The organism is Vibrio scophthalmi LMG 19158 (assembly GCF_000222585.1).
GTDB lineage: Bacteria > Pseudomonadota > Gammaproteobacteria > Enterobacterales > Vibrionaceae > Vibrio > Vibrio scophthalmi.
The window spans coordinates 1-57,671 of the sequence record NZ_AFWE01000051.1; the positions used below are offsets into that span (position 1 = coordinate 1).

55 protein-coding genes (1 of these 55 running past the window's edge) are annotated in these 57,671 nt (G+C 44.6%); 23 read left to right on the forward strand and 32 right to left on the reverse strand.

Going from position 1 to position 57,671, the window contains the following annotated elements; translation table 11 throughout:
• A partial coding sequence (locus RH88_RS03040) for a hypothetical protein (protein WP_005593379.1) occupies window positions 1-440 on the forward strand: 440 nt, incomplete at its 5' end.
• Between the two features lie 49 nt (window positions 441-489).
• On the opposite strand, the gene RH88_RS03045 is transcribed toward RH88_RS03040, so the two are convergent.
• Window positions 490-1,512, reverse strand: a complete 1,023-nt coding sequence (locus tag RH88_RS03045) for an acyltransferase (protein ID WP_005593380.1) — start codon at window positions 1,510-1,512, stop codon at window positions 490-492.
• A 213-nt stretch (window positions 1,513-1,725) separates the two neighbouring features.
• On the opposite strand from RH88_RS03045, the gene RH88_RS03050 reads away from it, so the two are divergent.
• The 4 genes from RH88_RS03050 to RH88_RS03065 all read left to right on the forward strand — a co-directional run bounded on the left by RH88_RS03050 (window position 1,726) and on the right by RH88_RS03065 (window position 5,478).
• Window positions 1,726-2,316 carry a TetR/AcrR family transcriptional regulator gene (locus RH88_RS03050; protein ID WP_005593382.1) on the forward strand — a complete coding sequence of 197 codons (591 nt, stop codon included), beginning with the start codon at window positions 1,726-1,728 and terminating at the stop codon, window positions 2,314-2,316.
• Window positions 2,317-2,469: 153 nt separating this feature from the next.
• On the forward strand, window positions 2,470-3,315 hold the full coding sequence (locus RH88_RS03055) for an alpha/beta fold hydrolase (RefSeq protein WP_005593384.1): 846 nt from the start codon (window positions 2,470-2,472) through the stop codon (window positions 3,313-3,315).
• Between the two features lie 127 nt (window positions 3,316-3,442).
• A complete protein-coding gene (locus tag RH88_RS03060) occupies window positions 3,443-4,831 on the forward strand; it encodes an SLC13 family permease (RefSeq protein WP_005593385.1) in 1,389 nt (462 codons plus the stop codon).
• A gap of 251 nt (window positions 4,832-5,082) precedes the next feature.
• Window positions 5,083-5,478, forward strand: coding sequence for a hypothetical protein (locus RH88_RS03065; protein WP_005593387.1), 396 nt, complete (start codon window positions 5,083-5,085; stop codon window positions 5,476-5,478).
• Between the two features lie 67 nt (window positions 5,479-5,545).
• On the opposite strand, the gene speB is transcribed toward RH88_RS03065, so the two are convergent.
• The 3 genes from speB to RH88_RS03080 all read right to left on the reverse strand — a co-directional run bounded on the left by speB (window position 5,546) and on the right by RH88_RS03080 (window position 8,982).
• On the reverse strand, window positions 5,546-6,475 hold the full coding sequence (speB, locus tag RH88_RS03070; protein WP_005593388.1) for an agmatinase: 930 nt from the start codon (window positions 6,473-6,475) through the stop codon (window positions 5,546-5,548).
• Window positions 6,476-8,386: an arginine decarboxylase gene (gene speA / locus RH88_RS03075; protein WP_040757818.1), complete on the reverse strand. Its 1,911-nt coding sequence runs from the start codon at window positions 8,384-8,386 to the stop codon at window positions 6,476-6,478.
• A 239-nt stretch (window positions 8,387-8,625) separates the two neighbouring features.
• Window positions 8,626-8,982, reverse strand: coding sequence for a MaoP family protein (locus RH88_RS03080; RefSeq protein ID WP_005593390.1), 357 nt, complete (start codon window positions 8,980-8,982; stop codon window positions 8,626-8,628).
• 248 nt (window positions 8,983-9,230) lie between these two features.
• On the opposite strand from RH88_RS03080, the gene RH88_RS03085 reads away from it, so the two are divergent.
• On the forward strand, window positions 9,231-10,112 hold the full coding sequence (locus tag RH88_RS03085; RefSeq protein ID WP_005593391.1) for a LysR family transcriptional regulator: 882 nt from the start codon (window positions 9,231-9,233) through the stop codon (window positions 10,110-10,112).
• Window positions 10,113-10,180: 68 nt separating this feature from the next.
• On the opposite strand, the gene RH88_RS03090 is transcribed toward RH88_RS03085, so the two are convergent.
• Together RH88_RS03090 and RH88_RS03095 are read right to left on the reverse strand one after the other, a co-directional pair.
• Window positions 10,181-10,642 (reverse strand): DUF2846 domain-containing protein, encoded by a 462-nt coding sequence (locus RH88_RS03090; protein ID WP_040757820.1) that lies wholly within the window; start codon window positions 10,640-10,642, stop codon window positions 10,181-10,183.
• Window positions 10,643-10,898: 256 nt separating this feature from the next.
• Window positions 10,899-11,102, reverse strand: coding sequence for a hypothetical protein (locus RH88_RS03095; protein WP_005593393.1), 204 nt, complete (start codon window positions 11,100-11,102; stop codon window positions 10,899-10,901).
• Window positions 11,103-11,326: 224 nt separating this feature from the next.
• Between RH88_RS03095 and RH88_RS03100 the strand changes: the two genes are divergently transcribed.
• Together RH88_RS03100 and RH88_RS03105 are read left to right on the forward strand one after the other, a co-directional pair.
• A complete protein-coding gene (locus RH88_RS03100; RefSeq protein WP_005593397.1) occupies window positions 11,327-12,712 on the forward strand; it encodes a DNA-3-methyladenine glycosylase 2 family protein in 1,386 nt (461 codons plus the stop codon).
• Entirely contained in the window at window positions 12,709-13,182 is a 474-nt protein-coding gene (locus RH88_RS03105) for a methylated-DNA--[protein]-cysteine S-methyltransferase (RefSeq protein WP_005593399.1), read from the forward strand. Before RH88_RS03100 ends, RH88_RS03105 begins: the two co-directional genes overlap by 4 nt.
• A gap of 14 nt (window positions 13,183-13,196) precedes the next feature.
• On the opposite strand, the gene RH88_RS22860 is transcribed toward RH88_RS03105, so the two are convergent.
• The 4 genes from RH88_RS22860 to nhaD form a co-directional block, all read right to left on the reverse strand.
• Window positions 13,197-13,376, reverse strand: coding sequence for a hypothetical protein (locus RH88_RS22860; protein WP_081467356.1), 180 nt, complete (start codon window positions 13,374-13,376; stop codon window positions 13,197-13,199).
• 103 nt (window positions 13,377-13,479) lie between these two features.
• Window positions 13,480-14,679, reverse strand: coding sequence for a DEAD/DEAH box helicase (locus RH88_RS03110; protein ID WP_005593400.1), 1,200 nt, complete (start codon window positions 14,677-14,679; stop codon window positions 13,480-13,482).
• A gap of 187 nt (window positions 14,680-14,866) precedes the next feature.
• Window positions 14,867-15,196, reverse strand: a complete 330-nt coding sequence (locus RH88_RS03115) for a hypothetical protein (RefSeq protein ID WP_005593401.1) — start codon at window positions 15,194-15,196, stop codon at window positions 14,867-14,869.
• A 141-nt stretch (window positions 15,197-15,337) separates the two neighbouring features.
• A complete protein-coding gene (nhaD, locus tag RH88_RS03120; protein WP_005593402.1) occupies window positions 15,338-16,771 on the reverse strand; it encodes a sodium:proton antiporter NhaD in 1,434 nt (477 codons plus the stop codon).
• Between the two features lie 540 nt (window positions 16,772-17,311).
• Between nhaD and RH88_RS03125 the strand changes: the two genes are divergently transcribed.
• From RH88_RS03125 to RH88_RS03145, 5 genes are all read left to right on the forward strand, one after another.
• The gene (locus tag RH88_RS03125; RefSeq protein ID WP_005593403.1) at window positions 17,312-18,037 is read left to right on the forward strand and encodes a nucleoside recognition domain-containing protein; all 726 of its coding nucleotides are present in this window, start codon (window positions 17,312-17,314) and stop codon (window positions 18,035-18,037) included.
• Window positions 18,037-18,504, forward strand: a complete 468-nt coding sequence (locus RH88_RS03130; RefSeq protein ID WP_005593404.1) for a YjiG family protein — start codon at window positions 18,037-18,039, stop codon at window positions 18,502-18,504. Before RH88_RS03125 ends, RH88_RS03130 begins: the two co-directional genes overlap by 1 nt.
• Before the next feature lie 9 nt (window positions 18,505-18,513).
• The gene (locus RH88_RS03135) at window positions 18,514-19,638 is read left to right on the forward strand and encodes a M20 family metallopeptidase (RefSeq protein WP_005593405.1); all 1,125 of its coding nucleotides are present in this window, start codon (window positions 18,514-18,516) and stop codon (window positions 19,636-19,638) included.
• Between the two features lie 211 nt (window positions 19,639-19,849).
• Window positions 19,850-21,919 carry a GGDEF domain-containing protein gene (locus tag RH88_RS22660; RefSeq protein ID WP_005593406.1) on the forward strand — a complete coding sequence of 690 codons (2,070 nt, stop codon included), beginning with the start codon at window positions 19,850-19,852 and terminating at the stop codon, window positions 21,917-21,919.
• A 227-nt stretch (window positions 21,920-22,146) separates the two neighbouring features.
• The gene (locus tag RH88_RS03145) at window positions 22,147-22,524 is read left to right on the forward strand and encodes a YkvA family protein (protein ID WP_040757823.1); all 378 of its coding nucleotides are present in this window, start codon (window positions 22,147-22,149) and stop codon (window positions 22,522-22,524) included.
• Window positions 22,525-22,651: 127 nt separating this feature from the next.
• On the opposite strand, the gene RH88_RS03150 is transcribed toward RH88_RS03145, so the two are convergent.
• Window positions 22,652-23,956 (reverse strand): dicarboxylate/amino acid:cation symporter, encoded by a 1,305-nt coding sequence (locus RH88_RS03150; protein WP_005593408.1) that lies wholly within the window; start codon window positions 23,954-23,956, stop codon window positions 22,652-22,654.
• A gap of 426 nt (window positions 23,957-24,382) precedes the next feature.
• On the opposite strand from RH88_RS03150, the gene RH88_RS03155 reads away from it, so the two are divergent.
• Both RH88_RS03155 and RH88_RS03160 read left to right on the forward strand, forming a co-directional pair.
• On the forward strand, window positions 24,383-24,841 hold the full coding sequence (locus tag RH88_RS03155) for a YaiI/YqxD family protein (protein WP_005593409.1): 459 nt from the start codon (window positions 24,383-24,385) through the stop codon (window positions 24,839-24,841).
• A 335-nt stretch (window positions 24,842-25,176) separates the two neighbouring features.
• A complete protein-coding gene (locus RH88_RS03160; RefSeq protein WP_005593410.1) occupies window positions 25,177-25,803 on the forward strand; it encodes a class I SAM-dependent methyltransferase in 627 nt (208 codons plus the stop codon).
• 34 nt (window positions 25,804-25,837) lie between these two features.
• Here the strand turns inward: RH88_RS03160 and RH88_RS03165 are convergent, their stop codons facing one another.
• Together RH88_RS03165 and RH88_RS03170 are read right to left on the reverse strand one after the other, a co-directional pair.
• The gene (locus RH88_RS03165) at window positions 25,838-26,293 is read right to left on the reverse strand and encodes a hypothetical protein (protein WP_005593413.1); all 456 of its coding nucleotides are present in this window, start codon (window positions 26,291-26,293) and stop codon (window positions 25,838-25,840) included.
• A gap of 80 nt (window positions 26,294-26,373) precedes the next feature.
• Window positions 26,374-26,805, reverse strand: a complete 432-nt coding sequence (locus RH88_RS03170) for a c-type cytochrome (protein WP_005593414.1) — start codon at window positions 26,803-26,805, stop codon at window positions 26,374-26,376.
• 165 nt (window positions 26,806-26,970) lie between these two features.
• Here RH88_RS03170 and RH88_RS03175 point away from each other — a divergent pair, with 165 nt between their 5' ends.
• The 3 genes from RH88_RS03175 to RH88_RS03185 all read left to right on the forward strand — a co-directional run bounded on the left by RH88_RS03175 (window position 26,971) and on the right by RH88_RS03185 (window position 29,009).
• Window positions 26,971-27,600 (forward strand): cytochrome b/b6 domain-containing protein, encoded by a 630-nt coding sequence (locus RH88_RS03175; RefSeq protein ID WP_005593415.1) that lies wholly within the window; start codon window positions 26,971-26,973, stop codon window positions 27,598-27,600.
• Between the two features lie 15 nt (window positions 27,601-27,615).
• On the forward strand, window positions 27,616-28,044 hold the full coding sequence (locus tag RH88_RS03180; protein WP_005593416.1) for a MarR family winged helix-turn-helix transcriptional regulator: 429 nt from the start codon (window positions 27,616-27,618) through the stop codon (window positions 28,042-28,044).
• Window positions 28,045-28,148: 104 nt separating this feature from the next.
• Window positions 28,149-29,009, forward strand: coding sequence for a hypothetical protein (locus RH88_RS03185; RefSeq protein WP_005593417.1), 861 nt, complete (start codon window positions 28,149-28,151; stop codon window positions 29,007-29,009).
• Between the two features lie 66 nt (window positions 29,010-29,075).
• On the opposite strand, the gene RH88_RS03190 is transcribed toward RH88_RS03185, so the two are convergent.
• From RH88_RS03190 to RH88_RS03205, 4 genes are all read right to left on the reverse strand, one after another.
• Entirely contained in the window at window positions 29,076-33,215 is a 4,140-nt protein-coding gene (locus RH88_RS03190; protein ID WP_005593418.1) for a DUF3859 domain-containing protein, read from the reverse strand.
• Window positions 33,216-33,335: 120 nt separating this feature from the next.
• Entirely contained in the window at window positions 33,336-33,749 is a 414-nt protein-coding gene (gene arfB, locus RH88_RS03195) for an alternative ribosome rescue aminoacyl-tRNA hydrolase ArfB (protein WP_005593419.1), read from the reverse strand.
• Window positions 33,750-33,817: 68 nt separating this feature from the next.
• A complete protein-coding gene (locus RH88_RS03200; protein ID WP_005593420.1) occupies window positions 33,818-35,116 on the reverse strand; it encodes an alpha/beta fold hydrolase in 1,299 nt (432 codons plus the stop codon).
• Window positions 35,117-35,311: 195 nt separating this feature from the next.
• Entirely contained in the window at window positions 35,312-37,018 is a 1,707-nt protein-coding gene (locus RH88_RS03205) for an ankyrin repeat domain-containing protein (RefSeq protein ID WP_138944244.1), read from the reverse strand.
• A 316-nt stretch (window positions 37,019-37,334) separates the two neighbouring features.
• Here RH88_RS03205 and RH88_RS03210 point away from each other — a divergent pair, with 316 nt between their 5' ends.
• Window positions 37,335-38,099, forward strand: coding sequence for a ferredoxin--NADP reductase (locus RH88_RS03210; RefSeq protein WP_005593424.1), 765 nt, complete (start codon window positions 37,335-37,337; stop codon window positions 38,097-38,099).
• 138 nt (window positions 38,100-38,237) lie between these two features.
• Here the strand turns inward: RH88_RS03210 and RH88_RS03215 are convergent, their stop codons facing one another.
• Window positions 38,238-38,564, reverse strand: coding sequence for a hypothetical protein (locus tag RH88_RS03215; protein ID WP_005593426.1), 327 nt, complete (start codon window positions 38,562-38,564; stop codon window positions 38,238-38,240).
• A 235-nt stretch (window positions 38,565-38,799) separates the two neighbouring features.
• Between RH88_RS03215 and RH88_RS03220 the strand changes: the two genes are divergently transcribed.
• Complete coding sequence (locus RH88_RS03220) at window positions 38,800-39,156, forward strand: hypothetical protein (RefSeq protein WP_005593427.1); 357 nt, start codon at window positions 38,800-38,802, stop codon at window positions 39,154-39,156.
• Between the two features lie 12 nt (window positions 39,157-39,168).
• The gene (locus RH88_RS03225) at window positions 39,169-39,501 is read left to right on the forward strand and encodes a GlpM family protein (protein WP_005593428.1); all 333 of its coding nucleotides are present in this window, start codon (window positions 39,169-39,171) and stop codon (window positions 39,499-39,501) included.
• Between the two features lie 60 nt (window positions 39,502-39,561).
• Here the strand turns inward: RH88_RS03225 and nagB are convergent, their stop codons facing one another.
• Complete coding sequence (gene nagB, locus RH88_RS03230; RefSeq protein WP_005593429.1) at window positions 39,562-40,362, reverse strand: glucosamine-6-phosphate deaminase; 801 nt, start codon at window positions 40,360-40,362, stop codon at window positions 39,562-39,564.
• Between the two features lie 508 nt (window positions 40,363-40,870).
• Between nagB and RH88_RS03235 the strand changes: the two genes are divergently transcribed.
• Window positions 40,871-42,100, forward strand: a complete 1,230-nt coding sequence (locus RH88_RS03235; RefSeq protein ID WP_005593430.1) for a tetratricopeptide repeat protein — start codon at window positions 40,871-40,873, stop codon at window positions 42,098-42,100.
• Between the two features lie 129 nt (window positions 42,101-42,229).
• Here the strand turns inward: RH88_RS03235 and sstT are convergent, their stop codons facing one another.
• The 11 genes from sstT to RH88_RS03290 form a co-directional block, all read right to left on the reverse strand.
• Entirely contained in the window at window positions 42,230-43,453 is a 1,224-nt protein-coding gene (gene sstT, locus RH88_RS03240) for a serine/threonine transporter SstT (protein WP_005593431.1), read from the reverse strand.
• Between the two features lie 267 nt (window positions 43,454-43,720).
• Window positions 43,721-44,773, reverse strand: a complete 1,053-nt coding sequence (gene rsgA / locus RH88_RS03245) for a ribosome small subunit-dependent GTPase A (protein ID WP_005593432.1) — start codon at window positions 44,771-44,773, stop codon at window positions 43,721-43,723.
• Between the two features lie 120 nt (window positions 44,774-44,893).
• Window positions 44,894-45,340: a copper chaperone PCu(A)C gene (locus RH88_RS03250; RefSeq protein ID WP_005593433.1), complete on the reverse strand. Its 447-nt coding sequence runs from the start codon at window positions 45,338-45,340 to the stop codon at window positions 44,894-44,896.
• A 12-nt stretch (window positions 45,341-45,352) separates the two neighbouring features.
• Complete coding sequence (locus RH88_RS03255) at window positions 45,353-45,943, reverse strand: SCO family protein (RefSeq protein WP_005593434.1); 591 nt, start codon at window positions 45,941-45,943, stop codon at window positions 45,353-45,355.
• Entirely contained in the window at window positions 45,940-46,365 is a 426-nt protein-coding gene (locus RH88_RS03260; protein WP_005593435.1) for a hypothetical protein, read from the reverse strand. Before RH88_RS03260 ends, RH88_RS03255 begins: the two co-directional genes overlap by 4 nt.
• Before the next feature lie 143 nt (window positions 46,366-46,508).
• Window positions 46,509-47,042 carry a GNAT family N-acetyltransferase gene (locus RH88_RS03265; RefSeq protein WP_005593436.1) on the reverse strand — a complete coding sequence of 178 codons (534 nt, stop codon included), beginning with the start codon at window positions 47,040-47,042 and terminating at the stop codon, window positions 46,509-46,511.
• Window positions 47,043-47,118: 76 nt separating this feature from the next.
• Complete coding sequence (locus RH88_RS03270) at window positions 47,119-47,757, reverse strand: DUF2057 family protein (protein ID WP_005593437.1); 639 nt, start codon at window positions 47,755-47,757, stop codon at window positions 47,119-47,121.
• Window positions 47,758-47,991: 234 nt separating this feature from the next.
• On the reverse strand, window positions 47,992-50,109 hold the full coding sequence (locus RH88_RS03275) for a type I secretion system permease/ATPase (protein WP_005593438.1): 2,118 nt from the start codon (window positions 50,107-50,109) through the stop codon (window positions 47,992-47,994).
• Window positions 50,110-50,129: 20 nt separating this feature from the next.
• A complete protein-coding gene (locus RH88_RS03280; protein WP_005593439.1) occupies window positions 50,130-52,040 on the reverse strand; it encodes a bifunctional diguanylate cyclase/phosphodiesterase in 1,911 nt (636 codons plus the stop codon).
• A 5-nt stretch (window positions 52,041-52,045) separates the two neighbouring features.
• Window positions 52,046-52,810, reverse strand: coding sequence for a transglutaminase-like cysteine peptidase (locus RH88_RS03285; protein WP_005593440.1), 765 nt, complete (start codon window positions 52,808-52,810; stop codon window positions 52,046-52,048).
• Window positions 52,794-54,185 carry an HlyD family type I secretion periplasmic adaptor subunit gene (locus RH88_RS03290; RefSeq protein ID WP_005593441.1) on the reverse strand — a complete coding sequence of 464 codons (1,392 nt, stop codon included), beginning with the start codon at window positions 54,183-54,185 and terminating at the stop codon, window positions 52,794-52,796. Before RH88_RS03290 ends, RH88_RS03285 begins: the two co-directional genes overlap by 17 nt.
• A 226-nt stretch (window positions 54,186-54,411) precedes the next feature.
• Here RH88_RS03290 and pdxH point away from each other — a divergent pair, with 226 nt between their 5' ends.
• Window positions 54,412-55,047 (forward strand): pyridoxamine 5'-phosphate oxidase, encoded by a 636-nt coding sequence (pdxH, locus tag RH88_RS03295; protein ID WP_005593442.1) that lies wholly within the window; start codon window positions 54,412-54,414, stop codon window positions 55,045-55,047.
• 56 nt (window positions 55,048-55,103) lie between these two features.
• Here the strand turns inward: pdxH and RH88_RS03300 are convergent, their stop codons facing one another.
• Both RH88_RS03300 and RH88_RS03305 read right to left on the reverse strand, forming a co-directional pair.
• On the reverse strand, window positions 55,104-55,823 hold the full coding sequence (locus RH88_RS03300; protein ID WP_005593443.1) for a helix-turn-helix transcriptional regulator: 720 nt from the start codon (window positions 55,821-55,823) through the stop codon (window positions 55,104-55,106).
• A 295-nt stretch (window positions 55,824-56,118) separates the two neighbouring features.
• Window positions 56,119-57,671 carry the 3' portion of an SUMF1/EgtB/PvdO family nonheme iron enzyme gene (locus RH88_RS03305; protein ID WP_005593444.1) on the reverse strand. Its footprint extends 274 nt past the window's final position, so only the last 1,553 of its 1,827 coding nucleotides appear in the window; its start codon lies off the right edge, out of view; it ends in the stop codon at window positions 56,119-56,121.

The following is a 57,671-nucleotide window of genomic DNA, read 5'->3' on the forward strand; positions in this document are numbered from 1 at the left end:
TGTCGAGTATTGTCCTCGAAGATCTTGGTGGAGAGGTGGCGCACTTATCGCAACAAAAACAAGATCATTTGTATTCAATTCAATTAGCGTGGAATAGTGTTGAAACCTTAGAGCGTAAACGTGAGTCTTTATTGCTTTATATGGCGCTGCCTCAGCCTATAGCGGAGGTGGCGCATGCAATAAGAATGGATCTGAATGATTGGTTAAATACGCCTATTCCACCGTTGGTTAAGCACAATGTGATGCAACTGATGGAATTAATTGATGATGCACAGCGGGAGTATCGCGATCAAATTGATGGCTTCTACTTAAACAATATCACGCTAAGTGAGCAAATGGCTCAACTGCAAGAGCGTATTGCTTGGTATCGTAACATCAGTTTGTTTCTTCAAGTGTTTGGTTTGGCGCTGATCCTTGCCCGTGATTTAGCGCGTAAATAAAAAACCGCAGCCGAGGCTGCGGTTAGAGGACGTTGTAAGGCTCTCGATTCTAGCGAAATAACCACTTACTGAGTGGTGTGCGCTCAATACCTTTCACTAATGCCAATGTAATTACGACTGTGCCTGAGAAGACCAATGCGTCTTTTGCAGGCCCAGTGACTTCCAGTAAGCCACTTACATTCATCATAAAGATGATCACAGGCAAGTGGGCGACGTAAATCGGCAGTACCGATTTAGACAAGTTAAGCACCCATGGAGTGTTACCCAAATTTGGCTTTGCTAATAGGAATAAAAAGATTCCTGTTCCCCACAACATGGTGCCAAAGAGGAAGTCATTGCCATTGAATGGCTGTTGGTAAGCGACGAGCCAATACGCTTCGGCGAAGTGAATCGCCATCCCCACCAATGCAAGCACTATCGCTTTTGGGGCAGACACGTGAATGTCCTTTTGTCGGATCACAAAGCCAATCGCAAACATTAAGGTACTAAAGAATGGGCCATTACGGGTGAAAAATGGTGTCCATAATTCGGTAATGTTCTGATAACTGCCGGCCAGTACGCCATAAATGTACAATACTGCGGCGAACGGAATCAGCCAGTTGAGCTTGTCGGCTTTTGCAAATAGGGCGGTGATAAGCGCAGCAATCATCAGTGCGGGAATAAACCATAGGTGCACCAAGCCGCCTTCCAATAGGGTATTTAGCGGAGATTGTGCAAGAAAGCCCCAGTAACCGCTGCGTTCAGCGATGTAACCTTCGGTCATGAACTTGTATAGGTTAAATGGCATCGCAAGACAAATCACACTCCAAACGATGAAGACACGTAGCAGCGGAGCGCAGTAGCGTTTTACCGTATCGATTGGAGTTGCGGTGAGTTTTGGTTGGATCAGATAGCCTGAAATCAAGAAAAATAGCGGTACGGCAAATCGGGTGGATTGGTTAAAAATGTAACCGAACCACGGTGTGTCTTGATAGAGAAAGTAGCTCAGAAACATCTGACAGTGCATAGCCACAACGACGAAGATCGCAATTAAGCGACCAAGCTCGATACTGGTGATTTTTTTGGATTCCATAGTTCTTTTCTGGTTCATTGAAAACGCGCTAACGCTATCAGGAAAACGCTTGCGCGCAATGGATATCAATCAGTTTCAATCGTGATTTTGGATTAAAAATTCCTATTTCGAGATACAAATCAAGTTTGTGCTGGCCTATAAACTTGGCGATCAAGCTTGCAAATAAGTACGGTCGTGCTAAAAATAGAGATATCAAGGTAATATGGTCAAGTGATGAGTAAAGGTCGATTAACCCGCGAAGCCATCTTGGCGACGGCTTTTGAGCTGGCAAGCAAGAACGGATTGGAAAGCTTAACCATAGGTGAGCTGGCAAAGCAGTGCTCGATGTCTAAGAGCGGTTTGTTTGCCCATTTCAATTCGAAAGAGAATTTACAAATAGCAGTGATAGAGCATGCCAACCACGTGTTTATTCAACGCGTCATTGCGCCAGCCCGTACGCTTGGTGATCAGGATATCACCGACAAGCTCAAAACCTTGCTGGATAATTGGCTAGGCTGGAATCATTCATTTCAGGGTAGTTGCATGTTTTTAGATGCTTGGAAAGAGAATTCAAGCGCCAGTACGCCATTGCAAGTGGTGTTAAAAAAGACCGTTGCTATGTGGATTGGTTACCTTGAAATTCAGGTTGCCAAAGGGGTTGAACAAGGACAATTTCGCTCAGACTTGGATGCTAAACAAGCCACCTTTGAGCTGTATGGGCTTTATTTGAGCGCTCATTTGTTCTATTCCATTCGTGGGGAAGAGGAGAGCCAAACTCATTTTTGGCAAGGTATTGAGCGTCTCATCAGTCATTGGCAAGTATGAAGCTGATCTGAGCAAAATTAGCCGTTCACCAGATTAAGAGATGCAAGCACAGTAAAGCTGTGTTGACAAATAGCACGGTCGTTCGTTTTTGTGTTTATCAATGTAGAGGAGCGATGAGTTGCAACGGAACAAATTATTTAGGGAATCACGACAATGAGTGAAAAAATCTACTTCAATACGTCTAATAAGTTCAGTGTTAAGCGCAGCTTAGTCAACGTATCCACTCGCTTGCATCATCGTTTGGCGCCACATCACGCGCGTAATACTGCGCGAAAACTGTTGCTAACACCGCTGCGTACCAAACCAAAGAACAGCGCGCCGCAAGGATTAGTGAAAGGGCAAGTCACCTCAAAAGAGGGCGTACTAAGCACATATTCATTGGGCAGTGGCCCTGTTTGGGTACTCACGCATGGTTGGTCTGGCACCGCAAGCCAGTATTTCCCTTTGATGGAGCACATCGCTAGCCGCGGCTATACCGCATTGGCGTACGATCACCCGGGACACGGTGAAAGTGAAGGCGTGTATGGCCATATCCCGGCGTTTGTCGCAGGGTTGGAGGCGGTACTTGATAGCGTCGATGATGTGGCGGGCCTTGTCGGCCACAGTATGGGTACTGCTTCTGCGATAGAGTGTCATCATGCTAAGTTGGTTGATAAGCCGCTGTTACTTATTGCTCCAGTGTTGGATTATCTTGATAACCTGTTTGGTAGCGTGGCGCGGTCGGGCTACTCAATGCGCTTGTTTAACGATGTTGTGCAGGAAGTGGAGGCGCAATATCGTTATCCAATCCAATCAATTGATCCTTACCAAAAGTTGGCTCAGCGCCAATCACCCACCATTATTGTGCATGATGAAGGTGATAAGTTTACTAAGTTCTCGGTGTCACAGCGTGCCGCAAATGAGATGAGCAATGTTGTGCTGGTGGCGACACAAGGACAGGGACATGGTCGCGTGATGATGTGCAAACAGGTGATGGCGAGCTTTGATAACTTAATTTAAAATCAAAACCTTAACATTTATAACCATATTCTTGATATGGTTAACAAATTCGCAAAGCAAAATATTTCCTTAGAGGGTTATGTGGGATCATTTCAAATGCCTACTGGCCCTCACAAGGAAAATAATAATGAATAAAAATGATAGTGTCCCTCTACCGAGTAATACCCGAGAATGGTTAATCAACCGCAATAGCCTGATCATCTTAGCGGATATAGTGTTATTTGCAGTACTCTACTTTACCCTACCGTTTGAAGCAGAAGTGGTGCTTGGGCTGAGTATGCTGATCTTTGTTGCTATTCTATGGTTAACCGAAGCTCTGCACGTCACCGTAACCGCAATTCTTGTGCCGATCATGGCGGTGCTATTTGGCGTATTTGATACTCAAACGGCACTGAATAACTTTGCCAACTCGATTATTTTTCTTTTCTTAGGTGGTTTTGCTCTCGCGGCAGCGATGCATCGCCAAGGCTTAGACAAAGTGATTGCCGATAAAGTACTGATTATTGCCAAAGGTAAAATGAGTACGGCTGTGTTCATGTTGTTTGGTGTCACTGCATTACTGTCCATGTGGATCAGTAACACCGCCACGACCGCTATGATGCTGCCTTTGGTGTTGGGCGTGTTGAGTAAGGTGAATGAAGAGAGTGGCCATAAAACCTACGTATTTGTGTTATTGGGTATTGCATACAGTGCCAGTATTGGTGGTATAGCGACCATCGTCGGCAGCCCTCCGAATGCGATTGCTGCCGCTGAAGTTGGTTTAACCTTTACCGAATGGATGGCCTTTGGCTTGCCAACGGCGGCAGTATTACTTCCCGTCGCCATTGTTGTGCTGTATGCAGCATTAAAACCAGAGCTAAATGGTGAGTTTGAGCTTAATCATGAGCCAGTGCACTGGGACAAAGGCAAGGTTGTTACCTTAGCGATTTTTGCTGCGACCGTTTTCTTCTGGATTTTTAGTAAACCGATCAATGCCATGATTGGTGGTTACGCCAAATTTGACACCATTGTGGCTCTGAGTGCGATTGTCGCGGTCAACTTTGCTCGAGTGGTGCATTGGAAAGATATCGAAAAAACGGCCGATTGGGGCGTATTACTGCTGTTTGGTGGTGGTATCTGTTTGAGTAACGTCTTAAAAGCAACAGGGGCGAGTGTATTCTTAGCTAATGGCTTGAGCGAAATGATCTCTCATCTTGGATTGTTTGTTATCGTCGTCGTTATTGCTGCTTTTGTGGTGTTCTTGACTGAATTTGCCAGTAATACTGCCAGTGCGGCCTTGCTGATCCCGGTATTTGCCAGTGTCGCGGAAGCGTTCGGTTTATCGCCGGTTATCCTGTCAGTGTTAATTGCTGTTTCTGCCTCGTGCGCCTTTATGCTGCCCGTCGCCACACCGCCTAATGCGATTGTGTTTGGTTCAGGTCATATACAGCAAAGCGAGATGATGCGGGTGGGGATTGTGCTTAATATCGTCTGTATCGTGGCACTGACAGTGATAGCGATGTTGTTCTGGTCGTAATTACGTACCACTCAAACCATCAAGAGTAAAAACGCTAAGCTTGCTTAGCGTTTTTTATGTGCAAAACAAATGGTCAGAATACGCAAGTTTGATAAATGATAAACGCAACCGAATGAATAACTCGAATTCATCACAAATCCGAATTATTGTTGCGGATGATTGCCCCAAAATCGATGCGTAATACGATTCATTCATGGAATTTATTGCTAAAGTTTTTTGTACTGGGTCATTTTTATCGTTTATGTAGGGATATGAAAAAGTACATTTTACTTTATGCGCTAGCGTTGTTCTTAGTGGGTTGTGGTGGCCCATCAGAAAAGCAAATGCTGCAACAGTATGTCGACTATACCCAGTTTAATCACGATATGCCGGCATTGTATGAAGCGAGTAAGCATAAGAAGCTTGATGGCTATGAGCAATCGGAAACGCTCTATATCGCTGATATGAGCCATGAAATTAGATTTTTGATGGATTTTGACCAATTTAGCCAGTATATCAACGAAAGTGCTGGTTTTTTCGCCCCTGTTTATTTGATGCAGATCCGCACTGAGTTTGGTGATTTTAAACAGGGTGACGTGAAGAAAATGACCAACACGATCACCTTTGTGAAAAAGGAGAGTGGTTGGACGTTGTTTCAACCGAATTGAATCGAATATAAAAAAAGAGCCTGTCGAATGACAGGCTCTTTTTGATCAAGCGTTGAATTTGGCGTGATTACTCAGCCGCTTTCTTGTTTGATGCCCAAGCGTACATTAACTCAAGCGCGACAGTTGCGCCTGCAAGTGCCGTTACATCGCTGTGGTCGTATGGCGGTGATACTTCAACCACATCCATACCGACGATATTCATACCAGCAAAGCCACGTAGAATTTTCAGCACTTTGTCTGAGTTCAAGCCACCGCAAACTGGCGTACCGGTACCCGGAGCAAAAGCAGGATCAAGACAATCGATATCGAAGGTAACGTAAACAGGCTTGTCGCCAACGATGCCACGTACTTTCTCAACGATTTCTGTTGCCGTCATGTCATTCGCTTGCATCGCGTTAATCACATTGAAAGCGTGATCTTGCTGTTCATACTCAGTACGAATACCGATTTGCACAGAGTGCTTAGGCGAGATCAGGCCTTCTTTCGGCGCATGGTAGAACATGGTGCCGTGGTCGTAAGCGCTGCCATTCGCATAGGTGTCAGTGTGGGCATCGAAGTGAATCAATGCCATCTCACCGTGGTGTTTCGCGTACGCACGCAGAATTGGTAGTGTGATGAAGTGATCACCACCCAACGCCAGCATGGTCTTGCCATTTTTCAAAATTTCACTGGTTGCTTTTTCTAAGCGGTAAGTGAAGTCTTCAGCATCGCCACAATCGAATACTAGATCACCAGCATCAATAACTTTAGCGCGATCAAATACATTGAAATCCCAAGGGAATTTTTTACCTTCCCATGCAAGATTTACTGATGCTCTACGAATTGCGTCTGGGCCCATACGTGCACCAGGACGACCCGATGTTGCCATATCCAGAGGTACACCTAGTACCACCAAATCTGCATCACTGCCGATAGGGTTACGTAGGTAAGGACGGCGCATAAAGCTCATCGAATTCGAGTAGAGTGAATAATCGGTTTTGCTAAACAAATCATTCATTTAAAAATCCTCTAAATAGGTGTAACCACATAGGCCTTGTTCTAGCTCTTGCAGTACCTGTTGTTGTTCTTGTTGGTTAACTCGCTGGTTAACGAGCTCGCGATAATGCTCGCGAATGTCCTCTACGTCAATGTGAACGTAACGAAGCATGTCTTCAACGGTGTCACCTTCATCGATTCGTTCAATGATTGCTTCACCATGATCGTTGACGGTAACCACTGCGCTGTGAGTGTCACCAAACAAGTTATGCATGTCACCTAAAATTTCTTGGTAAGCGCCGACGAGGAAGAACCCCATCAAATAAGGCTTGTCTGTGCTCCATGCTGGTACTGGTAACGTTGTCTCAATACCTTGCCCTTCAACATACTGTTCGATGGCGCCATCTGAGTCACAGGTGATATCTAGCATTACGGCACGGCGGTCTTCTAACTCTTCCAAACCTGACAGAGGAAGCACAGGGAAGACTTGGTCGATACCCCATGCATCTGGCAATGATTGGAACAACGAGAAGTTAACAAAGAACTTATCCGCTAAGCGCTCATTTAGCTCATCGAGAATCGGACGATGGAAGCGGTTCTTGGTGCTCAATGCACGTGTCAGTTCAAAGTATATACGTAGTGAAACTTGTTCAGACCAAGCGCGTTGCGGCAGATTGAGTAGACCCATCGCAAATTGTGAGTGCACTTCAGATAAGTCACTTTGTGTGTCGTTGTAAATTTCAATCAATGCACGCGCGTCGCTGCCTTCTTGCAATGCTTGCAAATTACGCCACATATTTTGCAGTAGCGTAGGGGCGTCATCTTGCGGGGCTTCGATATGCTCAGGCTGATACGTTTCAGTGCCGATTACGTTGGTGATCAAAACAGCGTGGTGCGCAGTCAATGAACGGCCAGATTCAGAGATAATTACTGGCATTGGCTGACCGTAATCTTGACATACATCACCAACGGTTGAGACGATATTGCGTGCGTACTCAATCAGCCCATAGTTCATTGAGCTTGAAGATTGGCTGCGTGTACCATCGTAATCCACTGCGAGGCCGCCACCGATATCAAAGAAATCGATTTTTGCGCCCATTTCGCGCAGTTCACAGTAGAAGCGTGCAGATTCATTCACCCCATTGCGAATATCGCGAATGTTGGCCATTTGTGAGCCAAGGTGGAAGTGAACCAGTTGCATCGCATCAAGTTGATCTTCTTTCTTTAGACGCTCGATAACAGTCAATACTTGAGAGGCAGACAAACCGAATTTCGATTTCTCACCACCACTGGCCTGCCATTTACCTGCTCCTTGTGAGGCGAGGCGAATGCGAATACCTAAGCGTGGTTTAACCCCTAAGCTTTTCGCTTCAGTGAGCACTAGATCAAGTTCTGACAATTTCTCAAGTACGATGAAAACTTTGTGACCTAGCTTCTCACCTATCAGGGCAAGACGAATGTATTCACGGTCTTTATAGCCGTTACACACAATCACAGAGCTGGCTTTTTGCGCCAAACCTAACACGGCAAGAAGCTCAGGCTTACTGCCCGCTTCGAGACCCAATTGTTTGGTTTCCAAGCTCGCTTGGCTGGCAAGGATTTCATCAACCACTTCTTTTTGTTGGTTGACCTTAATTGGGTAAACCAAAAGATAGTTGTTCGGGTATTGATACTCTTCAATTGCTTGGTTGAAAGCCTGACAAATACCATGCACTCGTTGGTGCAGAATTTGTGGGAAGCGAACCAACACAGGCAAATTAAGCTGCTTTTGCTCTAATTGAGTAACAATCTTGCTTAATGGAATTTGGTGCGCTTTGTCGGTGGTAGGAGATACGTACACTTCACCTTGGTTATCAATGCCATAGAAACCTTGGCTCCAGTAATGTACGTTGTAATCCGCGCGCACGCGGTCTAATTGGGATGTTTTTTCCACATCTATTCTCACGAAAATAGAGAGAAGAACATGAATCAGATTACGCTGATATCACACCTGACACGGCGTTGTAGGGCTTACGTGTCGCGCGCATTAACGGATAAATGGCAGACGGAGTAAAACAAATAAAAATTATCGATTCGACAACGGAGTGTTGAGTAAAAAATATGCCTAAATTGCTCTAAATTCAACTTGTTTAGCAATAAAAAAACGCCCCAAAAATTGGAGCGTTTTTTTAATTAATCTTCTTCAACTAGGCTGCTATCTTCTGAGTAGTCTTCAGATGCATCTGGTTTGGTGCGACCATTTAAGGTGTGGAAGCGTTTACGGCCTCGGGCAAGCTGAATGTACTTCAACCAAATACGCTCAAGTTTCGTTTTCGCTTTACCTGGGTTCTCAATGACTTTAACAAAGTGTTTCTCTTCCGCATTTTGTGGAGAGAGCTCCCCTGTTTCTAAGCCAAACATGGTGTCGCCGTAGAGCGTTAGGATTTCTTCTTCGGCAAGTGTAAAATCACCGGATTTGGCAAAACCACGTGGAAATTTCGTGTTGTCGTAAAAACGTTTCTTGCCATGACGAAATTCAGTGTCAGACATTTCGATAAACCTCAAATGGTATGGAATGGACTAAAGACCAGTGCCATTGAGCCTTGATATCAGTGCGGCCTAATCAGCATTGGTATATGGCGAAAATTAGGCGTAAAGTAAGCAAAAAGAAAAACAAAATATTTTTATCATATCCATTAATTTATATCGTTAAATACATGTAACACTTTACACTTTCTTGCTTTATTAATTTAGGATTTCCCTGTTAATCTTGCTGCGTCATTTTCTGAGGTATAACAATGGACGTAAAAGTCTTTAGAACATTTTTAGAGTTGGCAAAAGTACGTCATTTTGGGCGTGCTGCTGAAAACTTATACATTACACAAGCTGCCGTAAGTGCACGTATTAAACAGCTCGAAGGTTATTTTGATACTCAGCTTTTTATTCGTGACCGTAATAACATTAAGCTAACATCCGCTGGGGAACGTTTAGTTAGCTATGCAGAGGTGATGGTGACAACGTTGCAACAGGCAAAGTTAGAGCTGTCTCTAGAAAGTGGCAAAAAGTTGCAACTCACCATGGGTGGAACGCCCAATGTTTGGGATGCTTACCTACAAAACTGCTTGAGTGCGACCACTGAAGCGTTTGATGGGTATGGATTTATGGCGGAAGTGATGGGGCGCGAATCGTTGGTTCGTAGCTTACAAGAACGCACGCTCGATATGGCCTTTGCTTTTGATCAAATCAAAGCAGATGAATTGAATTGCAAGAAAGTCGCTGACGTTGTTCTTCTTTTGGTTTCCACCGACTCTCATGCATTCAATACTGTATTTAGTGATAAATACGTTTACGTGGATTGGGGCACTAAATTTGCCTCTGAACACGCTGAGCGTCATGCAAAAGTACCTGCGCCATATTTGCGAACCTCGACTGCTCGTATTGCCTTAGATTTTATTTTGGAAAAAGGTGGTAGTGCATATCTACCTGCTTCATTGGTAGAGCCTTTCTTAGCGAGCGGCCAACTGCATAAAGTGGAAGGGGTAGAAGAGTGGTGTCGCCCAATCTATTTGAGCTATCGTAAAGCCAGCACATCAGTTGATGCGATCAAACAAGTTGAAGAGTTAGTAAAAAACATCGACCCAATTACCGCTTACAGTTTGCAAAACGCAGCTGAGAGCTGAGAGCTGAGAGCATTAACCTTTAAAAAAACCTCGTCATTGAACGTAGGTTTTTTTTGTTTTGGACGAGTTTACTGACTTGTACAAGTTCCCTTTATCACCATTTTAGTTTTCGCGACTTCGGTTCGACCTTCTTCTTCATCAACTACTTCTACATTAGCTCCGCCAACGAAGAGTCCTAGCTTGATGTATTGCTCTACAAAATAGAGGCGTCCTGTTTCTGTATATAGCGTGACGTTATTGGCCGAAAATTCTGATTCAGTGCCAATAGTATGTTCTCTATCTCCTTCGACTTCCTCATAAAAGAAGATTCCGGGAGCCGTTTCACCAACACACTCGCCATTAAGGTAGACGTCTTTTTTTAGTGCTTGCCCCGCAAAAGCATCAGCTCGGTAGATATAGATACCGGCCTTGTCTTTACTAGGTGTTGAAAACTCTAATGCTTGATCACTTTGAGTTGTATCGGCAGTTGGCACAGAGGCACAACCAGATACACCAAGTAGAAGAGTAACTACTAACCCCATTTTTTTCATGATAAGTCCTTTTATCCACATACTGAACTTACCAAACTAATTGATTGTTTTATAAACTAATATACCAGTGGTGAATATTTGCGGTGCAAAACCAAACCCTGACCATTTTATAATAAATGATCAAGTTTGCGAGTGAGTTAACTTTGCTTAACTGAACAAACAGGAAGTTAACTATTACAGAGTTGTGGGCCGTATTAAGACACACAACACTGAATCAAAGAGAGCACTAGGAGGGTGGTGATTGCTCGTTGTTGGTTTAAAGACTCATCAAACTTTCGATTGATTCTTCAATCGAGAGCGCTTGATAGTTGTGAATGGTAAGGCCTTCTAACGCTTGGATTTCTATTGCATTAATATTGGTGATGCCATGAGAATCAATGACGCCAAGCGATTGTTCGACAGTTTTACAGATATGTTTTGAGTGATCGCGAAGCACGATGGTGCATGAGTGTAAGTTCATAGCCAACTTCCTATTGCTTATCCTTGCAACGCTTGTCTCGTTACGGCTCTTGAAACAAGTTCCTTCACTAAAGTTAGTTAAGGAATGTGAGATAGGCAACTGGATGTTTAAATTATCAGTTAAGCCTCTGATTCTGGACTATTGAGTTCCGAATGTGGCTATAAAAATCGGTGGTTAGGGGTAAACTAATGGATAGAAACGGCGTAGCCAGAGGGTAAACAACCATGCCAGATATTGATTCAATGGCCCATTCGCAAGGTAAACTGCATCGCCAATATCAGCGGGCACGACAAGCGCGAGATGCTCGTTTTGATGGTCGGTTTTTTGTTGCCGTGAAAACCACCAAAATATTTTGCCGGCCCATTTGCCCGGCTAATTTACCCAAAGAAGAAAACGTTGAGTATTTTGATGACGCAGCTCAGGCATTACATGCGGGTTATCGACCTTGTTTACGCTGTCGCCCAGATAGTGCGCCTAATTCGTGGGCATGGCAAGGAACAGCAACATCATTTGAACGTGCATTAAAGCTGATTGAGTTAGGGGAGTTACAACACACCACTTTGGATAAACTGGCTGAGAGGCTTGGCATTACCGACCGATATTTAAGGCAATTGTTCCAGCAGCGGTTGGGCATGTCACCGAAACAATACGCTTTGTATCATCAATTGATGTTCGCTAAGCAACTACTCCACAACAGCAATATGAGCATTACAGATATCGGTTTTGCCAGTGGTTTTAATAGTACGCGCCGCTTTAATGATGCTTTTCGTAAGGCGCTCAACTTAACACCAAGTGCACTGCGTCGAGCTTCGCATTTGCCCGTTGAAACGCACACTATTGAGCTCAGTTATCGTGGCGCCTTTGATTGGCAATATGCGCTAAATTTTTACCGCCTACGTGCCATAGAAGGTTTGGAGTGGGTGGGGGAAAGTGACTACCAGCGCCGCTTCCAACTTGGTGAAGCATCGGGAATGTTGACTGCTCATTTTGCTCGCAAAGCCAATACGGTGCAGTTAGAGTTTGAATTATCGGATATCAGCCAGCTAAAAGCTTTGGTCAATCAAGTTCGCCGTATGTTGGATTTGGATGCAGACACCGATGTGATTGAACAACACTTTCACACTTTGGATCCTCGTTTTGTTCGTTATTCGGGGCTACGTATCCCAGGAGTATGGAGTGCGTGGGAAGCCGGTGTTCGAGCCATTCTTGGTCAACAAGTCTCGATCAAAGCGGCGATCAATCAACTTAATTTATTGGTGAGTACATTACAACCGCAGGGGGTCACTCATTTTCCCAGAGCCAAAGAGGTCGCTGAGGCCGATTTGAGCTTTTTGCGTATGCCGCAAAGCCGTAAAGAGACGTTGAAACGTTTTGCCGAGTTAATGGTGGGTGATCCCGACGCTGACTTTTCTCAATGGTTGGCAGTGAAAGGGATTGGACCTTGGACAGTGAACTACGCTGCGCTGAGAGGGTTATCTCAACCAGACTGTTTTCTTGATGGGGATTTAGTGGTGAAAAAATCACTACAACAATTTCCTACCATCAATGCGACTGCCGTTGCTCCATTTGGTAGTTACGCGACTTTTCATTTATGGAGTCATGTAGGATGAAACGCTACACCATAATCGATAGCCCATTAGGGAAAATAACACTTCAATCGAATCAGCTTGGCTTAACCGGAGTGTGGTTTGAAGTGAATACCACCTTGCCGAGCGAGTTGGGTGAGCGTGATGATAGTGATGCACTGTTGTTGGCTGCGAAAACACAATTGGAAGAGTATTTCCTTGGTATTCGAAATCAATTTGATTTGCCGCTGGCTGCGGTTGGCACTCCGTTTCAAATGAAAATTTGGCAGGCGCTAACCACGATCCCATTTGGTGAAACCTGGAGCTATCAGGATTTGGCAAATGCGATTGGCAATCCTAAAGCTGTGCGGGCAGTGGGGCTCGCTAATGGTAAAAACCCGATCTCAGTGATTGTGCCATGCCATCGTGTGATTGGTAAAAACGGTAAGTTGACCGGCTATGCAGGCGGTGTCGAGCGAAAAGCGGCACTGCTCAAGTTAGAACAGGGGCAATAGTCTAAATTGGCTGGTTATGATTTTGGGTGACTGGGTGGTATCGGATAATTGGCAGGATCGAACAGCGGCTTTTTCGGGCTAAAATAGTCGCAAGCCTTACGTGTTGCTAGTGTGGGTTGTTCCCATGCACCACACAGATCTTTTTGGTTGTCGCGAGTTCGGGTGAATTGGCGACACTGTCCGCATTTAAACATGATTGATTCCTTTCAATCGAGATAAATTTAAGTGCAGACAGTGTAAAACCAGTACGCATACTAGCCTTTGATCTCAGTGACTATTTTCGATGAAATCAACCGACTATTTATTCTCTTTGGCTTCGCGTTTGTGTTTAGGCACGTAGTTTAGAATCGAAATTGGTAGAGGTTTATTTGGCACAAAGCCTTCAATTTCACGACGTTCAAGCAGATGGCCTAAACGGCTTTCGATCATGCATAAGTTCTTGAAGTTATCGCGAGAAACAAAAGAGATCGCTTCACCACGCGCATCTGCACGACCGGTACGGCCAATACGGTGCACGTATTCATCTGCAGGGAATGGCAAGTCGTAGTTGATGACTCGCGTTAAGCCTTCGATATCAATACCGCGCGCGCCAACACCCGTTGCGATCATGTACTTGATTTTGCCTGCTTTGAAATCTTGCAGAAGTTGTGAACGCACCGCTTGGCTACGACCACTGTGGAATGCTTCCGCTTCGATACCGCGTTTTTCCAGTTGCTGCGCTAATTTAGCCGCACCGTGTTTAGTCTCGATGAAGATCAGGGTTTGATCCCAATCATTCTCTTTAATTAGGTGGCTAAGTAGCGCTGATTTTTTGTCTTTATCAACTGAAATTAACCATTGCTCAATGCTTTTCTTTGACGCTTGGTTAGCGGCGATTGAAATTTCAAACGGGTTGTAAACGGCGGTCTTGGCGAGTTCACGAACTTTGTTTGACAAGGTTGCCGAGAACAGTAGGTGCTGAATGTCGGTCGGTAAACGGTCAAGGATCTTGTTGATGTCTTCGATAAAGCCCATGTCTAACATACGGTCTGCTTCATCAAGAACCAAAACCTCAACTTCATCAAAATGGACCGCGTGTTGACCATAGAGATCAAGTAGGCGACCTGGTGTCGCAACCAGAACATCGACTCCTTCGATCAACGCTTGTTTTTGTGATTTTTCATCCACGCCACCGTACATTGCCAGTGAGGTAAGTGGAAGGTTTTGACCGTAATCACGGACTTTCTCTTCCACTTGGCAAGCAAGCTCACGAGTTGGTGTTAGAATCAGTGCGCGGATGCGTTTTTTACGCTGAGTTTCGCCTTTGCTCAGTTTTTCCAAGATAGGCAATACGAAGCCGGCTGTTTTACCGGTACCGGTTTGCGCTGCGGCAAGTAGGTCTTGGCCTTTTAAAATCTCAGGAATCGCTTTGATTTGAATCGATGTTGGCTTGTTATAGCCAAGCTTCGTTAGGGCGTCTGTGATTGGTTGGCTTAAACCAAGTTTTGAGAATGGCATGATTGAACTCTGCATCAAAAAGGTGGAAAGGGGCAAAAGGCCCCTTGTAATCGCGCTGAGTTTAACATGAAGCCTTCAGAGATGTTACGGATATATCCCCATCTTACTTGAAGCGGTAATGCAGCAGATGACAGATTGAACTCCACTCTTGTCACTCAGGTTACGCGTCGGACTGAGCTAGATTTGTTTAGAACATATCTTTTGTCACTTCCTTATCTTCTGCCGCTTTCATGAGTACCTTTTTATCTTCTTCGTGATGCTGCATTTTTGATTTCATTTCATGTTTGCGTTCTTTTATGTCTATGTCGCCTTCATGTTTGTCCATCATTTTATCTTGCTTGTCTTTCATTTCACTCTTCATTTTGTCATGGTTTTCGTCCATAACTTTGTCGCCTTTTTCTATCATCTTATCTTTTGCGGTATCCATATCAACGGCATCTGCGTGATGATCGGCCAGCGCCAATGGGCTAATGAACAATGCGCAAAGAAGAGAAAGTAGAGTGGGGATACGAACCATGGTGAACCTCTCATTGTTTGTTAACACATTACTGAGTATTGACTAAGTTTGAGTGTTTTTCTGCTCATTGAATCAGTTTCACCAATAAGAGTCAGTTAGTTAGTACTAACTGACTAATTATATTGCACTTAATTAATATAATTAAAACAGTGCGCTGTTCATCCATAAGTGGGTAAAGATACTCGCCGCATAACCGAGGGCGATAACGGGCATCCATTTGAGATGACCAAAGAAGGTATATTTACCATGTGCCGCCCCCATTAAGGCCACGCCTGCAGCGGAACCGATGGAAAGCAAACTACCACCGACACCAGCGGTCAAAGTGACCAATAACCAGTTCCCCATCGACATTGCCGGCTCCATGGTGAGCACCGCAAACATGACTGGAATGTTATCGACGATCGCCGAGAGAATACCGACCATAACGTTGGCCCAAATAGGATCCCATTGTAAGTACATCACTTCTGAAACAAGGCTGAGATAACCGATTAAACTCAAGCCTCCAACGCACATCACTACGCCATAGAAGAACAGCAAGGTGTCCCATTCGGCATGGGAAACCCGGCGAAATACATCAAAGGGTACGACCGAACCCAAACGTTTTAAGGCGTAATCATCTCGATTGGCAATCGCCATTAAGGCTTTGCGTTTTAATGAACGAGCGAGGGTGCGGCGTAAGAAAAATCCAAAGAACTGCAAATATGCTAACCCCATCATCATGCCGATGACTGGTGGGAAGTGCAGCACAGCATGGAAGGCAACAGCGGTGGCAATGGTTAAAATGAACAAGCCAACAATTCGGCGAGCGCCGCGTTTTAACTCGACGTGAACATGAGCCACATCTGGTTTGGTTTGCGAAATGAAACGCGACATGATCAAGGCGGGAATAAGATAGCTCACTACGGATGGGACAAAGAGTGGCATAAATTCGGAAAAAGAGACGTGGCCGGCTTGCCAGACCATTAAGGTGGTAATGTCACCAAAAGGACTGAATGCACCGCCAGCGTTCGCGGCCACAACAATGTTAATGCAGGCTAAATTGATAAAGCGTGTGTTATCACCGCCGACTTTCATCACCACAGCACACATCAGTAATGCAGTGGTTAGGTTGTCGGCGATGGGGGAAATGAAAAAGGCCAAAATACCGGTCAGCCAAAATAGCGTACGAAAATCAAATCCTTTACCGACCATCCAAGCTTGCAACGCGTCAAACAGTTTGCGCTCTTCCATTGCATTGATGTAGGTCATCGCCACCAGTAAGAACAGCAGCAATTCAGCATACTCAAGCAAGTTATGCTCAAGTGCGGCTTTGGCGACCTCGATTTGGTCGTGCTGTGAATAGACATAACCTAACATCGCCCAAATCAAACCTGCGGCCAGCAAGACGGGCTTGGATTTACGCAGTTGTAGATACTCTTCGAGCATTACCAAAGCGTAGGCAATGGTAAAAATGAGCAGGGTAATATAGCCAACACCTGACTGAGTTAGGGCGAGGGGTTCGGCATCACTGCCGGAGGCAAAAACACGGCTCGATACGAGCAGTAAGGGGATAAAGATAAGCCATAAGCTTTTCATTACTCAACTCCTTGAGAATTCGATAGGTAGACACTTCCTTGCGCTCGAATCAAAGATTATTGATGCAGTCTCACTGCTTGCTGCATAAGCAATATCTATAAATGTACAGAATCAGTGTTATTCGTTGGCAGTGGTGAAACGAAAAAAGTATGGCCAAAGGTAAGCACTTATCGTTCTGTCAGTTACATAGTTATTACGTTATTTGAATCATTGTAGAGGGGCGATTTAGCGGCCTCGGCGCGAAAATAAACACCACGTTATACTAGAAAATTTTACCGACATTGTCTGTGAGATAGGTGGGATAAGGCCATCAGCAGTAAAATATTTAATAGATAGCAGCAATTTTATGAATATAAATGATATGCATTGTTATGAATCATCGTCACGCAAACGCCCTATTTATGCGTGATGTCACAAAATGTGACACTAAATTGCAGTTTGTAAACAGAGTTCGTGAGGCATTGATACGGATCAGATTTCTAGCACAGCAATTACCCCAAAATCGCGAGGTCTGTTCCTAAAAATTTTTAAGGTGTAAAAATGTCCACTCCCAATATAGATCGCAAGGTGACATGGGGATGCTATGTCGCACTCGCATTCGCTGTTGTATTTTTCTCAGGTGCTATGCAGTCAAACGAATGGTACGGTGTTTTCGACTTTACCACGCTAAATGGCGCGTTCGGTAGCGTGGCATACGGCGTGCAAGAAACGGCTGATGGTGTTCAAGCGACCATGACATCATTTCGTGGTAAAGGCGGCAGCGGTGCTCGTGATGGTTTCATCTTCGCACTAACGCTAATCCCAACGGTTATGTTCGCATTGGGCGTCATCAATGTACTTGAGCATTACGGTGCACTAGATGCAGCTCGTAAACTGCTTACTCCTCTACTTCGTCCTCTTATGGGCATTCCTGGTAGTTCGGGCCTAGCGCTAATTGCATCACTACAAAGTACTGATGCGGGTGCGGCAATGACACGTCAACTAAAAGACGAAGGTCGTTTAACTAAGCGTGAAACTGACGTATTTACTATGTTCCAGTTCACCGCAGGTGCAGCGATCGTTAACTTCTTCTCATCAGGCGCTGTGCTATTTACGCTAACACTAGCAGACGGCTCTATGGCGGTAACTTCTTCAATCGGTATGGCGGTTGCGGTGATGTTCATCTTTAAGTTTGTCGGTGCTAACTTGTTCCGCATCTACCTAAACATCACAGAAGGCAAAGAAGATAAGAACGAAGAAGCACGTCTACAAGAGGAGAAAGCATAATGAGCGAAGTTAAAGCTAAAAAACCAATGGTTACCGATATTTTTGTTGAAGGCGCTAAGAAAGGCTGGGTAATCGCAACCACTTCTACTGTACCAAACGTGTTGATGGCTTTCGTTATCATTAAAGCGCTACAAATTACCGGTGCTTTGGATCTAATGGGTACGGTTTTCTCTCCGATCATGGCGATCTTTGGTCTTCCTGGTGAAGCAGCTGCTGTTCTAATCGGTGCGTGGATGTCGATGGGCGGCGCTGTGGGCGTAGTAATCACTCTATTTGACCAAGGTATCCTAAACGGTGCACACATTGCGATTCTAGCTCCGGCTATCTACCTAATGGGTTCACAAGTTCAGTACATGGGCCGCATCATGGGTCCTATCGGTACAGAAGGTCGTTACATCCCAGTTATGATTGCTATCTCTGTGCTAAACGCATTTGGCGCAATGCTAGTAATGAATCTTTTTGTGTAAGGATTGATTATGAATTTTTCTCTGAATGAATACCTAGAAGAGCTTCGCCCGCTGATTGATGTGGACTGTGGTACTTATACTGTTGAAGGCATCGAATTTATTGCTACTCAGTTTGAAGCAAAATTTGCTGAAATGACGGGTTGGAGCGTAAAACGTGTTGATTGTGGTAAAGCTGGCCTTGGCCTAGAAATCCGCAACAAGCCGGAAGCAGACGTTATCGATGTGATGATGATTGGTCACATGGATACGGTTTTCCCTGTAGGTACAGCGGCGGCTCGCCCAATGACGAACGATGCTGAAAAAGCGTACGGCCCTGGCGTTTCAGATATGAAATCTGGCCTGCTAAACATCGTTTATGCAATGCGTAATCTAGACCAAGCGGTATTAGACAAACTGTCTATCTGCATCTGTATGAACCCAGATGAAGAGACCGGCTCACTGGATTCAGTTGAGTGGATTCAATCTGTTGCTAAAGATGCGAAAAACGTACTGGTTGCAGAAGCGGCACGTGCGGATGGTGGTTTGGTAAAAGCGCGTAAAGGCATGGCAGGTTACAAGATCACCTTTAAAGGTGTTGCCGCGCACGCGGGTAACGAACCTGAAAATGGCCGTAGTGCAATCACTGAGATGGCAAACTGGATTCTTGCTATCAACGCGATGACTAACTTTGAGTCAGGCACAACGTTAAACGTTGGTGTTGTATCGGGTGGTGCTGGCGCAAACATCGTTCCTGAGCATGCTCAAGCGGTGATTGATGTTCGTTTCTGGAGCAACGAAGAGTACGACGACGTTGATACTAAGCTACGTGCAATGTTAGATACACCATATGTTGATGGTGTCTCTATCACAATGGAACGTGAGTCTTACAAGCCATCAATGGTGGCAAGCCCACTGACTGAAGCGCTAATGGCATTGGTAGAAGAATCTGCGGACGAGCTTGAAATCGCAATCAACTGGAAAGAAGTTGGCGGCGGTTCAGATGCAAACAACACTGCGATCCTTGGTGTTCCAACGCTAGATGGCTTCGGCCCTGTAGGCGCTGGTTTCCATAGTGATCAAGAATACTTGTTGTTGGAATCTATCGAGCCACGTATCCGTATGTTGATGCGTGTACTTGAGAAGTTAGCAAAATAATTTAGTCATAGCAGTTCCCTCTAATACAATCCCTCAACTTCGGTTGAGGGATTTTTTTTTGGGGTAAATGCGATAAGGGTGTTGGTATTTTTCGTAGTTATACGATTGCATATCGCATTTTCGAGAATGATGAATAGTTTGGGGCATCGGCTTTCTTTATAATATTGTAATGTTTTGAATTATTTCGTTTTTTCTTGATGTGATAGGGTTCATGAAATCAAAAATAAAGCCTTTATTACTAACCTTAAGTGTTGTGGTTATCGGGTTTGTTGTCACTATTTTTTTTAATAAAAATGTCAACAGCTCTCTTTTATTAAGTCACCCCTTACCAGAACAGTTAGAGCGTTATATACCAGAGTTACTTCAACATCGCGCCACAAAGGCGATACCAGAATTACCGGATTACTTACTTCAAGCTGATCTACAGAGTTGGTTAATATCGGATGATAATAAAATTCAGTTTATTAGTAATTGGGTACTCGCAAATGAAGCGATACGGACAGGACAATTCGAAGATGCAGAGCTTTATGCCTACAAAAGCGTGAGTTTATTGGATGACGATACTCCTACCGAGCTCAGAGCAAAGGTATTCTTTGATCTAAGTTTGGCGCAAATTAAATTAAATAAGCTAAATGATTCTGCGAAGAATTTTCAACAGGTCTCAACGCTTTTTGATGGCTATAACGGTCCACACAACGAAGTTTTCCTAAGTTACTTTATGAAAAGAGCATTTGAATTATCACATCAAAAGAGCTCGAGTAATGAACTGGTTGATTTCTGGGAGGATATCAACCGAAAAGCAACGGCAATGAAATATCAAAGAATGGATGATGTTTACTATTATTTAGGAACGGCGTATTGGAATGCTCGTCAGTTTGTTAAAGGAGTCAATCTAAAAATTAAAGCTATTGAAATGAGTTTGGCCCGTAAAGATATTGATCAAGTTCAGTTTATGCTTACGGATGTGGGGATAGATTATTTGTACAACGGTAATTATTATCAAGCTATCGACCAATTCAATCAAGCGATTGAATTTAATCAAAGTGTCGGTGAAGAAAACCCTGAGCGATTACATTACATTCTAATTAAGCTTTATGCAGCATACACAGAAGCCAATAAACTAGTTGAAGCTGAAAAGACGCTTTCTGCTGCACAGCAACAGCTGGCTAAAATAAAGATTCCTGAAGGTAAAGACCACTACCAAACTTATTTTTATGCAATGCAAGCGGATTTGAAACGACGCAAGGGTGATGCTAAAGAGGCTTTACGGCTGATACAAATAGCCAAACATCGCCACGAAGGTGAGTTCCATGCTCGTGTTTATCAGTTTGATGTGACTCTCGATATTATTAGGGGGGATATTTATTACCTCAATAAAGAGTTTGATAAGGCGATTAACTTTCATAAGCAAGCAGAGAAAAAGATTCTAGAGCGAGATTTGTATTATTTAGAAACAGCTATCAACCACAAACTGTATCTAGATTATTTGGCGAAAAATGAACTAGCACTGGCGTTACACCATTTGGAGGCGGAGAATCGCTTGCAGCTGAATTGGCGCTTGGATGAGAACGAACAATACTCGCAATACATATATAGTCAATTTGAAACAAAGAAAAAAGAGGCGCGTATTGCTGAGCTAGAACACAGTAAAAAAGAGTCAAAATGGATGTTTATGCTGCTGGCTGCTGTGTTAATCAGCTTGGTGCTTTTTACCTGGATGCTAAAGTCAAAGAACAAAAAAATTGTGCAGTTAAATAGTTTACTGACGACATTGAGCAATACTGATGGCTTAACCTCGATATCCAACCGGCGAGCTCTTGATGAATACCTCCCGGTATGGAACTCCACCCCATCGTCTCTGCAGAAGCGTGCTATTTTTATGATCGACATTGATTGCTTTAAAAACTATAACGATCAGTACGGACATGCTGCTGGTGACACAGCTCTGAAATTGGTGGCAAAAACACTAAAAGAACAGTGCCGCGAAAATCATTTTTTGGCTAGATATGGTGGAGAGGAGTTTATTGTGGTGTTAAGTGATATTAATACCGAAGCGGCTTTAAACTTAGCTAACCGGATTCATATTGCTGTGGAAGAGCTTAATATTCCACACAGTAAATCAACGGTTAGTGACAAACTGACGTTGAGCGTAGGCATTTTGACATGTGACGATAATATTGAATCCAATGTTGATGTGATGATGAGAGAAGCGGATAAGGCATTGTACCAAGCTAAATGTCATGGGCGAAGCCAGAGCTATCATATCGAATATGATGCTTAGCAATTTGTAATATTACCGCCACTAAAATGTTAATCCCCCACTCGATAAGTGTGGGGTTTTTTATTTAGTGAAAATGGTGTTTTTGTTTAAATGGCATTAATCTGACGTTCATCTAACGACAGGTACACTGTGGTTTATATGACGAATATTCTAATGATTCAATCAATGCAGGAGGTAAGGTGAACTCCACAATAGAGCTAGATAACCAAATCGGTGTGCAAGCCAACATGGCAGCAGAGCCGACACTGGCTAAGCCTAACGAGCAACATACCACCCCTGATGAACGAACGTTTTGGCGCAAAGTTAAAGGATCGGCAAAAAAGTTGGGAGAAGAGATTGCGGTAACTGGGATTAAATCATGGCTAGCAATGACAGATTCTCAAACCTCGGTGCGCCATAAGGCGATACTTGGCGGCGCTCTGGCTTACTTTGTGCTACCTGTCGATATGGTGCCAGATGTACTGGCTGGTGTTGGTTTTACGGATGATATGGCCGCAATGACACTGGCTGCAAACTCAGTGGGTACGGCGATTACCGACCAACATGAACAAGCGGCGCGTGATAAGTGGCATTCGTTGCATGAATCGTCAGTCAAAGCTGAGTAGTGCGGCGTTAAAATGAAAATCCACCTTAGAGTAAGGTGGATTTTTTTGTTGGGGCATCGCCATGTGCGATAACCATGTTTTGTGGCGAGTCGTTTTTTAACGCTCCGCTCTTTAGCGCGTGGTTGTTTTACGCTTCGCGTTTGGCGAGGTGGACTTCTTCTTCTGAAGCACCCGCTAACGGGTCATTAAAACGTTCTTCGTTCAATGCGCCTTCCGATTTTGCGACGATGATGGTGACTGCGCTATCACCGGTAATATTCACCGCGGTGCGGATCATATCCAACAGACGGTCAACACCCATAATCAGTGCAATACCTTCCAGAGGCAAACCTACTTGGTTCAATACCATCGCCAGCATCACCAGACCGACCCCCGGAACACCTGCGGTGCCCACCGATGCCAATGTCGCCGTTAGAATCACCATTAGGTAATCGGTCATGGTCAGATCGATATTAAACGCTTGGGCGATAAATGCGGTTGCGACACCTTGCATGATTGCCGTGCCATCCATATTGACGGTGGCGCCTAGTGGAATGGTAAACGACGATACGCGGTTATCCACGCCCATGCGATGCTTTGCGGTTTCCATGGTGACCGGAATAGTTGCGTTCGATGATGCCGTTGAGAAGGCGAACATGATGGCATCTTCCATTTTACGTAGGAAGGTAAGTGGACTAAGGCCGGTGAAGCCTTTCAACATCACGCTGTAAGTGACCAAACCATGTAGCAGTAAGGTGCCTGCCAGCACTAAGAAGTACTCAGCTAAGTTGATGATCGCGCTGAGGCCGATGTCGGTAAAGAGCTTGGCCATGAGGAAGAACACACCAAAGGGTGCAAGGTTCATCAAGATCGCAACCAGCTTCATGATCACTTCGTTGAGATCATTAAAGAATGCGGCAATACGCTCACCGGGTTTACCTGCAGCGCTAATCGCAATACCAAATAATACGGCAAAGACGATGACTTGTAGGGTTTTGCCTTCTGCCATGGCACTGATTGGGTTGGTTGGGAACATATCAATGATCACCTGACCAAGCGATGGCGCATCGGCAGATTTAAATGTACCAACGGCGGTCAGGTCTGCACCAGCACCCGGTTGGAATAGCGAACCCATCGTCAAGGCAAGCGTAATGGCTATCGCTGTAGTGGCGATGTAGAAAGCGAGGGTTTTGCCACCCATGCGGCCTAGAGTCGAAAGATCTTTAAGAGAACTGGTCCCACAAACTAGCGATACAAACACCAGCGGGACCACGAGCATTTTCAAACTGGCGACAAAAATTTGTCCGCCGACTTCAAATAATCCGTTTACGATGTACTCGTCGATAAATCCATTATCAGCAAATAGGGCGCGAATGGCGAAGCCCGTCAAGATCCCCGCTACCATGCCTAGAATCACGCGGCCGGTTAGCGACATCGGTTTCTTGGTATTCATTTAGAACACTCCTTATCGTTATTGCCCCTCCAATGGGGAGGTGCGGGAGGTTAGCAGTGGAGTTGGTAAATTAAAAAGCAAAAAGGTTGGTTTAGGGTTGCGGATGTGATCTTTATCACCATTAAAATGCGATTGATAACAAAATCTTATCTATTTTAAAAAATAAATTTATCAAAATAAACGTAAGCGCAGCAAATGTTATAGGTGGCTAACCAGAAACGAGCCATTTTGGTGGCTTATAGAGCGGCAAGAAGTAACTAAGTGAATGAAATAATTCCTTCTTTAAGCTCTATCTTCCTTTTTTATTGATCGAGGCTAAACGGTTTACACAAGAGTAGATATGCGTGCTAATGGATAAGTAACAACCGTGAGACAAAAGCGTCCTCAACCGTTACAATTTGGCCAAATAAAAAAAGTGGAATGACTATGAAAATCTGGGTTGATGCCGACGCGTGTCCGGTTGTGATTAAAGAGGTATTGTTTCGTGCTGCGCAACGTACCGGAGTTGAAATCACTTTTGTAGCGAATCAGTATATTCGTACGCCAGCGGCAGCAAACATCACCAGCTTGCAAGTAGAGGCTGGCTTTGATGTTGCGGATAACGAAATTGTGAAACGTACCGAAGCAGGGGACTTAATCATTACCGGTGATATTCCGTTGGCCGACGAGTTGATTACTAAAGGAGGGCATGCCCTCAGTTCTCGTGGTGAGCTGTTTACTAAAGACAACATTAAGTCGCGTCTCAATATTCGTGATTTTATGGAAACCATGCGCAGTAGTGGTATTCAAAGTGGCGGTCCAGCGCCAATGAGCCAAGCGGATCGTCAGCAGTTTGCCAACCAACTCGATAAGTGGTTGGTGCAATGGCAACGAGCACAAAAATAACCCTAGAAGCAATCAATAAAGTGTGGTCATAAATATTAGTCTTATACCCTGCTATGTAGCTGGATATAAGACTTATTAGCTCGTTCATTACTCGCTAGCTATTTCAATCCTAAGTAATTTTTAAACCTATCTCTTACCTACCTTGTTAAGTGCACCTCTAGGCTGCTCATCTGTAAATCGTCATTCCGGTGCTACAAATTTGGGGCTTGGTCTCATTTTTTAACTTACTCGCTGATTCGAACGTTATCTATTCGTATTGTGGTGAAAAAATAAAAATTAGAATATTTTTTAAGCAATGTGGCATTTTGTAATTTGTGATTCCAAGGAGTGAAAGAGTGGAAAACAAATGGGAAGAATTTGCCAGAAATTTTGAGGCGAGCAACAATTACGTGGTTGGCCTAAAAGAGATCCAAACGATCAAAACACGCTTGCGTCAGCATCATGATTTAGGCGCGGTATTAGAGCTCGGCTGTGGTAATGGAACCTATACTGAAAGTCTTATCGACGCCAGTGATAGCATCGTTGCCACTGACTTATCTTTGCCAATGCTTGAAGTGAGTAAAATTCGCTTTGAACACCAAGCTAAAGTGATTGTCGAGCAAGCAGATTGCTTTGCGCTGCGCTATAAAGATCAATCCTTTGATACCGTCTTTATGGCCAACTTACTTCATGTTATCCCCAATCCAGTGCATGCGCTGCAAGAGTGCATGCGGGTACTCAAACCTGGTGGAAGAATCATCCTCATCAGTTTTACTCTGCACGGCATGACCTTTTGCAATAAATGGGCACTGAAATATCGATATTTACGTAAATATGGCATCAAGTCAGCGAATAATACTGTGATGACCCCCGTTCTGGCTCATGAACTTGCAGCGACTGCTGGCTTCCAAAATGTCATCACGGACTTATTAGGCAAACGAGTTAAAGCGGTATACCTGCTTGCGGAAAAACCGGATGAGTAGCGTAGCTGGATGATGAGCTTTTTAATGTTCTGCTTTATTTTCTGATCTTAGGCTTTTTGATCGTTAACCCGTCACGAATATTGAGTGCCATTAAGGTTAAATTTATCGAACCAGCAATCAATTCTATTCCCTGTATAAGGTAAAAATGTTGATCAAATAGCCCTTGGCTCGCCAATACGTTGAGATACATTGCGCACGGTAGCAAGATGAGCAAGCCATTAACGGCAATAATCGGCATGCGCTTCTTTTTGCGACCAATTGGGCCGACACCACTTTTAACCTTTGGTGCCATTTTCGATCCAGTTATCCCTGTCATAGCCATTAGTGGGAGCACCCCCCAGACCGCCCAAGAAATGTAATATTTGACGCTCGCCACGGTAGCGTGATCGGCAAAAAGTTCGCTAATTAAAGAACTGCTGAAAAAACTGGCGATCATAATAAAGGCTAAAACTGCGCAGGTTTTGTGTAGTGTAACCAATGATTGTTTCATCGATAGGTCCTCTCATCTTGTTAGATAGTGTCGCGTTATTGGCGTAGTACTATGAGTGTAATGTGATTCTGCGTTTGCATTTACCAACGAGAGCGATAGGTGCGATGACAGGCTCTACATGTCTGTTGCGCTGCTTCAATGCCTTGCTCAGCAAGATCCACATTGTGCTCTTTTGTTGCTCTGTAGAGCGTTTCAAAGCCTTGATCCATTTGCTGCATCAATTGATTAAATTCGTTTGGTTGTTGCCAAATCTTGTCACTCGCTTTACTGCCTTCTTGGCTCCCTTGGGGAAAGCTTTGCTGCAAGCTCTCACTCATTTCTTGTAGTTGTATTGCGCTAATCTCAACCGTTAGCCAGTCCGTTTCAAGGCCATCTAAATGTTCAGTCGCTTCTTTAAGCTGTTGTTCGATATGAGTAAATGCTTCTTGACGATTCTTTATCAGTTGAGAATCGCTACTTGCTAGAGCAATACAAGGGGTCATTAGTGCGATGAGTATTAGTTGGATTTTCATGATCTCATTCTCGTGATTCAGTGAGTTGTTAACAGGGCGGCAAATAACTTACACAACAATAGTTGCGGGTGCAACTATTGTTGTGTAAATTATTTGCCATTGCAGCTTGGGTGCAAATTGAACGGGCAACTAAGTATCTGAATAGAAGAGTAATTGAGGTTTAATATGAAAGTTTGGGATTTAGCTACACGCCTATATCACTGGTTACAAGCACTGCTGTTTATCGCTTTACTCGTGAGTGGTAACTCTGGTAATGGTCCGCATGTGCAGTTGGGGCTTGCACTGTTAACGCTAATTTTATGGCGATTGATTTGGGGTTTTGTCGGCAGTGAAACCAGCCGTTTCCGCTACTTTGTCTCTTCGCCGATCACCAGTTTAAAATACGCCGCTGGCCGAGTTACCGCGAAAGTGGGGCATAATCCACTCGGTGCATGGATGGTACTTAGCCTACTCTCAGCCTTACTAATTCAATGTATCTCAGGGCTTGCGTTAGCGGGTTTATTGGATGGCCTTCCACTGTCTCATCTATGGCTAACGGATACTATTTTTGAGTTATTGGTACAGGCTCATGTGGTGCTAGCGGATGTTTTACCCGTACTGGTCGGTGTACATCTTGCGGCGATTTTAATCTATAAATTGCGTGGCAAAGGATTAGTAAAGGCGATGATTACCGGAGTACAAAGCCATGTTGAAGCTGTTCAGCCAGTGGCTTTTGTCTCGCAAGGTTATGCATTTTTGATGCTAGTTGTCGCGACATTGGTTACCATGGCAATAATTGCTTTATCAATGATTTAAACAACGGTCTGAACAATGAGTGATAATTTTGATAGACAGTCTAGCTTTGGTTGGATGATCAACGTGGTGGCTGGCAAAGCGGAAAAAATGTTTGATGCGGAGCTAAAAAAACATGGTTTAAGTGTCGCACTATGGCCAACCATGATGTGTCTGTGGGAAGAGGAAGGGGTGACTCAGCGAGACATTGCTGCGAAATCCAAAGTGGAAAACTCCACCACCACTCGTACACTCGATAAGCTTGAGAATCTCGGGTTGGTTGAGCGTCGAGCCGATCCACATAGCCGCCGCTCATATCGTATCTACTTAACAGAACAAGCCCGGTCTTTGAAAGAACAATTATTGCCGATTCCAGTGGCGGTAAATCAGACGATGTTGAGTAGTTTAAATGATAAAGAGCAACAGCAAATGATCGCTCTATTACAAAAAATGGTTGCGGCGGTGTAGTTATCGTGGTCAATCAGAGTGACTTATTAAGTAAACCACAAGGTTTACTTTTTGTGCGGTAATAGTATGATGCGCGCTAATTATTTTGCTGATGTGCCATAACTTTGATTAAACGTAGCTTACTGACCACTTTATTGACCTCGCTGTTTTCCTTTTCTGCGCAGGCTGAATCTTTTTCGCTGCCTATTTGGAAGGATAAGGCGGAAGCGTTGGGCTATGAACTGCCAAAAGCAGTGGGTATTAGTCTGAGTTATATGACGTTAGAGCAAGATATCAACGTTAATTCGATTGCCCTAAGTGGTCTAAATTTGCCGGATCGAATTGGGTTAGACATGAAGGCTAATGGTGGTATGCAAAAAACGGATGTGATGAGCATTCGTGCTGATGCATGGCTATTTCCTTTTCTTAATGTCTATGCCATTGCCGGAATGCTTGAGGGCTACTCGCGCGCGAGTGTTGAATATAATGTCACGCTTGATATACCGTTTTTGGGCCCAATTAAGCATAAAGGTGATATCCCGAATTTCGAACTCGCTTTAGATGGCTATATGTATGGTATCGGTACGGTCATCGCGGGTGGTTATGGGAATGCATTTGCTCTCGTGGATCTGAGTTACACTCAAACTCGTCTTACGGTCATCGAAGGAGAAATTGACGCTATCGTTGTATCTCCTCGTATCGGCTATGATTTTACCAAACACGGTGTTCCTCTTCGATTATGGGCCGGCGCGATGTACCAAGATGTTGAACAGGTGCTAGAAGGTAAAGTTAAAGATATTGATATAGGAATCCCAGACGGCCTCGTGCCTGATGATGCTAGCTTCCGTGTAGAACAAAGCTTAGTCACCAAGTGGAATCCGCTGCTTGGGATGCAATATCAAGTGACAGACAGTTGGTACTTGCTCGGTGAAGTGGGTTTAGGCGATCGTAAAAGTGCCTTCCTCTCGATCGACCATCGTTTCTAATCAATAAACATCGTAGAAATTGAATTTAAAAAGCCGCTTAAATTAATCGTTAAGCGGCTTTTTCGTTTATATCATCGGATTTGGTCCTACCTCAGCGAGGGTTTTCATCGCGAGTTTTTCCATCATATGTAGATAGAATCGGCGTAATAAGCCATGTTTGCAATGTACGATAAGAACGCGGCATAGTTCCCCTTCGGTTGAGTAGCCAAACAGCACCTGCACGCCTTTTTGATTGAGATGTAAACCAATCACATTCTCGGCCTGAAAAGGATCCGGTTGGAACACCGCAGCTGGCGTCGCCTTGGTTAGCAACTTTTTCCATAATTTGGGTTGAGCGAGTGCTTTCTCAACGGCAGCCGTGGTTCCTAATAATAAATGTTTGCCCTTTAAACGTGTTTCAATGGATGGAACGAGTTGGTTCACAGCTGGGTACCAATGTTGAGCCGCATCATGGCTAAGTTCAATCTCACATAAGGCCAATCTTTTATTTTGGCGATAGCAATAGACTTGAGCAATATTGGTCGTAAGTCGATTACTTAAGTTTAAGGCACTATTAACGCGACACGGTGCGACAATCGCCAAGCCTTCTCTATTGAGATTTACACTACCGATTGATTGCTTATCTAATTGGTTGGATTGGTAAAGATCAATGACCGGTTTAACACGTATTGGGCGGCTTTCCATTATGTGAAATGTTTTTGTCACAATAAGGTTTTCGGCATCATCAAAGATATCAAAACGATAAACTCCCGGGATACATAAACTTTTATGTGACATGGTCCAGCCAATAAAGGCACTGCAATCGACTTCAATACTGCTTTGCCATTCCGAGACATAGCCTTGCTGTTGGGCAATATAAGGATGGTGTAGGCGTATTGTTAATGCGACTTGTTGTGGGTACTCCTCTTCACCATCTTCATTCGAAAAATACTCTAAACGAACACCAAAGGTTCGGTTGAGCTCTATTTCAACTAAATGACTTTGCTGGCGATGCTCAAGTTGCGCTATTGTCTTGAATTCGCTCTGCTCAATCTCCTCTTGTTGAGTGCCTTCAACCTCGTCACCTTCATGGCCGTCAACATAGATACCGTAATCCATAATTTCAATGCCAGGATTGGATTTAGGTGCATATCGACCGAGTTGAATCTCTGCGATGAGATCGCGAATATGGCGTGAACGATGATCGTGATAGTAGTTGATGATCGGTTCAAATTTGCCCTGTTGTGCCAACTTGACTAACGTTGCTTCTAAATCTTCCAGCGTGAGCTGATTTAGATGCTCAATAATATCGTCTTGTTGGGCGAAGTGTTTCAGAGCCATTCCCCACTCTTCGGCAACGATTTTCTTCAATAAGTGACTTTTGCTAGCACCCAGTTGCAACATTTTTTCGCATAACCACAGTGCGTTGTTTTCTTGGTTGTCGTCTTCTCTTTGATTATAGAGCTCGCTAAGCTCTAGCATCGGCGTATGAGCGAATAAACTCATAATATTGGCTTGTCGCTCCGGTTGGATAAACCAGAATAGAGTCGCTAATTCAGCCTCACCATACTCACCTTTTAAAGTGGATACGTGTTCAGTTTGCAAAACGGAGGTCAACTGAGAAATTTCGGTTTCATCGGCTAGGCGATCTAAGTGCAGATAGTGGTTGAACAACTCAAAATGTTGCTGTTGTTCTAGAGTGAGTTCGTGAGCTTGTGAATTATGACGTGTGATGTAGCGTTTAAATTGCGCCAAAATCACCGTGATGATTTCTTGGTCAAAATAATGGAGGGTGAGCTGCGGAGCATATTTTTTCAGCTCGAGCATAAAGGTTTGTTTATGACGTGGCAGTATCAGAGCTAAAGCTTGCTCAATGGCGCCATTTTGTTCTTCAGCTTGGGCAATATAGCCATCAAAGAGTGAAGCGAGCAGCGCTTGCTTATCCTCCCAGTATGAAAGGTCGTCGATGCGTCTTTCTATTATGATAGCTTGCTGAGTGACAGGTGATAGAACCTCAAGGCGAGAGGCTAAATGCTCATATTGAACTTGAGTTTCTAATGCTTCGTCGACATAGAATTTGGACAACAGGTACGCGGTTTTTAATGGCGCGATGAGCAACCAAAGATCGAGGAATCTACGACTGAATACATCGGTTGAATTTGGGGTTGTTGCCGCCAAATAACGCGCATAAACATCGGCACAGACCAGTAATTTCTGCCCACTTTTGTGGAAGTGGGAGATAAATAAGTAGTAGGGCTGCACAGGGTTGACTTGATATTTGAAACTGTCGCATCGCTGATAAGCGGCAAGACTGGTGGTGGCAAGTTGTTGATCCTGATGTGTGCCATCAAGGTAGCCAACGATGGCAGTACGTTGCTGCTGGTAGCTCGCTTTCTGCTCATCGGTTAACTCATCGCCGTATCCCTGATGCTCATCGTAATGACTATAATGATCAATGGCTGCAAGAGCGGCGACAGGTAAGTGGGCGGATAAAAACGCGGATACTTGCTGAGTAAGCTGATCACAGAGACCTTGTTCTAGATCGAAATTGAGGATGACAGCACAAGCGGTCAACTGCACTTCAAGATGATAATGATCAACAAAGTCCGCCTGCATGATAAGTTCAAATACTTGGTCACGATGATCAGCAATTAAACGATAAACCGCGATCGCGTCACTATGGTCGACACTGCCGCTGTAGCTGGAAAAACTTTCCACATAACGGTTAAAAAGAATGCGCCAATCACCATTAAAACGAGCGATGAAATCAGCATCGGTAAAGAACTGGTATTCTTCCACCATCTTAGAAACAAAGTCAGGGTGAAAGGGGTGTTTGTCATTCCAACGATGAATGACATCTAACATGCGAAATAGCTTGAATCGACCTTCGGCCTCATTCGGTTCGCCACTTTGATTACGCATCGTCCAATCAGCGATCAGGTTATAGAGAATATGTTCTAATTGGCTGGCTAGGCATTCATAAGGACCAGTGAAATACTGAATGTGGTGATTAATTTTAAAGTTGCCCGTTTTAGCTACCGTTTCTATATCACATGGTGTAATGGTATCGAGCACTTGTGGGTTTTCCCCACTAACGATGTAATGCCATAGCGCTTTACCGTTATCGACGCCTTCACATACGAAGGCTTTCCACTCTTCTTCACCGGTTCCCCAAGTGTAATAGAGGTCACCGAGTGGTTCTTGTTCAATCACTTTTGGTGCGACGATTGGGCGGCCTAAGTATTGCTCGATCTCTAGGGTAAGATCGGCTGCAACATCATCCGTTGGACTATCAATAAAGGTTTGGCTTAGTGTTTCTAAATTATTATCGCTGTCGCGATGCCAAGAGATGGGAGAAACGATAGATAGCATGATCCGTTCGATCGGCTTTTCGCAATATTCGCGTCCATTATTATTGGTCTGTAAAAAGTCTTGTTCGACAAAGCGCTCTTTTAATGCGGCTCTAAAGCGTTCAAATTCTAGTGGGTCTTCGCGGAATATTTGCAGCAACGAGGCAGAATGTTCACCTAGTGCGTGTTTTTGCTCGTCGTATGCAGTGTATTTCAAGTTGAACATTTGGGCTTGAGCGTTGGCATTATCACAGTAGCAAAAGGCTTTGAGAGTATGCTCGTTGTAGCCTAAATGGCTTGCGACAACACCAAGTACTTCTTCTCCGTATGGAGCATGCTCTGTGTCCCAGTTAGGTACGACGTAACCTGCTAATAAATACGTGAGTCGAGGGTAATGCATCGCAATCATCAACAGAGCCTGAAGGCCGAAGACTTCCGTATCTGAAATCCACATATTGGAGGAGTTATTGATACGACGTGAGGTTTGACACATCACTTTAGCTGTCGCCTCAATATCTGCCTCAAGTTGAGGATGTTGGCAAGCGAAGAGGAAAAAAACACTCTCCATCGGTAAGTAGCTTCGAGCTAGTGATAGCTCAGGTTGAATATCTTTATCGTCATGACCAGCATAGCGCATCAATAACGTGACTAGCGGTTTATCGAATAGCTCACCTAATACATCGCTACTGCCTGTTTCTAAGCAAAAACGAATACGACAATAAAAATCGCCAAAGGCCTCTTCCTGTTCGAGCAAATGGCGGTAGACGGTGAGGCCAGCTCGCAGTGAATCAATCGATTGGGGGTTAAAAGTCACCGTGAAAGGGGAGGCGGTGATTGCTGTTGGAGTTTCAAGTTCAGAAGCGTCAGAGACAGACATAGTTAAGCATACTTACGGCTAATGCATATAGATATTTAGCATAAAACGAGAGATTAACTATGTCATTGAAAATAAATGGTTAAAGCTCATTGTGTGAGCTTAGGCCTAGTGACGGTCGCCTTAATCGCGTAAGCGACCTCGGAGTGATTTGGTTTGGCTTTTAATGCCCTTAGCTTTGAGACGACGCTCTTTTGAACCGCGAGTTGGTTTGGTGGCTCGACGATGCTTTTGCACCACCGTCGCTGCGCGGATCAATTCTGCTAATCGGTTAAGCGCGTCTTCTTTATTTTGCTCTTGGGTACGAAATTGCTGAGCCTTAATGGTGATCACGCCATCTTTAGAAATGCGTGAATCCTTAAGTGCCAGCAAGCGTTCTTTATAGAAAGCAGGTAAAGAAGAGTGGTTGATATCAAACTGTAAGTGAATGGCAGAAGATACTTTATTGACGTTTTGACCACCCGCACCTTGGGCGCGGATGGCGGTCATTTGTATTTCCCATGCTTGTAGTGTGACAGTGTTGGATATTGTTAACATAATTCTCCGCCGCGAGATGGCGGCGTGGTGGTATGGATATTAAGTGCGAATCTTTCATTCATTGGCGGTTACTGTAGCATAGCGGCGGTTTGATCACCCATAGCAATCAGTTTATCAAGAATTCGTTCACCATCGGCTCGCAGGCCATTGTGTTCATATTCATTGGTGATCCATGCACTAGCATTACCCATTTGGGCTAAGGTTTCACGGCTATAGTCCATTTCAACAAACATATCATCCGCGTACACCGCGCAGCTCACTGGCACGGTATTGTTTGCCAGTTGTTTAGCATCATACAGCGCAGGCCAATCATTTTTTACGGCTAATAATTCTGCCGCGTGTTGCAGTGGTTTGAGATTGGCGTATTGCTCAAACATCCAAGGGAATACCATTTCACCAGTAAAGTAGAACGGTTGGCCTTTTTGGTAATTAAATGGGCTCAATTCACTACGTACGCGCTGGGCACTCCAATTTGACGCTTCACCTTGGCAGTAGATCGATTCATGCAAAATGGCGTAGATGGGATTGGTTTGAAAGCCTTGTTCGGCGAGCATCGCACTAAGAAATTCGTAGCGCAGTTGTGGTTGGCCATTGATTTCGACAAAGGCATTTTCGAGCTGGTAATAAGTGGCAATGAAACTGTCGCTCATGCCAAAGTTAATGCCAATTTGTTGGAATTGTTCTACGGTAAAACGCTGCCCATTAGGCAGGAACTCGTGGTGATCGATCAAATGATTGGCAATCGCTTGGCACATCGCTTGCGCTTGTGGAAATTGACGAAAAAAGGCTTGGTTCTTATCCATGGTGCGTTTAAATGTCGCGCGGTAAACATCATCTGCCGGGCGTGAAATTGAAGGTACACCGCCCGTAATGTAGCTACGCAATAGGCTGTGTGGAAACCGCGAAAGGTACGTCAATGAGCAAAAACCACCAAAGCTTTGACCGAGAATCGCCCACTGTTCGACACCGAATTGTTGACGAATAGTCTCGGCATCGCGAACGATGTTATCTGCACGAAAATGGCTTAGGTACTCCGCTTGCTGCTCGGGCGTGAACGACGCAAGGGTTTGGTGCGATATTACTGAGCTATTGCCGGTGCCACGTTGGTCAAGCAGTAACACGCGATAAGTTTGTAATGCACGTTTCAACCAACCGCCGTGGCCATTAGGACGCTGTGCTGGAAAGCCCGGCCCTCCTTGAAAATAAACCAGCCAAGGTTTATCACTCAACTCATCACCGGCTAAGCGCACTTCACGAGCGAAAAGGGTCAGCTGACCTTGTGCTACGTCGTTGTAGTCGAGTGGTACAGTAAAGTAATGCGGTAGGTAGTGAACACCCTGTTGGATAAAAGCTTGTGCATGTAACATTGAAACGATTCCTAATGTGGCCTTACAGCGGTTCGAGCGTTTATTTTACCATCGACTTGCTGACTTGTTCATCCCTAAGCGAGTTTGGCTTTATAAAGCAAAAGGCGCAGATGAAAGGGAACTTGATTAAAAAGAGCATTCCCTTGGGAATGCTCAGTGTTGGTCAGATGATGATGGCTTTGTATGCACACAAGATTAGTGGTACATCCGTCTCACGATGAAGGCGTCTGTTGGCAGTGAAAGCATCGATTCCTTATCTTCCATATAACGGCGTTCAAACGATGTCATCCGGTAACCGACGGGAGCAACGTCGATAATTTGTTTGACCAGTTTTTGCACCTCTGGATCTGAGATTGATACCGCTTGTTCTAGTTGCTTGTGCAGTTGAGGTACCAGTTGTTCGTATCGAGCCATTTTTAATCTCAATTTACTCTCGGGGTTTCTTGCCATACTCATGGCTGTCGCCCCGTTTTTACTCTCGATATCCAATTGTGCGCCTGCTCGAGTTAGTAGCTTAATAATAGAGTATTGTCCCCTTTTACTCGCGGTCATCAGTGCCGTTTCACCCGTCTCTTTGTTTTGCTCATTAACATCAACGCCAATGCTAATTAAATATTTGACTACCTTTGGCGATTGAAGACTGGCCATCATTAATGGATTGAGGTCGTAACGACTGGAGATATCCAGACTGGCATTGGCCTGTACTAAACGTTCTACTATGGCGACGTGATCATCAAAGATTGCTTCTATCAGAGCAGAGTCTCCCCATTTGCCTTTTGCGTTGATGTCGTCAACGCCGGCTTCTAATAGCAGGTTGACCACTTCCAACGAACCTCGAGAACTCGCAAATATTAGCGCGGTTCTAGCGTATTCAGGTTCTATTGCATTGACGTCGGCATTGGCCTTGATAAGCAACTGTGCAATAACAGGATTTCGTTGGATCGCCGCCACCATTAACGGAGTATAACCATAACCGTTAATGGCATTGAGGTTAGCCCCTTCGCTGACGAGCTTATTCACGGCTTCGGCGCAGTCGTGATCAATGGCATAAAATAGCGGTTGTTGCTGCTGTTGACTGAAAGTTTGTTGGCATAGCGCCTTATCTTTAGGCAGCACAGAGTAAGCAGGTGGCTGGTACTGCTCAAGTAAGATCACAATCTCGTCATGACCATTTTCTTTGGCATAATCTAATGGGGATTTACCAAAGTTGTCCCTTATATAAGTTCTTGGATTGGCTTTGAGTAGCTGTTTTACGGTTTCAGTATGGCCTTTATCGCTGGCGAAAATGAGGGCCGTTTGAGCGTTATAGCCATTGGATGATTGAATATCGACAGTGGCATTCTCTGCTAGCAGTTTTTCAACCATTGCGGCATTTCCTTCCCAGCTTGCCATCATTAAAGCGGTGAAACCACGCTCGTCAGCGAGATCGAAGTTTGCCTTGGCTTTAATTAATTCATCGACGATGTCTGCATGGTTGTTTTTGGCTGCGTACATCAGTGCGGTCATTGCGTTATCGTCGATGAGATCTGGCTTGGCGTTGGCAGCGATTAATTGTTGCGCTGCATGAATGCTGCCATTTTTAGCCGCGGCGATTAAGGCGGTGACCCCTGAGTGGGTGGCAGCATCAACGTTAGCCTCTGCTTTAATGAGTTGCTCGATGATCAATGATTGATCTTCGATGGCGGCATATATCAGTGGCGTCACGTGCAAATAGTCAGTCACGTTAGGATCTGCACCCATTTTGAGCATTTCACCGACTCTAATAGAACATTGGTATTCAACGGCGTTAAACAGCCGATCTGGCGCTGTAAAATCAAGATTATTGCATGGGTCTTGCTGGGCGTGGGTAGATGTCGATATGCCTGCTGCGATGACCAAGGTCAGCAGTAATTTTTTGCTCATGGTGATGCTTATCTCCTGTGCAATGATAAAAAGAGGGGATGCTTGAAATTTAAAAAGCTCATCATGATCAGAATTCATGACGGTGATCGAATAAGGCTAAATAAAAACAGTGACTTATGCAATTGTCTTTGTTGGGAAATTAGCGCTCAACAGGTGATTTATTGTCTCGGATTGGTTGTGTGATCAATGACATCAGCCCTTTGCCAAACCAAGAGAAGTACTATCGTTCAACAATAAAACACCCGCTTAAAAAATAGCGAATGGTCTATATTTTAAACTGTTAATAACGCTGTTGGTGATGAGACAAGAGGTGAAGATGAATGAAATAACAGGCTATTCTCAGGCGATCGTTGCGAAGCGAACCGACTGGACCAAGGAAATATTCAGTCTTCGCTTAAGCGGCGCCAACCTCTCTTTTAAAGCGGGGCAATTCACCAAATTGGCATTACTCGATGATGAAGGTAATACTATCTCCCGGGCTTACTCGCTGGTTAATGCGCCTCTGACGAGCAGTGATATGTTGGAATTTTTGATTATTGCTGATCCTAATGGACAACTGAGTCCGCGCTTACATCAACTAAAAGAAGGGCAAGCAATTTTTGTTGGTCAGAGAGCCAATGGTGACTTAACGTTTGAGTCGATTCCAAAGCAAAGTGATACGTTATGGTTACTTTCTACTGGAACCGGCATTGGGCCTTTTCTTGCTTTGCTTGATGATCTCAATTTTAGGCCAAGTAACCGGCGAATCGTACTGGTTCATGCTGTTCGACATCAATCCGACCTCGTGTACCGTTACCTGATTAATCAGTTAGTTGAACAGTATCAAGGACGACTGATTTACCAGCCTATCGTGTCGAGAGAGCAAGTGCCAGAGGCGCTACATGGTCGCATTCCAGCTCTTATTGAGAGTGGTGAATTGATGCAAGCAACCGACGCCGAATTTCATGCCGAAGAAAGCTTTGTTATGTTATGTGGCAATCCTGAAATGATCAAAAGTACCATCTCTACCTTAACCGAGAAGGGGCTTACTAAGCATCGTACAGCTCAAGCAGGTAATATTATCTACGAGCGTTATTGGTGACATCCTACTAATGACGAAACGCAGTGTTTAAGTGAGTAAGGGCGAGCGAGTCATGGTCCGCTCGCTCTTTTGTTGTCGGTGATAATACTCGACGAGTACGATCAGTTAGGATGATAAATTGCCGATACCAACAGTCATTTATGGCGCTTGATCAAGTTGCCAAAAATCAAGGATATGGACCGTCTCTTTGCATCGACCTTTTAAAATTTGATAGCTTGGTTCATAGGTTTTGCCAAGATAGGTAGTGCGAATGAGGTCGCCAGTATTCACATCGACCTGAGTGATAACTCTACCTTTAAAGTTTTGAAAAAGAACAAATTGCTCACTGCGGTACACCATTTGTTCTGGATAGAATAAAAAGGTATCGGTGGTTTCTAGTAGTTCACATTTTAAAGGTAAAGAGTTGGGCCCGGTGGCTGAGGCTGGAGTGGTTAGCAGCAGTACTGCGAAAATAATGCTATTCATCATACGCTCCTAGAAGGCTGCCTAAATGCTGATTTAAGTATAGGAGGCGGATAAGTAATAGGTGCAAAACTTTGTATCAAATTTAAGAATTCTATCTGCTCAGGCGTATGATTCAAGTGACATAAAGGCTTTGGGGAAATTTTCATCTGGTGAGAATCGCCGGAATTAACCTGTCGTGTTGTTGTTTCTTTCCACGTTACTCTGAACGTTAAAGGATGAAAATAATGGCAGAAAAATGAATTTGATCGTTAATGTACATAAAGGTGTGCGCAAAGTTGGCTTTGAGATGGCAACGCGTCAAGCGTGGAAATGTGGTGTAAAGGCCAATGTCGTTAGCCGCGTTGTGGGCATCGCAAAAGGGCAAATTGTCTGTGTCATTGAAGGATGCCGAGCAGAATTATCGACACCACTCAATAATCCTCTGCATGATGACAGCAAACAAGGTCGTTACATTTTTATTGGTGGTGTGTGTTGGGAACCGAACTCGTTACTTGCCCCTGGTTTTCCTGAATTTATGTTTATGCATGTGCGTAATCTGAGTGCCAAACACAAGTATATGACCGATGAACAATTGCTGATGAATCTCGCTTAGAAGAGCATTGTAATGTTGGCTTTGTTTCTCAAAAGTATGCTGGGTGCTTTGGCTGTATTGGTTATTGCGCTTTTATCTCGCACACCATACTTTTTCGTTGCTGGATTAGTACCGCTGTTTCCGACTTTTGCTCTGATCGCACACTATATTGTTGGTGAAGAGAAAGGGATGGAGGGGCTACGAGCAACTGCGTTGTTTGGGCTGTTTTCTTTACTGCCTTATGCTGCGTATTTACTTGCGGTTTATTGGCTGAGTTATCGTTATCAATTACCGACGACGTTAGCTTTCGCCACAATCATTTGGTTACTCGCTGCTGCGGTATTACTGTTCTTTTGGACTCGATGAATAAAGATAAACAAAAAGGAGGCGATTGCCTCCTTTTTCATCAATAGAGTGAACTAAAGATTAGAAACCTTTGATGTTCTCAGCTTCTAGCTCATGGAAGTACTTAACTGTCTTCACTTTAAGCTCTTGAGTTGATGGCTCGTCACATACGATCACTGATTTAGGGTGTAGCTGAAGTGCAGATACAGTCCATAGGTGGTTAACGCTACCTTCAACTGCTGCTTCTAGAGCTAGCGCTTTGTTGTGGCCTGTAACCAGAATCATGATTTCTTGTGCGTCTAGTAGAGTGCCAACACCAATCGTTAGTGCGTACTTAGGTACTTGGTTGATGTCGCCATCGAAGAAGCGAGAGTTCGCGATACGAGTTTCTTCAGTCAGAGTCTTAATACGAGTGCGTGAAGACAGAGAAGATGCTGGCTCGTTAAATGCGATATGACCGTCGTTACCTACGCCGCCCATGAATAGGTTGATTTTGCCGTAAGACTTGATTTTGTCTTCGTAACGTTGGCATTCAACTTCGTTATCAGCCGCGTTACCGTCAAGCAGGTTGATGTTCTCATCCTGAATGTCGATGTGGTTGAAGAAGTTGTTGTACATGAAAGAACGGTATGACTCTGGGTGATCCGCAGGGATACCAATGTACTCATCCATGTTGAAAGTAACTACGTGCTTAAAGCTAACTTCGCCAGCTTTGTGCAATTCAATTAGTGCATTGTAAGTTGCTAGAGGAGTACCACCTGTTGGTAGACCTAGAACGAACGGACGCTCAGCTGTTGGTACGAAATCGTTAATACGTTTTACGATATGCGCTGCTGCCCATTTACCTACTTGTGCTGCTTGTTGAAGCGGGATAAGTCTCATTTTTTGCCCCTAATTATTGGAATTCAATATGCTGTACACATTAATTCGCATTATAAAATAAGTGATCTGGTTGTTCTATTGTTTTTGGTCAATTTTTGTCATTTCTTTTTAAAATGATGCGATAAATGATAACGCATACGATTGCTGAGCAATGTTCTCCCCGAGATGTATGCTATTTTATACGGAAGAGAAAAGGATTTTTTATTCAGCGAACTATCAATAGCGATTGGTTGTAATTGACGGATTTATAACATAATTATGTGAATTGATAAGTGAGTCACAAATTGATGAGCCGGTCGTTTACCCATCGATTTAGTTCGCGAATCAGCTCTAAGTGTGATGAAATCTCTCAATGTTTTCGGCAAAAAGCCGATATAGAGGTTAGTAACTTCAGGTGCAGGAACTAGAGTCTTGCAACAGGCTGCAATTGACTTTTCACCGAACAACCTAAGAAAGGTTGGGGTAGAGCAAGTTAGCGACCATTAACTCAACGTGTGGCATAAAAATAATGAATATGATGGGGATCGCCATTAGTGCGACCGGGTTACTCTTACTGCTGTTATTTGCTTGGATGCTGGCGCTGTCATTAAGACAAAAGCGTGTTGAACGCGAGCGTAAACAACGGGAAATCACCTACCGTAAAGCACTTGAACGTGACCGCAAGCAAGAAGAAGAGCAGCGCGTAAGGAAAGCGGAAAATGGTGACCTTACGATGATTTTGTACTTGGCGAAAGAAGCCGAACGAACCAATTTGCGCAAGGCGCTCTATTGGTATCATAAAGCCGCATTGCAAGACAACGTAACCGGCATGTACGGTATTGTTCGCATCAGTGAACGAATGCGTGATGACATGGTGTTAAGAGAGCAGGCAAAATTCTGGAAAAAGGCCATTGCGGCGAGTGATGGTGATATGTCTGCGAAATTCCAAGTCGCAGAAGCGCTTTATTACGGCAGAGGTATTGAGCAGAATTTTGACAAGGGTTATGCATTAATGGAGCAAGCTGCATTACAACAATATGAACCAGCAATGCTGTTCCTTGGTGATTGGATGATTGCGAATGCCAACCCTTCCCCTAGTCCTGTCGCATCGACCGAGTGGTTTCGGAAAGTCGCACTATTACGTAACAACGAAGGTCGCATGAAACTGGGCCTTAATTATCTGAATGGTATTGGTGTTGAAGAAGATTTTGCTCATGGGTGCTATTGGTTAGAGCGTGCCGCTGAAAAAGGCTATGTTCCAGCCATGTATAAGGCCGGTGAAATTTGGCTTGAGCATGGCGTGAGTGGCCGCAGTATTGCGTATATCTGGCTGTTCTTAGCAGGACAGATGGGGCATGAAGAAGCCCGAGTTTTGCGTGAACAAGTCGCGCTTAACTTGAGTGTTGATACTGTTGTGGGTTTGCAAGCGCTTGCAAAACCAATGCTTAAGCGAATATTAGCCAATAAAGTAAGTAAGCACGCCTTGATTAAAGCCTTCAATAAACTCTATAAGCGTGAGATCGACATAGACAAATATGATCCAATGCCATCGGTCACTAAAGACTCAGACACAGCATCTAAGTCTAACAGACAAGTAGAGAAAGAGATGACCAGCGAGGTATTATCGCAAGAAGAAACACTTGATGGGGGGCCTTTTCAGGCCATTGATGATTCATCCAATCAACAGCCTCAAGTGAGTGTCACATCAGCCGCCACGCTCGACTTCTCACAATCCCCCATGGATAGGTCGCGCAGTTAAGCATGGTAGATTGTTAATCTCGCGATTAGAAAAAACCAATTAAAAAGCCCCGAGAGTGATCTCGGGGCTTTTTTGCATTTACTTGTTGTGTGGTTTAAACCACTAGGCCTAAACCTTATATCATCGGCTCTAACCGTGAGGTTGTTGCTTTTGTTTCTGTTTACAAACTGCAGCGGTAAAGACAACGTCCGTTGAGCTGTTTAGGGCTGTTTCAGCAGAATCTTGTACTACACCAATGATGAAGCCAACGGCAACCACCTGCATCGCGATCTCATCTGGAATACCAAACAGGCTACAAGCGAGCGGAATCAGTAGTAGTGAACCACCAGCAACACCTGAAGCTCCACACGCAGAAACCGCAGCAACAATACTCAGTAGCAACGCAGTAAGTAGGTCAATTTGGATACCTAGAGTATGGGCAGCGGCTAACGTTAATACCGTAATAGTAATCGCAGCGCCTGCCATGTTGATGGTTGCACCCAGTGGAATCGATACAGAGTAAGTATCTTCATCCAGATTTAGCTTTTCACACAACGCCATGTTCACTGGAATATTCGCTGCACTTGAACGAGTGAAGAATGCCGTAACACCACTTTCACGTAAGCATTGAAAAATCAGCGGGTATGGGTTTTCTCTGGTTTTAAACAGTACAATCAATGGGTTTACCACAAGAGCAATGACGGCCATTGCACCAAGTAGTACCGCTAATAAGTGACCGTAGCTTGCGAGTGCAGAGAAGCCCGTTGTGGCGATGGTTGATGAAACAAGACCAAAAATACCAAACGGGGCGAGACGAATAATGAAGCGTACAATTTGTGACACGCTGTTACTTAAGTCTTCAAAAACCGCTTTCGTAGTGCCTGATGCATGGTGCAGCGCCAGACCTAAACCGATCGCCCACGCTAAAATACCAATATAGTTTGCGTTCATTAGTGCATGCACTGGGTTATCAACCACTTGGAAAAGCAGTGTATTGAGAACTTCAGCGATACCTTGCGGTGGGGTTGCCCCTTCAGCGCCTGACACCAGAGTTAGAGTGGTTGGAAAAAGAAAACTCATGCTCACTGCAGTTAACGCTGCGGTGAAGGTGCCAAAAAGGTACAAGATCACGATAGGGCGCATGTAGGTATGCTGGTTTTTACGTTGATTGGCAATTGAAGCGGCCACCAAGATAAACACCAAGATCGGTGCGACGGCTTTTAGTGCGCCGACGAATAAGCTACCAAGTAAGCCTGCGCTTTGGGCTGATTCAGGTGCAATTAATGCCAGTGCGATACCCAAAATGATACCGACTAAGATTTGGAGCACTAAATTGCCTCGTGCAAATCGTGCTAAGAGAGAGTTGTGTTGCATAGTTATCCCTGCGAAGTATTTATGTAATTCGATTGTATTACCCAAGTAATTAGTATTTTGGTGTGTCTTGGGCGTCGCTCAGCGAATGGCTACTGAGATAATTTATACTAGCGCTTTGAGATATTGTGTCTAGAAATAATTGGATATTAGGGTTAAAGATTGCAATTTGTGATTTTTTGTGAATTTTATGTTGCATTTTAACGTTTACTTAGTGTTAAAAAAGAGGAGCGAATTGCTCCTCTAATGCTGTCGACAAACGAAATTTATCTAAAGGCCCTTCTTTCGTGAGCGGTTCTCTGTTTGTATTGAACGGCAAAATTTAGTGAATTGCTTGTCTTTGGATCGTTGTTCTGCCAGTGATGCGCTGTTTCGTTCTTGTTCACGCATTAGCTTTAGGTAGTTGTTGACGCGTCGTAGGTCGATTTGACCTGCATTTAATGCTTTATTGATCGCACATCCCGGTTCATTGACGTGTTGGCAGTCGGCAAATCGACATTGTTCAACCAGCGTTTGGATATCAGAAAATGTTTGTTCAACACCATCAGCGCAGTCATGAATTTGTAGCTCGCGCATTCCCGGCGTATCAATTAATACTCCACCACTTGGCAATAAGTGCAATGAACGGCTGGTGGTGGTATGGCGACCTTTGCTATCGTTTTCCCGAATATGGCCAGTCGATTGAGTGCTCTCGCCGAGTAAACTGTTCACTAAGGTGGATTTTCCGACACCGGAAGAGCCCATAAAGGCGACGGTTTTTCCGTTCTTACACCAAGCTAATAATGCTTGGCATTGCTCCGTTGAAAGCGCATTGACGACTTCTATCATCAGCATAGTATCGAGTGATTGGACTTGTGCGCGTTTTTCTTCGGCGTCATTACACAAGTCGGCTTTGGTCAAGATAATAACGGGCTCGACATCGGCTTCATAAGCGATGGCAAGATAGCGTTCGATCCGATTTAAGTTGAAGTCATCGTTGAGCGAGCAAACAATAAACAAAGTAGTGATATTCGAGGTGATGAGCTGTTCTGCCACTTTGCTACCCGCAGCTTTGCGGCTAAATAGGGATTGGCGCTCAAGTAACCGGACAAATTGACCATGACGATCAAGTACGATCCAGTCGCCAACCGTCATGTCGGGTAGCGACTTGTGTATGGCGAGAGCCATTTCTCCCTGCTCACTGACGAGCGTGTAACCACTACGGTGATGTTCACTAATTCGAGCGATGGTATTGGATTCAAGCTCATCGAGCGTCAACTGAGTTTGAAATAAATGGTTCCAACCCAGTTGAGAGAGTGTTACGGGATGAACAGTGCTGTTCATATATTACTACCTCAAGCATGTGATGCCTGCTGTGAGCGATGCAGCATCAGGTCTATTGATTGCGAGAAGCATAACAAAAGGGGCTGAGTTATGCTCAGCCCCTTTCCCACTTAGTAATAATTAATGATGATGTTTCATTCCTTTCATCACCGCTTTGATAGGGGCATTGAAAGTTTGCTTTTCGCCATTGGCAAAAGTGAGTTCAACATCAATGCTTTCACCTTCAACCAGAGGTTTAGTTAACTCAAATAGCATGATGTGCAAACTGCCAGGTTTTAACGAGACATGGCCTTGAGCTGGAATTTCAATTTGTTCTACTTGGCGCATTTGCATAACATCGCCGTCATGGATAACGTCATGCAGCTCAACTTTGCCTGCTGCTGGTGTTGATGCCGCAACGATGGCGCGATCTTGTTCTGTGTGATTCATTAATTCGACAAATACCGCGCTGGTTGCTGCGTTAGGTGGTGTCGCACGAGCGTATGGATGGTGCGTCATTATATCCATATTGGCATGAGCAATCGGGCTGAGCGCTAAGGCGGCTAAGAGCAAAGCGTTGAGTTTCATTGTCAGTCCTTGTTATTGTTGGTTGAGACTTTTGATTGCGGCAACTAAAGGTGCCGGCGTGAGCGTATGAGGCACCTTAGTGATCAAGCTACCATCGGGGTGAATAAAGTAAAAATAAGAGTTGTGGTCGAGCGTATATTGCAGCTCAGACTCTTCGAGTTCGGTTCTTTTAAATACCACGCCATATTTGGTGGCGAGAGGCTGAGTCACGGTGATTGGCGCTGATAGTCCTTCAATCAGAGGATGAAAATACTGAGCATAAGTATGAGCTGTATTGGCATCGTCTCGCTCAGGATCGAGAGAAATGAATATCGGACGAATGTTTGATTTGGTCGTGTCGTCGAGTTGATTGAGTGCGCCCGCCAACATGGCAAGAGATGTGGGACAAACATCTGGGCAATGAGTAAAACCGAAATAAATTATCCGCACACGATCATCTTGGTTATCGAAAAGATCGACAGCGTTGTTGTTTTCGCCCTGAAATATCACTTTAGCACTATCTGCTTCATTAACGGCAGGAGTCGGTTTGCTATCAATAAAAACCTTTACGCCATACCCCAGAGCAAAGGCGGCGACTAGAATTAGAGACCAATTTTTACTCATCGTGCCATCCTTATTGCGAGGGAGATTGACTGTTGACCATCGGATAATTGACCAACCCAAGTCATGTTTTCCATCGTACAGGCGGGTAGCAGCACTTCAGCTTGATAGAGACTATTACCGGTGGCTTGGAGTTCAAACAATGCCGTGCCCATATCCATTTCGTGCCCGTTAAGCGTTAGCCGTAGCGAAGGTGATTGGCTGTTTGGCCAAGTAGCAGAAATCTGCACAGGCATTAAAGGCTGGGCGACATCGCGATCAAGTTTTACCGTGATGGATTCTTGCTCACAACCACGAGTCGATAACTGACAGTATTGCGCCAGTTGGCTTTGTTTGTCGTTACTGAACCACGAGGAGATATCTTGAGCGAAATAGCCTGTGATCAGCGCAATAGCGATGAAAATGAGTTTAAGTAAAGTGGGCATGGGCAAACAAAATGATTAATTGAAACGATATGCTATCACTTCACTAACAATAGTTTTGTATTGTGTAACAATTTTGTGCCGAGTATCAAGTTACGCTTGGGTCTCTGCCCTACGAAATGAACACTCAATAACAGATAGTGACGCTAAACGGACTTATGTATGGCATAAATTGCGTGATCGAGAATACGATCACCTACTTTTTCACTGTTGGTAATAATGCCTTCGAGTTTCATCCCGGTACGTTCTGCTATCTCGCGGCTAGGGAGGTTATCGACCGCAGCGGCTAACTCTACTTTATGGATCTGATAGTGATTAAAGGCGAGGTCGATGAGTTTAAGCACCGAGCGGGTTATGATGCCTTTTCCGGTGTAATTTTGAGAAAGCCAATAGCCAATTTTTGCCCGACTGAGATCATGATCAATGCTATTTAAACTGCAATTGCCAACCAGTTTTCCTTGATAGAGTATCGCGCAAGTGAGAGATTGCCCTTCGGCATAATCGTGCAATGAACGTTGGATGAAGTGACGAAAATCTTGTTCACTCTGACAAAAGGCAGGCCAAGCCAACCACTGTGAAAGGTAATCGATTTGTTCGCTGACAAGTGCACAGTATTGAGCCGCGAGAGATTCTTCTATTAGAGCCAATTCAATATCGTTATCAATATGAACAGTAAACATCACCGCCTCCTAGATAATCATCCTTAAACCGCAGTAACTCATTTTATGCATTGCGGCTTAAGGATCAATGTATCGATTATTGTTGGTTAACGAACTGCTTAAATTTCGCTTTGGTTTTATCATCGGCTTTTTGATACCAAAAATGCAGCATCTCTTCAGCGGTGTTGGCGTTAACTTTTACGGCCTTGGTATTGGCAGTAGAGTTTGTCATGGCGACGGCAGCAACGCTGCTCGATAATGCCGCAACACCCGCACTTTCGTTATAGAGTTTACTTTCGATGACATAGTCACGACCAAGTTGTAGACCATCTTTCTGTAGAACATCTTGGGCTATTTCGATCGATTGCCCTTGTTGGTTGACCAGACCTAACTCAAGTTTTTTAATATTGTTTTCCGCATCTCGCTCATTACGGTATTCCGGTAGTACGAAATCAAGAGTGGTATTTTCCGCTGAAAAATTGGCGATGATGGCTTCACCTTCAACGATGTGACGATCGTTACCTTTGGTGAAGTAGGGCTGGTAGCGTAGCACAATTTGATTTTCACCATCCGGCAACGTCACGCTTTTGGCTGAACTGAATAAGCCCCCATTAACGTCAGGCTTCGCTTGGTTAACCACCAATAGGTCAACGTTGTCTGGCAGGTTTAAAGTGATATCCGCGTGGACTACACCAGTGAATAGGAGGCTAGCCAGTAGGGTTGTCATTGTTTTCATTATGTATTCCTAGATATTGCAGCGTAAAGGATGAGCTTGCCCACTGATGGTGGGGATTGCAAGGGGTGCAATGTTAGATGTTGGAAAATTCACACAAATGTCATTTCGTATCGATTGCGAGTGTTGTTGTTAAGTGTAGTGCTAACAATCTGAAAAGTGAGGAGACTTGTTATAAAAATACTAATGCCAGCGAGTTGCTGGCACTAGTAAAGGGGGTAATGGAACCGCAATAAGTTAGGAGCTAACGGCTCTAACCTTACCTTGCATTAAATTCTGCAATACTTCTGCTTTTGGACCATCAGCGATAATGGAACCTTTTTCCATCACAATAACGCGTTCTGCGACGTCAAGCATTGAGGTTTTATGAGTAATCAAGATCAGCGTTTCATGCTTGTTTAATTGCGCTAACTGCTGCTTGATGTGCATTTCAGAGCGGTTATCCATCGCGCTGGTTGGCTCATCCATCAATAGCACTGGCGGGCGTCCTAGAATGGCACGAGCGATAGAAACCGCTTGACGTTGACCACCAGAAAGCAATTGACCGCCTTCACCCACTTGACGTTCCAAACCAGCAGGATCTTGTTGGGTAAACACTGTCACCCCAGCACGATTGGCCGCATCCATCACATCACGATCATCGGCCAGAGGTCGGCCCAGCGTGATGTTGTCACGTATTGAGCCATAGAACAGGTGGTTATCTTGTGGTACACAGCCAATATTACGGCGGATATCGATATGATGGAGCTGATCAATATCGGTATCATCGATGCGTACATGGCCTTCTGTTGGTTTGTATAAACCAAGGATCAAACGCTCTAAGGTGGTTTTACCTGAACCAATACGGCCAATAATTGCTACCTTTTCACCGGGATTGATGGTCAAGCTTAGATTGCGAATCGACGCCATCGGTGAATCTGGGTAGTGGAAGGTCACATTATCAAGTTCAATTTTACCGTGGATGATTGGGCGATGAATGTAACGTTTACCTTCTTCTTGCTCATCCGGCATACTCATCACTTGCTCAATGATGGTCATGGAGGATTTCGCTTGATTATAACGCGTTGAGAGTAAAGAGAGCTGAACCATTGGCCCTATAGCGCGACCACTGAGCATTGTCGCCGCAATAAGCCCACCCATCGTCAAGTCGCCCTCAGCGATGAGGTAAACCCCAAAAATAATCATCCCCACGTTGGAAGCTTGCTGAACGAAGCTGGCAGTGTTTTGAATGCCATCCGTGATACGGCGACTTTTGATGTTCCAGTTTGCCATGTGGGCAACTGCTTCTTCCCAGCGGAATTGGAACTGGCTTTGTGCACCGAACAGTTTCACCGTCTCGAGTCCTGAAAGGCTCTCAATTAGGTTGGCGTATTTTTGTGAGGCTAAACGAGAGCCTTCTTCAATCGCTCGGCGTAGTGGCCCTTGGATTAGCAGAGAGTAGATAATCAATATCAACACACCAGCGATAGGCACCAGTACTAAATTACCCGCCATTAGCCAGATGAGGAACAAGAATAAAATGGCAAACGGTAAGTCAATTAGGGATCCAATCGTCGCTGAAGTGAAAAACTCACGAATGGATTCGAACTCTTGCAAATGTCGAGCAAAAGCACCGACCGAAGGCGGTCTTGCCTCCATGCGAATACCCAGCACTTTGCTAAACAGTTTCGATGAAATCAGAATGTCGGATTTTTTGCCGGCCACGTCGATGAAGTAGCTGCGCATGAGCTTGAGCACCAGATCGAATAAAAAGATGACAAAAATGCCGCTGGCCAGCACCCACAAGGTTTCAAATGCGAGATTAGGCACCACTTTATCGTAAACAATGCGCGTAAACATTGGTGCGGCAACCGCGAAGAGATTGATTAATATTGATGCGATTAGTACGTCACGGTAGATGTTTTTTGATTGCCAAATCGTGCTCCAAAACCAGTGGCCTTTTTTGGTGTCCAAAACCTCTGGAGAACGTTCGTCATAGCGAAATTGTTTCTTAACCAGAAAGTAGCGACCGATATATTGCTGCTTGAGATCTTCAATAGGTACAGACACCGGAACCAGACCAGATTCACCGGTGACGATCTCCGCGGCGTTGTCTTCGTGGTTGAAGGCGTTTAGCACGCAGGCATCGCCGCTTTTGAGCAGTAGCACGACGGGCAAAACAAGATCTGAGATTGCAGTCAGATCAGAACGATTTTCTTTAGCCACCAATCCAGCGCGCTCGGCGGAGCGGGGGAAGAGAAATGGCGTAAGTTTGCCATCTGATAATGGTAAACCATTGATCAGGGCCTCAGGTGAATTCGCTAACCCATAATACCGACTAACGTAAATGAGTGAACTGAGTAACGGATCCTGCATACAATCAGCCTTTCCTACTGCTATTTATCAACGATGAAGCCTTGGAAAACTTCAATAAAGTGTTCAGACAAGAAGTCTAATTGTGTTTGAGTTTCGACTCGCGAAGCAATGGTCTTAATCCCTAAATTGTTTGCGGTTCGAGAGATCGACGTTAACGTGAATTTTTGTTTTTCATCTTCCAAATGGTGAGTGTAGAGATAATCGAGCTTGACGTACGCTGGTCGGAACTCATTGATGTAATCGAGAGATTGGAAATTTCGACCATAGTTATCAACACCAAAATCAGCGCCGGCAGAGCGAACCGCATTACAGAACAATGCACAATGGTGTGGAGAGGTGACAAAGCAATCTTCAGGAATCTCAAAGTGAATAAGTTGAGCAATATCCTTATTCTTATTGAGTTTCTGGCTAACCCAGCGAATAAAGCTTGGTTGAGAGATGCTGCCTTGAGCAATGTTAATCGCCACTGGCGAGGTTAAGTTGTCGTGGCGTATTTTTTCTAACATCGCGCTAATTACATATTGGTCTAATATGTGGCTGACGTTCAGTTGTTCTAAAGCAAACAGGTATTGCGGTGCACTATAGCGCTTATCGTCATGCTCAATCGCACTAAATACTTCGTAGTGATAGGTTTGGCCACTGCTGCTGTTTGCGGGCTGCATACGGAAGCTAAACCAATCATTGCTGATTGCTTCTTCCACCAACAGTTTCCACTGTTGTTTACCCATCAGTGTGCGTGAGTCATCACTGGTGGTGTAACCAAAGCTCAACTCTGGGTTAGATGATGCTTGCGCCAACGAGTTATCCAGCATGGTCAAAATTTCCGAGGCTGAACAGCTGGTGGTGTTGTGGACTACCCCAAGCGATGCTTTCGCTTGTGCCATGCCGGTAGGGTCAGCGTTTAGATTCTGTACATAGGTGACAATGCTTTGTGCTAATAGCTTCAATTCATCATCGTCAATGTTTGGAATGATAAAGCCAAATTCGTCTGAAGAGATACGAGCGATAACAATGCCATTGGTGGTAAGCGACACTTTTAAGTGTTCGGCCAGTTCTCTGACCATATTGTCACCCACTTCGTAGCCTTTTTCATCGTAAAGCTCTTTGATAAAGCGTGCTTCGAGTAAAGCCACACCACCATAGCCGCCTTCACCTAACCAAGAGTTAAGCTGACTCATGTAATAAGCACGGTTACCGAGGTTTGATACCGGATCGATGTAGGCGCGTTGGCGAAGCTGCTGCGCTTCTTTTGCTTGTGCTTTAAAGGAAAGCTCTAGCTGGGCTGACATGCTGTTAATGCCATCAACCACGCTGATTAAGTCGACCGTGGCAGGGCGGGGCAGTGGCTCACCAAAATGGTTACGCGCCACTTGTTCCATCTTCTCTACGATCATTCGTAGTGGCTTTAACGCGCGTTGCAAAATAAATGAGATGGCGAGTAGGCCAATCAAGAGCACAATACAGAAAACGATCACCAAGTCTTCAAACGCTTTCCATAACTGAGCGTACGCATCGCCGGGATGGCTGACGATTTCGACTTCCGCGAGCTGCATCCAACCACTTGTTACAACACGGCTGTCATGGATTTTGTCAAACAAACCTAGCTTGATAAACCAGTCAGGAACATTGCTCGGTTGCACTGGATAGGTACGGACAATCTCTTCGCCGCTATCAAGGAAGATCAAACGTACCACCGAGTAGCTACTGCCATCGAATAGAGCGTTAATAACCGACTCTACTGCGACTGGGTCTTTCTCTTGCAGGTAAGGCGCGAGCGCTAACCCAACTGTATTGATGGTGTTATTGACCTCGGAACGTTGTTGCTGCTCGAGGTTGTTACGAGTCGTATTGAATTCGATGAGAAACACCGAAACCATTAAGAGGATAAACACCGCGATCATCCCTGCGACAAGTTGTTTATAAAGAGTCATAGTGCCTACTCATCGTAATTTACAATTGGTTTTCTTAGTTGGAGCGATTTCTCGCGAGCACGAAGGTCATTCCATAGACTTAATCGCGATGACTTCCCTGCCAACTGTCCATTTTGTGATTTCATTAACCACAGATTTTTACCGTTAAAACTGTAGATCGGTAATAGATCTCGACGTTTTGATGCTGTCATGATCTCTGGATTAATGTTATCGAGAATCATAGGTTCTGCGCTTGGGCTGGAGTAATAAGCTAAGACCATATGAAACTGATTCAAAGTGATGGCTTTAACATACACCAGACGCAATTTTTTATCTGAGACGCCAAGTTCCAATAAGGAGAAGTATTTAGCGATGGTGAAGTCTTCACAATCACCTGCATTACTACCGAGAAACTCCAATGGTGTCGCCCAGTAGTCATTTTTTCCCCATAATTTGTCATCATTAACAAAGTTAAGTTGATTGAAAAACTGATTCACATGAGCCAGCTGTTTATGTTCAGGCAAGCCATGATATACCGCCATTTCTTTGCGCCATGTAGTGACCCTCAAACCCGCTCGCTCACCGTAAATTCGTGTCACCGTTTCCACTAAACGCTGTTCTTTACTGTTCAGTGCTTGTGACGCGGTTGAGCCAAACGCCAGCAGTGAGGCGAGTAGCGTGAACTTAATCCATCGGGCGTTTTTGGTACGCGAACGCTTTAATGAACCCACTTTTCGCTCATTATTCTTTTGCGCATTTGATGTACCAACCGGTTTACTCTTTAAGTGCATTGGTCTGCGCATTTAAGATCGGTTTTAGTAAGTACTCCATCACGGTACGCTTGCCAGTAATGATATCGACTGATGCGGTCATGCCGGGAATAATAGGCAATGATTCATTTTTGTTTAAACTCGTTTCGGTAGTACGCACGCGCACGAGATAAAAACTATTGCCTTCTTCATCAGTGGTGGTATCGGCACTAATGTGCTCCAACGTACCATCTAATCCGCCGTATTTAGTAAAGTCATACGCACTAAATTTAACAATGGCGTGCAATTGAGGATGCAGGAAAGCGATATCTTGTGGGGCGATTTTCGCCTCAACTAGCAGTGTATCCTCGCTTGGAACAATCTCGACAATATCCATACCGGGCTGAATCACACCACCCACGGTATTGATGTTTAAAGTTTTGACAGTACCGGTTACTGGCGAAACAACCACGGTACGATTAACTCGATCTTCAAGTCCTACGGTGGATTCGGTCATTGCCGAGAGTTTGTCTTCCGCCTGATTGAGTTTCTCTTGTTGCTCTGAGCGGAATTTTTGCCCTGCATCAATTCGGCTCAGCATCGCTTCGCGAATGGCTGATTTCAGCACTGGTACTTTTAACTTGCTTGAGGTCATTTCACGACGAGTATCGTTCACTTGGCGCTGCAGTTTGAGTAGTTCGATGCGCGGCACAACGCCTTCATCCGCCAGCGGTTTGGTGATTTCGAGTTCCTTACGTGCAAAGTTGTAGCTTTCACGTAAGTTGCGCACACGCGCTTCAATTTCAACCAAATCTTGTTGCTTCTGTTTTACTTGTTGGTCGATAAGTGAGATTTGGTTGCGTAGTTCGTTAAGATCTTGTCGGTATTCTGCTTGTTGGCGAGAGGCTAACTGAGGGCGTCGTTCTTCAAAACCTTCAGGGAATTCGAGTTTACTGTAATCAATGGTGACGTTTTTTTGCCAGTTGGAACTATCAAACTCTTCGGCAATTGAGACACTGGCGAGAGAGGCCGATAGCTGAATTACGCTCGCGGTTAGGTTGGCGACTTGCTGTTCGCGCTCACGAAAGTCGGAACGAAAACGAGTGTCGTCGATAAGGAGCAGTTGTTGGCCTTTTTCGACCATTTGCCCTTCACGAACTAAGATCTCTTTTACTAAGCCACCTTCCAAATTTTGAATGACTTGGATCTGAGAAGAAGGCACAACTTTGCCTTGGCCAACCGTAACCTTATCTATTTCAGCCCATGATGCCCACGCAACTGCGATAATAAAAAATAACAGCATCAGCCAAAGCATAATACGAGCGCTATTAGGGGTATTAAGCAGAAGGGCGGCAGTCTTGTCATCGACATAGTCCAATTCGTCAGCATTAAGACGATTGTAACTGCGTTTGGTCATTGAATTTCCCTAGCGTTTACTTACGTTATTTAATTGATTTTATTACCTTTGCACTAAAATGTTAAGAACTTGATATTAAAGTTCAGTATAAATAGTGAGAATATCTAAATCTAATGGGTGATATTGAGTGTAAATCACTGACTTAAGTCTAGACGCAAAACAAGGATAGGTCTTGAGTTATCAATAATATGGGCGCACAATCACCAAAAAAAGCCAAGGAGATGAAATGGAACTGGAAGATATTCGCCGCGAGTACAGCAAAGGGGGCTTACGTCGTAAAGATTTGCGTAGTGACCCCATTGAGCAGTTTAATTTTTGGCTTCAACAAGCGATTGAGGCTAAATTGCTTGATCCGACCGCAATGACCGTCGCCACCGTGGATGATTCAGGGCAACCTTACCAACGCATCGTTTTGCTTAAGCATTGTGATCAAGATGGTTTTGTCTTTTATACCAATTTGGGTAGTCGGAAAGCACAGCATATTGAAGGCAATGCGAAAGTGAGTTTGCATTTCCCTTGGCATAATCTTGAAAGACAAGTAAACGTGCTGGGCGTGGCTGAAAAACTGACTGCCGCAGAGAATTTTAAGTATTTCACCTCAAGACCCAAAGAGAGCCAACTTGCTGCCATCGCCAGCAAACAGAGCAGTCGTATATCTGCAAGAGGAATATTGGAAGGTAAATTTCTTGAGTTAAAACAGAAGTTCGCTCAAGGTGAAATTCCAGTGCCTTCGTTCTGGGGGGGCTACCGCATCAAGCCAACGAGCATTGAATTTTGGCAAGGCGGAGAAAATCGTCTTCATGACCGATTCTTGTATTCGCAAGCAGAGGGACGCTGGGATATCGATCGACTCGCACCATGATGGAGCGTTCGTGTTAGCCAAATAGGCTTATTACTCTTGTTCAAAAGACGCCACATTTATGTGGCGTTTTCGTTATTAAGAACGATGGAGAGTTGTGTGCGCAATAGGGTTTGTGGAATATGCGAACCGTAGCCGCGGTCAAGGGCGAGATCAATCAAGTGGGCTTTGCTGTGTGCGCAAAATTTGGCTCGCAGTCGCGCCACATAGCCTTCAAATGTTTTAATCGAGATATTCATCGTATCGGCAATGAAAGTGGGTTTTTTGCCGTAGAGCAGCAGAAACAGCACTTCTTCCTCGCGAGCCGTCAGCTTTTCTTTCACTAATTTAAAATCATCTACCTTGGGTATTTTAAAACCACTGCTCAGCCCGGTGGCTCGACAGATCCAATGCCCCACTTCAAGTATGGCGGTTTCAGTGAGATTTTGACCAAAAAAAACGGTGCCGCGAACTTGGCCATCTTCGTCATACCAAGGTTTCTTAGTGAAGATATGAGCACGCCAACTGCCATCAGGATAGGGATGAATGTCGAGGATCTTTAGTGAGCATTGCGTTGCGATAACATGGCGATCTTGGCGACGGAAATCATCGGCGCAATTGACGGTTTGGCAAGGCATATCATGGTCTGTTAAGCCGGTAATTTGTTCGCTAGATTGGAAGCCAATTAATTGTGCGTAGGCTTGATTAACACAAACAAAAACTGAGTCCAAATCTTTACAGCCCCAGTAGCCTGGTAGTTGGTTGACCAACGAATCAAACGTACTATCCACCAACGTCATGGTGTAATCTCATATATGATACTAGATACGCATATGGTAAGAGATTCTACTAAGTGAAGATATAAAAAAAGCCAGATATTTCATCAATATCTGGCAAATACAAGAATAATTCTTGTCGACGTGTAGAAGAGGTTCTATGACTCAGCGAGGGTATGCTGAGTGATAGAGGTATCAATATACGACTATTGATACCGACGATGACACTGAGTGCCAAAGCTTGAGGTGACTGTATCCCGCGCGACAAAAACAAAAAAGGGGGGAAATCCCCCCTCTTTTTCACTATTGTGATATCTATCTATTTGATTTCACGAACAACACGGAAACCCACATAGTTCGCAGCACTGGTTGGGGAAAGATAGAGACGCTCGTAAGCAACCGCTTTCGCTGGCGAAAAGTTCCATGCGCCGCCTTTTGCAATGCCTTGTGAGCTGTTAGTCCACTGCCATACGTTACCAACAGTATCGTAAAGGCCAAGCGGGTTGGCTTTAAAAGATTTCACTGGCGAGGTGCTGGTGTTGGCCCAAGGTGAGCTACTCCAACCTGTATTCGCTTCGCCAGTAATGAAGTCATCCCCCCACCAGTAGTCGCTCTGACTGCCAGCGCGTGAGGCAATTTCCCATTCATCTTCACTTGGTAAACGGTAGTGGTAACCCGTTTGTTGGCTCAGCCATTTTACGTACGCTTTTGCATCATTTTTGCTGATACAAACCACCGGTGAATCGCTCGCTTGTTTGAAGCCCGGATTACGCCAATAGCTTTTCTCAATCGCGGTGACATCCCCTTCCACAATGGCAGTGCAGGTATTTTTAAGTTCCGCATCTGTTTGGTAATCAGTTTGACGAACGAAGTTATCAAACTGACCAACCGTGACCGGAAGGGCACCGATACCGAAAGCATGATCAAGGTAAACTTGATTGGATGCGTTCTCACCCAGCATATATTCGCCCGGTACGATAGCCACAAGTTGCGGCGCGGTAATCCCACCTTTAATTAGGTCAGCAAACTTATCGCCGGCGCTGAGACTATTTGCTTTTTGCTTTAAATTCGCACGTAGTTGGTGATCGGATTTAATGCTTAAGTTTTGATCGAAAGTTTGGAAGCCATCTTTCTTCACCACAATGTGATGTGGGCCAACGGGCAGCATAATCTCTACTGGCGTATTTCCGTATGAAACACCATCAACAAAAACTTGGTCATCAAATTGGTTTGAGCGAACCGAAAGCGTTACCCATGCGACTTCTTTCTCATTACTAAACTGTTCCGCAGAGGTGTAGCCCGGCTCAAAACAGTATTGTTTATCAACATCAAGCAGGGTACAGGCGGTGGTGTTATCGAGACGAGATTCAAGATCGACGTCCATAATCGTGCGATAGCGTTCACCGTCGTAGAAGCCCGAACTGGTGACTTTGTGGCGCATAACATGGATATTGAACGATGCTTTACTCGCATTCGCTTTGACTAATTGCGCTTCAGTGGTTTGATCAATCAACTCATTTTGGAATTGTTTGACGGCTTTTTGAAGTGCCAGTTCACGAGTTTGGTTATCACACTGAGCCAAGGTCATATTTGATTGACAGCGATTAGTAAAGCTGACGTTAACTTGATGGCTCGGCGAGAGTTCAGTTTCTAGTCGTTCGACACGCGCGCGAATTTTAGCGCCATCAAAGTCAGCGATTGCTTGTTCAATGGTTTGAATTTTTGCATCTTGCTGGGCTAACAGCAGCTTGGCGTCTTCAAGCTGTTGCTCGACGTTTAATTTGTCTTGTTGATTCTGCTTGAGGTCTTTCCATGCATCTTGGTAAGCGTTTTGCGAGCTGGCGAGATCAACGCTAGGATCATCAATCATCG

What these genes read in the sequence shown, in the direction of transcription:
- RH88_RS03045 (WP_005593380.1), bottom strand. Translation starts at nt 1,512, where the DNA reads ATGGAATCCAAAAAAATCACCAGTATCGAGCTTGGTCGCTTAATTGCG.
- RH88_RS03050 (WP_005593382.1), top strand. Translation starts at nt 1,726, where the DNA reads ATGAGTAAAGGTCGATTAACCCGCGAAGCCATCTTGGCGACGGCTTTT.
- RH88_RS03055 (WP_005593384.1), top strand. Translation starts at nt 2,470, where the DNA reads ATGAGTGAAAAAATCTACTTCAATACGTCTAATAAGTTCAGTGTTAAG.
- RH88_RS03060 (WP_005593385.1), top strand. Translation starts at nt 3,443, where the DNA reads ATGAATAAAAATGATAGTGTCCCTCTACCGAGTAATACCCGAGAATGG.
- RH88_RS03065 (WP_005593387.1), top strand. Translation starts at nt 5,083, where the DNA reads ATGAAAAAGTACATTTTACTTTATGCGCTAGCGTTGTTCTTAGTGGGT.
- speB (WP_005593388.1), bottom strand. Translation starts at nt 6,475, where the DNA reads ATGAATGATTTGTTTAGCAAAACCGATTATTCACTCTACTCGAATTCG.
- RH88_RS03080 (WP_005593390.1), bottom strand. Translation starts at nt 8,982, where the DNA reads ATGTCTGACACTGAATTTCGTCATGGCAAGAAACGTTTTTACGACAAC.
- RH88_RS03085 (WP_005593391.1), top strand. Translation starts at nt 9,231, where the DNA reads ATGGACGTAAAAGTCTTTAGAACATTTTTAGAGTTGGCAAAAGTACGT.
- RH88_RS03090 (WP_040757820.1), bottom strand. Translation starts at nt 10,642, where the DNA reads ATGAAAAAAATGGGGTTAGTAGTTACTCTTCTACTTGGTGTATCTGGT.
- RH88_RS03095 (WP_005593393.1), bottom strand. Translation starts at nt 11,102, where the DNA reads ATGAACTTACACTCATGCACCATCGTGCTTCGCGATCACTCAAAACAT.
- RH88_RS03100 (WP_005593397.1), top strand. Translation starts at nt 11,327, where the DNA reads ATGCCAGATATTGATTCAATGGCCCATTCGCAAGGTAAACTGCATCGC.
- RH88_RS03105 (WP_005593399.1), top strand. Translation starts at nt 12,709, where the DNA reads ATGAAACGCTACACCATAATCGATAGCCCATTAGGGAAAATAACACTT.
- RH88_RS22860 (WP_081467356.1), bottom strand. Translation starts at nt 13,376, where the DNA reads ATGTTTAAATGCGGACAGTGTCGCCAATTCACCCGAACTCGCGACAAC.
- RH88_RS03110 (WP_005593400.1), bottom strand. Translation starts at nt 14,679, where the DNA reads ATGCCATTCTCAAAACTTGGTTTAAGCCAACCAATCACAGACGCCCTA.
- RH88_RS03115 (WP_005593401.1), bottom strand. Translation starts at nt 15,196, where the DNA reads ATGGTTCGTATCCCCACTCTACTTTCTCTTCTTTGCGCATTGTTCATT.
- nhaD (WP_005593402.1), bottom strand. Translation starts at nt 16,771, where the DNA reads ATGAAAAGCTTATGGCTTATCTTTATCCCCTTACTGCTCGTATCGAGC.
- RH88_RS03125 (WP_005593403.1), top strand. Translation starts at nt 17,312, where the DNA reads ATGTCCACTCCCAATATAGATCGCAAGGTGACATGGGGATGCTATGTC.
- RH88_RS03130 (WP_005593404.1), top strand. Translation starts at nt 18,037, where the DNA reads ATGAGCGAAGTTAAAGCTAAAAAACCAATGGTTACCGATATTTTTGTT.
- RH88_RS03135 (WP_005593405.1), top strand. Translation starts at nt 18,514, where the DNA reads ATGAATTTTTCTCTGAATGAATACCTAGAAGAGCTTCGCCCGCTGATT.
- RH88_RS22660 (WP_005593406.1), top strand. Translation starts at nt 19,850, where the DNA reads ATGAAATCAAAAATAAAGCCTTTATTACTAACCTTAAGTGTTGTGGTT.
- RH88_RS03145 (WP_040757823.1), top strand. Translation starts at nt 22,147, where the DNA reads ATGGCAGCAGAGCCGACACTGGCTAAGCCTAACGAGCAACATACCACC.
- RH88_RS03150 (WP_005593408.1), bottom strand. Translation starts at nt 23,956, where the DNA reads ATGAATACCAAGAAACCGATGTCGCTAACCGGCCGCGTGATTCTAGGC.
- RH88_RS03155 (WP_005593409.1), top strand. Translation starts at nt 24,383, where the DNA reads ATGAAAATCTGGGTTGATGCCGACGCGTGTCCGGTTGTGATTAAAGAG.
- RH88_RS03165 (WP_005593413.1), bottom strand. Translation starts at nt 26,293, where the DNA reads ATGAAACAATCATTGGTTACACTACACAAAACCTGCGCAGTTTTAGCC.
- RH88_RS03170 (WP_005593414.1), bottom strand. Translation starts at nt 26,805, where the DNA reads ATGAAAATCCAACTAATACTCATCGCACTAATGACCCCTTGTATTGCT.
- RH88_RS03175 (WP_005593415.1), top strand. Translation starts at nt 26,971, where the DNA reads ATGAAAGTTTGGGATTTAGCTACACGCCTATATCACTGGTTACAAGCA.
- RH88_RS03180 (WP_005593416.1), top strand. Translation starts at nt 27,616, where the DNA reads ATGAGTGATAATTTTGATAGACAGTCTAGCTTTGGTTGGATGATCAAC.
- RH88_RS03190 (WP_005593418.1), bottom strand. Translation starts at nt 33,215, where the DNA reads ATGTCTGTCTCTGACGCTTCTGAACTTGAAACTCCAACAGCAATCACC.
- arfB (WP_005593419.1), bottom strand. Translation starts at nt 33,749, where the DNA reads ATGTTAACAATATCCAACACTGTCACACTACAAGCATGGGAAATACAA.
- RH88_RS03200 (WP_005593420.1), bottom strand. Translation starts at nt 35,116, where the DNA reads ATGTTACATGCACAAGCTTTTATCCAACAGGGTGTTCACTACCTACCG.
- RH88_RS03205 (WP_138944244.1), bottom strand. Translation starts at nt 37,018, where the DNA reads ATGAGCAAAAAATTACTGCTGACCTTGGTCATCGCAGCAGGCATATCG.
- RH88_RS03210 (WP_005593424.1), top strand. Translation starts at nt 37,335, where the DNA reads ATGAATGAAATAACAGGCTATTCTCAGGCGATCGTTGCGAAGCGAACC.
- RH88_RS03215 (WP_005593426.1), bottom strand. Translation starts at nt 38,564, where the DNA reads ATGAATAGCATTATTTTCGCAGTACTGCTGCTAACCACTCCAGCCTCA.
- RH88_RS03220 (WP_005593427.1), top strand. Translation starts at nt 38,800, where the DNA reads ATGAATTTGATCGTTAATGTACATAAAGGTGTGCGCAAAGTTGGCTTT.
- RH88_RS03225 (WP_005593428.1), top strand. Translation starts at nt 39,169, where the DNA reads ATGTTGGCTTTGTTTCTCAAAAGTATGCTGGGTGCTTTGGCTGTATTG.
- nagB (WP_005593429.1), bottom strand. Translation starts at nt 40,362, where the DNA reads ATGAGACTTATCCCGCTTCAACAAGCAGCACAAGTAGGTAAATGGGCA.
- RH88_RS03235 (WP_005593430.1), top strand. Translation starts at nt 40,871, where the DNA reads ATGAATATGATGGGGATCGCCATTAGTGCGACCGGGTTACTCTTACTG.
- sstT (WP_005593431.1), bottom strand. Translation starts at nt 43,453, where the DNA reads ATGCAACACAACTCTCTCTTAGCACGATTTGCACGAGGCAATTTAGTG.
- rsgA (WP_005593432.1), bottom strand. Translation starts at nt 44,773, where the DNA reads ATGAACAGCACTGTTCATCCCGTAACACTCTCTCAACTGGGTTGGAAC.
- RH88_RS03250 (WP_005593433.1), bottom strand. Translation starts at nt 45,340, where the DNA reads ATGAAACTCAACGCTTTGCTCTTAGCCGCCTTAGCGCTCAGCCCGATT.
- RH88_RS03255 (WP_005593434.1), bottom strand. Translation starts at nt 45,943, where the DNA reads ATGAGTAAAAATTGGTCTCTAATTCTAGTCGCCGCCTTTGCTCTGGGG.
- RH88_RS03260 (WP_005593435.1), bottom strand. Translation starts at nt 46,365, where the DNA reads ATGCCCACTTTACTTAAACTCATTTTCATCGCTATTGCGCTGATCACA.
- RH88_RS03265 (WP_005593436.1), bottom strand. Translation starts at nt 47,042, where the DNA reads ATGTTTACTGTTCATATTGATAACGATATTGAATTGGCTCTAATAGAA.
- RH88_RS03270 (WP_005593437.1), bottom strand. Translation starts at nt 47,757, where the DNA reads ATGAAAACAATGACAACCCTACTGGCTAGCCTCCTATTCACTGGTGTA.
- RH88_RS03275 (WP_005593438.1), bottom strand. Translation starts at nt 50,109, where the DNA reads ATGCAGGATCCGTTACTCAGTTCACTCATTTACGTTAGTCGGTATTAT.
- RH88_RS03280 (WP_005593439.1), bottom strand. Translation starts at nt 52,040, where the DNA reads ATGACTCTTTATAAACAACTTGTCGCAGGGATGATCGCGGTGTTTATC.
- RH88_RS03285 (WP_005593440.1), bottom strand. Translation starts at nt 52,810, where the DNA reads ATGCACTTAAAGAGTAAACCGGTTGGTACATCAAATGCGCAAAAGAAT.
- RH88_RS03290 (WP_005593441.1), bottom strand. Translation starts at nt 54,185, where the DNA reads ATGACCAAACGCAGTTACAATCGTCTTAATGCTGACGAATTGGACTAT.
- pdxH (WP_005593442.1), top strand. Translation starts at nt 54,412, where the DNA reads ATGGAACTGGAAGATATTCGCCGCGAGTACAGCAAAGGGGGCTTACGT.
- RH88_RS03300 (WP_005593443.1), bottom strand. Translation starts at nt 55,823, where the DNA reads ATGACGTTGGTGGATAGTACGTTTGATTCGTTGGTCAACCAACTACCA.